Source organism: Pseudomonas sp. BP8, assembly GCF_017875955.1.
Taxonomy (GTDB): domain Bacteria; phylum Pseudomonadota; class Gammaproteobacteria; order Pseudomonadales; family Pseudomonadaceae; genus Aquipseudomonas.
The window spans coordinates 1913107-1969844 of the sequence record NZ_JAGINK010000001.1 but is presented as its reverse complement, the minus strand read 5'-3'; the positions used below and the strand labels follow the sequence as shown (position 1 = coordinate 1969844).

The 56738-nt window shown below is 61.8% G+C and carries 53 protein-coding genes (2 of these 53 only partly in view); 13 read left to right on the top strand and 40 right to left on the bottom strand.

Annotated features, from left to right (window positions below; all coding sequences use genetic code 11):
• Together mprF and J3B00_RS08590 are read left to right on the top strand one after the other, a co-directional pair.
• Positions 1-907, top strand: partial view of a bifunctional lysylphosphatidylglycerol flippase/synthetase MprF gene (mprF, locus tag J3B00_RS08595; RefSeq protein ID WP_209866696.1) — the final stretch only. 1736 nt of this gene lie to the left of the window's left edge; only the last 907 of its 2643 coding nucleotides appear in the window; the start codon falls outside the window, past its left edge; it ends in the stop codon at positions 905-907.
• Positions 907-2199, top strand: coding sequence for a virulence factor family protein (locus J3B00_RS08590; RefSeq protein WP_209866694.1), 1293 nt, complete (start codon positions 907-909; stop codon positions 2197-2199). Before mprF ends, J3B00_RS08590 begins: the two co-directional genes overlap by 1 nt.
• A gap of 139 nt (positions 2200-2338) precedes the next feature.
• Here the strand turns inward: J3B00_RS08590 and J3B00_RS08585 are convergent, their stop codons facing one another.
• On the bottom strand, positions 2339-4237 hold the full coding sequence (locus J3B00_RS08585; protein WP_209866692.1) for a potassium transporter Kup: 1899 nt from the start codon (positions 4235-4237) through the stop codon (positions 2339-2341).
• Positions 4238-4470: 233 nt separating this feature from the next.
• Here J3B00_RS08585 and rimO point away from each other — a divergent pair, with 233 nt between their 5' ends.
• From rimO to tsaA, 5 genes are all read left to right on the top strand, one after another.
• Positions 4471-5808: a 30S ribosomal protein S12 methylthiotransferase RimO gene (rimO, locus tag J3B00_RS08580; protein WP_209866690.1), complete on the top strand. Its 1338-nt coding sequence runs from the start codon at positions 4471-4473 to the stop codon at positions 5806-5808.
• A 1250-nt stretch (positions 5809-7058) separates the two neighbouring features.
• The gene (locus J3B00_RS08575; protein WP_209866688.1) at positions 7059-7529 is read left to right on the top strand and encodes a GNAT family N-acetyltransferase; all 471 of its coding nucleotides are present in this window, start codon (positions 7059-7061) and stop codon (positions 7527-7529) included.
• 91 nt (positions 7530-7620) lie between these two features.
• Positions 7621-8331, top strand: a complete 711-nt coding sequence (locus J3B00_RS08570; protein WP_209866686.1) for an rRNA pseudouridine synthase — start codon at positions 7621-7623, stop codon at positions 8329-8331.
• 48 nt (positions 8332-8379) lie between these two features.
• Positions 8380-8841: a DUF1456 family protein gene (locus J3B00_RS08565; RefSeq protein WP_209866684.1), complete on the top strand. Its 462-nt coding sequence runs from the start codon at positions 8380-8382 to the stop codon at positions 8839-8841.
• A 6-nt stretch (positions 8842-8847) separates the two neighbouring features.
• Positions 8848-9543, top strand: a complete 696-nt coding sequence (gene tsaA, locus J3B00_RS08560) for a tRNA (N6-threonylcarbamoyladenosine(37)-N6)-methyltransferase TrmO (RefSeq protein WP_209866681.1) — start codon at positions 8848-8850, stop codon at positions 9541-9543.
• A gap of 69 nt (positions 9544-9612) precedes the next feature.
• Here the strand turns inward: tsaA and fpr are convergent, their stop codons facing one another.
• Positions 9613-10392: a ferredoxin-NADP reductase gene (fpr, locus tag J3B00_RS08555; RefSeq protein ID WP_209866678.1), complete on the bottom strand. Its 780-nt coding sequence runs from the start codon at positions 10390-10392 to the stop codon at positions 9613-9615.
• Between the two features lie 121 nt (positions 10393-10513).
• Between fpr and finR the strand changes: the two genes are divergently transcribed.
• Positions 10514-11440 (top strand): LysR family transcriptional regulator FinR, encoded by a 927-nt coding sequence (finR, locus tag J3B00_RS08550; RefSeq protein WP_209866676.1) that lies wholly within the window; start codon positions 10514-10516, stop codon positions 11438-11440.
• Here finR and J3B00_RS08545 read toward each other — a convergent pair.
• From J3B00_RS08545 to J3B00_RS08535, 3 genes are all read right to left on the bottom strand, one after another.
• Complete coding sequence (locus tag J3B00_RS08545) at positions 11437-11808, bottom strand: diacylglycerol kinase (RefSeq protein ID WP_209866674.1); 372 nt, start codon at positions 11806-11808, stop codon at positions 11437-11439. The two genes, finR and J3B00_RS08545, sit on opposite strands and share 4 nt — an antisense overlap.
• A gap of 62 nt (positions 11809-11870) precedes the next feature.
• A complete protein-coding gene (erdR, locus tag J3B00_RS08540) occupies positions 11871-12521 on the bottom strand; it encodes a response regulator transcription factor ErdR (RefSeq protein ID WP_209866672.1) in 651 nt (216 codons plus the stop codon).
• 243 nt (positions 12522-12764) lie between these two features.
• Positions 12765-13475, bottom strand: coding sequence for a tRNA-uridine aminocarboxypropyltransferase (locus tag J3B00_RS08535; RefSeq protein WP_209866669.1), 711 nt, complete (start codon positions 13473-13475; stop codon positions 12765-12767).
• 195 nt (positions 13476-13670) lie between these two features.
• Here J3B00_RS08535 and J3B00_RS08530 point away from each other — a divergent pair, with 195 nt between their 5' ends.
• Entirely contained in the window at positions 13671-14093 is a 423-nt protein-coding gene (locus tag J3B00_RS08530; RefSeq protein WP_209866667.1) for a quorum-sensing-regulated virulence factor family protein, read from the top strand.
• Positions 14094-14111: 18 nt separating this feature from the next.
• Here the strand turns inward: J3B00_RS08530 and J3B00_RS08525 are convergent, their stop codons facing one another.
• Positions 14112-14303 (bottom strand): hypothetical protein, encoded by a 192-nt coding sequence (locus J3B00_RS08525; protein WP_209866665.1) that lies wholly within the window; start codon positions 14301-14303, stop codon positions 14112-14114.
• A 212-nt stretch (positions 14304-14515) separates the two neighbouring features.
• On the opposite strand from J3B00_RS08525, the gene J3B00_RS08520 reads away from it, so the two are divergent.
• The gene (locus tag J3B00_RS08520; RefSeq protein WP_209866663.1) at positions 14516-15634 is read left to right on the top strand and encodes an LOG family protein; all 1119 of its coding nucleotides are present in this window, start codon (positions 14516-14518) and stop codon (positions 15632-15634) included.
• Here the strand turns inward: J3B00_RS08520 and recX are convergent.
• From recX to J3B00_RS08505, 3 genes are all read right to left on the bottom strand, one after another.
• The gene (gene recX, locus J3B00_RS08515; protein WP_209866661.1) at positions 15631-16101 is read right to left on the bottom strand and encodes a recombination regulator RecX; all 471 of its coding nucleotides are present in this window, start codon (positions 16099-16101) and stop codon (positions 15631-15633) included. The two genes, J3B00_RS08520 and recX, sit on opposite strands and share 4 nt — an antisense overlap.
• Before the next feature lie 8 nt (positions 16102-16109).
• The gene (recA, locus tag J3B00_RS08510; RefSeq protein ID WP_209866659.1) at positions 16110-17177 is read right to left on the bottom strand and encodes a recombinase RecA; all 1068 of its coding nucleotides are present in this window, start codon (positions 17175-17177) and stop codon (positions 16110-16112) included.
• A gap of 103 nt (positions 17178-17280) precedes the next feature.
• Positions 17281-17763 carry a nicotinamide-nucleotide amidohydrolase family protein gene (locus J3B00_RS08505; protein WP_209866657.1) on the bottom strand — a complete coding sequence of 161 codons (483 nt, stop codon included), beginning with the start codon at positions 17761-17763 and terminating at the stop codon, positions 17281-17283.
• A 201-nt stretch (positions 17764-17964) separates the two neighbouring features.
• Here J3B00_RS08505 and mutS point away from each other — a divergent pair, with 201 nt between their 5' ends.
• Positions 17965-20535, top strand: coding sequence for a DNA mismatch repair protein MutS (gene mutS / locus J3B00_RS08500; protein ID WP_209866656.1), 2571 nt, complete (start codon positions 17965-17967; stop codon positions 20533-20535).
• A gap of 141 nt (positions 20536-20676) precedes the next feature.
• Complete coding sequence (gene fdxA / locus J3B00_RS08495; protein ID WP_209866654.1) at positions 20677-21000, top strand: ferredoxin FdxA; 324 nt, start codon at positions 20677-20679, stop codon at positions 20998-21000.
• Between the two features lie 1787 nt (positions 21001-22787).
• On the opposite strand, the gene rpoS is transcribed toward fdxA, so the two are convergent.
• From rpoS to J3B00_RS08455, 8 genes are all read right to left on the bottom strand, one after another.
• Positions 22788-23795 (bottom strand): RNA polymerase sigma factor RpoS, encoded by a 1008-nt coding sequence (rpoS, locus tag J3B00_RS08490; protein WP_209866652.1) that lies wholly within the window; start codon positions 23793-23795, stop codon positions 22788-22790.
• A 108-nt stretch (positions 23796-23903) separates the two neighbouring features.
• On the bottom strand, positions 23904-24761 hold the full coding sequence (locus J3B00_RS08485; protein WP_209874680.1) for a peptidoglycan DD-metalloendopeptidase family protein: 858 nt from the start codon (positions 24759-24761) through the stop codon (positions 23904-23906).
• A 192-nt stretch (positions 24762-24953) separates the two neighbouring features.
• Positions 24954-25592 (bottom strand): protein-L-isoaspartate(D-aspartate) O-methyltransferase, encoded by a 639-nt coding sequence (locus J3B00_RS08480; RefSeq protein ID WP_209874679.1) that lies wholly within the window; start codon positions 25590-25592, stop codon positions 24954-24956.
• Between the two features lie 38 nt (positions 25593-25630).
• Positions 25631-26380, bottom strand: coding sequence for a 5'/3'-nucleotidase SurE (surE, locus tag J3B00_RS08475; RefSeq protein ID WP_209866649.1), 750 nt, complete (start codon positions 26378-26380; stop codon positions 25631-25633).
• Positions 26368-27426, bottom strand: coding sequence for a tRNA pseudouridine(13) synthase TruD (gene truD / locus J3B00_RS08470; RefSeq protein WP_209866646.1), 1059 nt, complete (start codon positions 27424-27426; stop codon positions 26368-26370). Before truD ends, surE begins: the two co-directional genes overlap by 13 nt.
• Entirely contained in the window at positions 27423-27896 is a 474-nt protein-coding gene (ispF, locus tag J3B00_RS08465) for a 2-C-methyl-D-erythritol 2,4-cyclodiphosphate synthase (protein WP_209866642.1), read from the bottom strand. The genes truD and ispF overlap by 4 nt, the downstream gene beginning before the upstream one ends.
• 94 nt (positions 27897-27990) lie before the next feature.
• Positions 27991-28845, bottom strand: coding sequence for an S-formylglutathione hydrolase (fghA, locus tag J3B00_RS08460; protein WP_209866638.1), 855 nt, complete (start codon positions 28843-28845; stop codon positions 27991-27993).
• Between the two features lie 8 nt (positions 28846-28853).
• On the bottom strand, positions 28854-29966 hold the full coding sequence (locus tag J3B00_RS08455) for an S-(hydroxymethyl)glutathione dehydrogenase/class III alcohol dehydrogenase (RefSeq protein ID WP_209866634.1): 1113 nt from the start codon (positions 29964-29966) through the stop codon (positions 28854-28856).
• Between the two features lie 106 nt (positions 29967-30072).
• On the opposite strand from J3B00_RS08455, the gene J3B00_RS08450 reads away from it, so the two are divergent.
• Positions 30073-30969: a LysR substrate-binding domain-containing protein gene (locus J3B00_RS08450; protein ID WP_209866631.1), complete on the top strand. Its 897-nt coding sequence runs from the start codon at positions 30073-30075 to the stop codon at positions 30967-30969.
• A 79-nt stretch (positions 30970-31048) separates the two neighbouring features.
• Here J3B00_RS08450 and ispD read toward each other — a convergent pair whose 3' ends face one another.
• From ispD to rpsB, 23 genes are all read right to left on the bottom strand, one after another.
• Positions 31049-31756: a 2-C-methyl-D-erythritol 4-phosphate cytidylyltransferase gene (gene ispD / locus J3B00_RS08445; RefSeq protein ID WP_209866629.1), complete on the bottom strand. Its 708-nt coding sequence runs from the start codon at positions 31754-31756 to the stop codon at positions 31049-31051.
• On the bottom strand, positions 31753-32034 hold the full coding sequence (gene ftsB, locus J3B00_RS08440) for a cell division protein FtsB (RefSeq protein WP_119144964.1): 282 nt from the start codon (positions 32032-32034) through the stop codon (positions 31753-31755). The genes ispD and ftsB overlap by 4 nt, the downstream gene beginning before the upstream one ends.
• A 169-nt stretch (positions 32035-32203) precedes the next feature.
• Positions 32204-33493, bottom strand: a complete 1290-nt coding sequence (gene eno / locus J3B00_RS08435; RefSeq protein ID WP_209866627.1) for a phosphopyruvate hydratase — start codon at positions 33491-33493, stop codon at positions 32204-32206.
• A gap of 154 nt (positions 33494-33647) precedes the next feature.
• Positions 33648-34493: a 3-deoxy-8-phosphooctulonate synthase gene (kdsA, locus tag J3B00_RS08430; RefSeq protein ID WP_209866625.1), complete on the bottom strand. Its 846-nt coding sequence runs from the start codon at positions 34491-34493 to the stop codon at positions 33648-33650.
• 3 nt (positions 34494-34496) lie between these two features.
• Positions 34497-36125: a CTP synthase gene (locus J3B00_RS08425; RefSeq protein WP_209866623.1), complete on the bottom strand. Its 1629-nt coding sequence runs from the start codon at positions 36123-36125 to the stop codon at positions 34497-34499.
• Between the two features lie 269 nt (positions 36126-36394).
• Positions 36395-37690, bottom strand: coding sequence for a tRNA lysidine(34) synthetase TilS (tilS, locus tag J3B00_RS08420; RefSeq protein ID WP_209866621.1), 1296 nt, complete (start codon positions 37688-37690; stop codon positions 36395-36397).
• Between the two features lie 132 nt (positions 37691-37822).
• The gene (gene accA, locus J3B00_RS08415) at positions 37823-38770 is read right to left on the bottom strand and encodes an acetyl-CoA carboxylase carboxyl transferase subunit alpha (protein WP_209866619.1); all 948 of its coding nucleotides are present in this window, start codon (positions 38768-38770) and stop codon (positions 37823-37825) included.
• A 105-nt stretch (positions 38771-38875) separates the two neighbouring features.
• The gene (dnaE, locus tag J3B00_RS08410) at positions 38876-42400 is read right to left on the bottom strand and encodes a DNA polymerase III subunit alpha (protein ID WP_209866617.1); all 3525 of its coding nucleotides are present in this window, start codon (positions 42398-42400) and stop codon (positions 38876-38878) included.
• Positions 42401-42522: 122 nt separating this feature from the next.
• Positions 42523-43146, bottom strand: a complete 624-nt coding sequence (gene rnhB, locus J3B00_RS08405; RefSeq protein WP_209866615.1) for a ribonuclease HII — start codon at positions 43144-43146, stop codon at positions 42523-42525.
• A complete protein-coding gene (lpxB, locus tag J3B00_RS08400) occupies positions 43147-44274 on the bottom strand; it encodes a lipid-A-disaccharide synthase (RefSeq protein ID WP_209866613.1) in 1128 nt (375 codons plus the stop codon).
• A gap of 1 nt (position 44275) precedes the next feature.
• On the bottom strand, positions 44276-45052 hold the full coding sequence (lpxA, locus tag J3B00_RS08395; RefSeq protein WP_209866611.1) for an acyl-ACP--UDP-N-acetylglucosamine O-acyltransferase: 777 nt from the start codon (positions 45050-45052) through the stop codon (positions 44276-44278).
• On the bottom strand, positions 45049-45489 hold the full coding sequence (gene fabZ, locus J3B00_RS08390; protein ID WP_101317259.1) for a 3-hydroxyacyl-ACP dehydratase FabZ: 441 nt from the start codon (positions 45487-45489) through the stop codon (positions 45049-45051). Before fabZ ends, lpxA begins: the two co-directional genes overlap by 4 nt.
• Positions 45490-45602: 113 nt before the next feature.
• Positions 45603-46658, bottom strand: a complete 1056-nt coding sequence (gene lpxD / locus J3B00_RS08385; RefSeq protein ID WP_209866609.1) for a UDP-3-O-(3-hydroxymyristoyl)glucosamine N-acyltransferase — start codon at positions 46656-46658, stop codon at positions 45603-45605.
• A 1-nt stretch (position 46659) separates the two neighbouring features.
• Positions 46660-47163 carry an OmpH family outer membrane protein gene (locus J3B00_RS08380; RefSeq protein WP_209866607.1) on the bottom strand — a complete coding sequence of 168 codons (504 nt, stop codon included), beginning with the start codon at positions 47161-47163 and terminating at the stop codon, positions 46660-46662.
• 44 nt (positions 47164-47207) lie between these two features.
• The gene (gene bamA, locus J3B00_RS08375) at positions 47208-49556 is read right to left on the bottom strand and encodes an outer membrane protein assembly factor BamA (protein ID WP_209866606.1); all 2349 of its coding nucleotides are present in this window, start codon (positions 49554-49556) and stop codon (positions 47208-47210) included.
• Between the two features lie 74 nt (positions 49557-49630).
• On the bottom strand, positions 49631-50983 hold the full coding sequence (gene rseP / locus J3B00_RS08370) for a sigma E protease regulator RseP (protein ID WP_209866604.1): 1353 nt from the start codon (positions 50981-50983) through the stop codon (positions 49631-49633).
• Positions 50984-51029: 46 nt separating this feature from the next.
• Positions 51030-52220: a 1-deoxy-D-xylulose-5-phosphate reductoisomerase gene (gene ispC, locus J3B00_RS08365; protein ID WP_209866602.1), complete on the bottom strand. Its 1191-nt coding sequence runs from the start codon at positions 52218-52220 to the stop codon at positions 51030-51032.
• Positions 52217-53032: a phosphatidate cytidylyltransferase gene (locus J3B00_RS08360; RefSeq protein WP_209866600.1), complete on the bottom strand. Its 816-nt coding sequence runs from the start codon at positions 53030-53032 to the stop codon at positions 52217-52219. The genes ispC and J3B00_RS08360 overlap by 4 nt, the downstream gene beginning before the upstream one ends.
• Positions 53032-53787 (bottom strand): polyprenyl diphosphate synthase, encoded by a 756-nt coding sequence (gene uppS / locus J3B00_RS08355; protein ID WP_209866598.1) that lies wholly within the window; start codon positions 53785-53787, stop codon positions 53032-53034. Before uppS ends, J3B00_RS08360 begins: the two co-directional genes overlap by 1 nt.
• A 16-nt stretch (positions 53788-53803) precedes the next feature.
• Positions 53804-54361 carry a ribosome recycling factor gene (gene frr, locus J3B00_RS08350; RefSeq protein WP_209866596.1) on the bottom strand — a complete coding sequence of 186 codons (558 nt, stop codon included), beginning with the start codon at positions 54359-54361 and terminating at the stop codon, positions 53804-53806.
• On the bottom strand, positions 54358-55101 hold the full coding sequence (gene pyrH / locus J3B00_RS08345) for a UMP kinase (protein ID WP_084854362.1): 744 nt from the start codon (positions 55099-55101) through the stop codon (positions 54358-54360). Before pyrH ends, frr begins: the two co-directional genes overlap by 4 nt.
• Before the next feature lie 180 nt (positions 55102-55281).
• Entirely contained in the window at positions 55282-56145 is an 864-nt protein-coding gene (gene tsf / locus J3B00_RS08340) for a translation elongation factor Ts (protein ID WP_209866594.1), read from the bottom strand.
• Between the two features lie 187 nt (positions 56146-56332).
• Positions 56333-56738, bottom strand: the 3' portion of a protein-coding gene (gene rpsB, locus J3B00_RS08335) for a 30S ribosomal protein S2 (protein ID WP_209866592.1). Its footprint extends 332 nt past the window's final position; only the last 406 of its 738 coding nucleotides appear in the window; the start codon falls outside the window, past its right edge; the stop codon is at positions 56333-56335.

Here is a 56738-nt window from a genome sequence, read left to right as displayed (position 1 = left end):
GGCGCTGCTGTTCCACCCTAATGGCAACGCTTTCATCATGTATGCCCGCCGCGGCCGCAGCCTGGTAGCACTGTACGACCCGATCGGCCCAGCGCAGGAGCGTGCCGAAATGATCTGGCAGTTCCGCGACCTGTGTGACCTGCACCATGCCCGTCCGGTGTTCTACCAGGTGCGCGCAGAGAACCTGCCCTTCTATATGGACATCGGCCTGACCGCGCTCAAGCTGGGCGAGGAGGCACGGGTCGACTTGCGTCGTTTCGACCTCGAGGCCAAGGGCAAGGAGATGAAAGACCTGCGCTACACCTGGAACCGCGGCGGCCGCGACGGCCTCAGTCTTGAGGTGCACGAACCTGGCCTGGCACCGCTGGAAGCGCTCAAGCAGATCTCCGATGCCTGGATCAACGGCAAGAACGTACGCGAGAAAGGCTTCTCCCTTGGCCGTTTCAGCCCCGATTACCTCAAGCATTTCCGTATCGCCCTGATCCGCTTTCAGGGGCGCCCGGTCGCCTTCGCCAACCTGCTGGAAACGCAGAGCAACGAACTGGCCAGCCTCGACCTGATGCGCGCGCACCCCGAGGCGCCAAAGCTGACCATGGAATTCATGATGATCGGCCTGATCCTGCACTACAAAAGCCATGACTACGCCCGCTTCAGCCTCGGCATGGTGCCGCTCTCGGGCCTGCAACCGCGGCGCGGCGCACCCCTGACCCAGCGTTTGGGCTCGATGGTGTTCCAGCGCGGCGAACAGCTCTACAACTTCCAGGGCCTGCGGCGCTTCAAGGACAAGTTCCAGCCGGACTGGGAACCTCGTTACATGGCCGTGCCAGCCGGGCTCGACCCGCTGGTGGCACTGGCCGACACTGCCGCCCTGATCGCTGGCGGCCTGACTGGATTGGTGAAACGTTGATGATCCGACGCTATTGGCTGTACGTGTTGATTCCCCTGCTGCTGGCCCTGGCGGGCGCCGCCGTGTGGTTCTGGCTGTGGACCCGCCCTGCGCCCGAGGCGCGTGTCGAACACTTGACCCTGACCGACGGCAGCAGCCTGGTTCGGGCCACCCCCGGGGTCCACGCCAAGGCCAGAGTGGCCATCGGCGTGCCCGCGGAGCAGGCCTTGAGCGACAAGCAGCTGCTCGACCTCAGCCAAGCCGGCGCAGCGCAACTGGTGCAGGTGATCCTGCCGCCCAATGACTGCGCCAAGCAGCAACAGGCGCTGGACCAGGCCATCAGCCAGCTGTCCGCCGCGCCCACCCTGGTTGCCGGTATCGGACCAGGCGCGGCCCAGGCCTGGCGTTGGCTGGCGACACAAAGCGATGACAAGGCAAGGGCCATCTCGGTGGACTTCACCCTTGAGCAATCCGGTTGCCCAGCGCTGCCCAAGCGCGCTGGCCATGGCCACTGGAGCGTCGCCTGGAACGACAACCCGGATGATGCCAGCGCGGCCTTCGTACGCGATCAGGCCAACGCCGAGACCAGCATCAGCGACTATGACATCCACCTGCCGCAAGTGCTCAAGAGCCAGCTGACCCAGGTGTTGCTCGGCCACGATGGCAACGCGCTGAGTATCCCGGTGGTAGAAGTACCGGCGGGGCAGACCACCGACACCGTTACCCTGTTCCTTTCCGGCGACGGCGGCTGGCGTGACCTGGACCGCGATGTCGCCGGGGAAATGGCCAAGCTCGGCTACCCGGTGGTGGGCATCGATACCCTGCGCTACTACTGGCAGCATAAGACCCCGGAGCAGAGCGCTGCCGACCTGTCCGAACTGATGCAGCACTACCGGCAGAAATGGGGCACCAAGCGCTTTGTCCTGACCGGTTATTCGTTTGGCGCCGACGTGCTGCCGGCGATCTACAACCGCCTGCCGGCCGAAGACCAGCAACGGGTCGACGCGGTGATCCTGCTGGCCTTCGCCCGCAGTGGCAGTTTCGAGATCGAGGTCGAGGGTTGGCTCGGCAAGGAAGGCCAGGAAGCCCCGACCGGGCCGGAAATGGCGCGGATGCCGGCCGCCAAAGTGGTGTGCATCTATGGAGTGGAAGAAGCCGACGAGAGCGGTTGCACCGAGCACACCGCGGTAGGTGAGCGCCTCAAGCTGCCCGGCGGCCATCACTTCGACGAAAACTATCCGGCGCTGGCCAAGCGCTTGATCGGTGAAATCGAAACCCGCCAGGGCAAGTCCAGCGTCGCGGAACAGAACTGACAAGCACAGGGGCTGTGCCGCAAGCGAGCCGCGCACAGCGCCTATGGGAGCAACTCTCTTGCACTAAACCTCAAGCTGGCGCGGTCTCTGTGGGAGCGGCCTTGTGTCGCGAAAGGGCCGCAACGCGGCCCCAGCCATCTCAGATCTCGACCTGGGTCCCCAGCTCGATCACCCTGTTCAAGGGCAGATTGAAGAAGCGCAAGTTGCCATTGGCATTCTTCAGCAAGAAAGCAAACAACGCCCCACGCCAGCGCGCCATGCCCTCCAGGCGCGAGGCGATCACCGTCTCGCGGCTGAGGAAATAGGTCGTGCGCATCGGGCTGAAGTCCAGGTCTTCCAGATGACACAACTTCAACGCTTGCGGCACATCCGGCTCATCCATGAACCCGAAGTGCAGCAGCACGCGGAAGAAGCCGTCACCATACGCCTCCACCTCGAACCGCTCCTGCTCCGGCACCCGCGGCCGGTCTTCGCTGACCACCGTCAACAACACCACCTGGTTATGCAGCACCTGGTTATGCAACATGTTGTGCAGCAGCGCGTGCGGCACGGCATCCGCTCGCGCGGTAAGAAACACCGCCGTGCCCTCGACTCGATGCGGCGGCTGCACGCGGATGCTGCTGATGAATACCGGCAGCGGTAGCGCAGCCTCATCGATGCGTTCGACCAGGATCTGCTTGCCACGCTTCCAGGTGGTCATCAGCAAGAACAACACGGCCCCGGCCAATACCGGGAAAGCCCCGCCCTGGATCACCTTGGGCAAGTTGGCGGCAAAGAACAGCCCGTCCACCAGCAGGAAGCCCATCAGGATCGGCACCGCCAGCAACGGCGGCCACTTCCACAGCAACAGCATCACCGTGGCGACCAGCAAGGTAGTCATCAGCATGGTGCCGGTGACCGCTACGCCATAGGCCGCGGCCAACGCACCGGACGATTCGAAGCCGATCACCAGCAGCACCACGGCGACCATCAAGGCCCAGTTCACCGCACCGATATAGATCTGCCCCTGCTCGTCACTGGAAGTGTGCTGGATATGCATGCGCGGAATGTAACCCAGTTGAATCGCCTGCCGAGTCAACGAGAAGGCCCCTGAAATCACCGCCTGGGAGGCAATCACCGTGGCCAGCGTGGCCAGTGCGATCAAGGGCAGCAATGCCCAGGCCGGCGCCAGCAGGTAGAACGGGTTGCGCGCAGCTTCAGGGTTCTGCAACAGCAGCGCTCCCTGACCAAAATAGTTGAGCACCAGCGCAGGCAATACCAGGATGAACCAGGCGCGGGCGATCGGCTTGCGGCCAAAATGGCCCATGTCGGCGTACAGCGCTTCGGCGCCGGTCAGCGCCAGCACTACTGCGCCCAGCACTGCCACGCCGATGCCGGGATGGACGACAAAAAAACGCAGCGCCCAGGCCGGGTTGAATGCCTTGAGCACTTCCGGGCTTTGCGCAATGCCATGCAGGCCCAGCGCCGCCAGGACCAGGAACCAGGCGACCATCACCGGCCCGAAAAGGATGCCGATTTTCGCCGTGCCATGCTTTTGCACGAGAAACAGCCCGACCAGCACCACCACCGCAATCGGCACCACCCAGTGGTCGATGCCGTCGAACGCCAGGCCCATCCCCTCTACCGCCGACAGCACCGACACCGCTGGGGTGATCATGCTGTCGCCATAAAACAGCGACGCGCCAATCAGACCGCAGCCGACCATCAGCATGCGCAGCTTCGGATAGGGCGCCGCCGCCCGCCGCGCCAGCGCGGTCAGCGCCATGATGCCGCCTTCGCCCTGGTTGTCGGCGCGCAGGATGAAGGTCACGTATTTGAGCGAGACCACCCAGAGCAACGACCACAGGATCAACGACAGGATGCCGAGCACGCCGTCATGGTTGACCGGCACTCCATAGCCGCCGGAGAAGACTTCCTTGAGGGTATATAAAGGACTAGTGCCGATATCGCCGTAGACCACCCCTACCGCGGCCACCAGCAGGCTCACCGGCCGTGCCACGCCCTGCCCGCCTTCGGTGTGACTGCTTGCCTGAACCATCGAGCACTCCTGCAGACGGCCCTCGGGCCGGTTGAATTCACCTGCGCATCAGGGCCTTACCGATACCCCGCTACACTGGCGCGAAGCATAGCGCAGCGTTCGTCGCTTTTCTGCTGGTCAAGCGACCGCGCGCTCGCTAGAATTGCGCACTTTTTGATCAGAGGCGCCCAAAGCGCCCGCAAGCCTGGCCCTTGTTATCCAAGGGGCAGCCGCTTTCAATACCGAGGTTAGCTATGTCCACCACTCCCGCTTCTACCCCGCCGAAGGTAGGATTTGTTTCGCTCGGGTGCCCTAAAGCCCTGGTCGACTCCGAACGCATCCTGACCCAGCTGCGCATGGAAGGCTATGAAGTCGTGCCTACCTATGAAGACGCTGACGTCGTGGTGGTCAACACCTGCGGGTTCATCGACAGCGCCAAGGCCGAGTCGCTGGAAGTGATCGGTGAAGCGATCAAGGAAAACGGCAAGGTCATCGTCACCGGCTGCATGGGTGTCGAGGAAGGCAACATCCGTGACGTACACCCGAGCGTGTTGTCGGTCACCGGTCCGCAGCAGTACGAGCAAGTGGTCAACGCCGTGCATGAAGTAGTGCCGCCGCGTAAAGACCACAACCCGCTGATCGACCTGGTGCCGCCGCAAGGCGTCAAGCTGACCCCACGTCACTATGCGTACCTGAAGATTTCCGAAGGCTGCAACCACAGCTGCAGCTTCTGCATCATCCCGTCGATGCGCGGCAAGCTGGTCAGCCGCCCGGTGGGTGAAGTGCTGAGCGAGGCCGAGCGCCTGGTCAAGGCCGGCGTCAAGGAGATCCTGGTGATCTCCCAGGACACCAGCGCCTACGGTGTCGACGTCAAATACAAGACCGACTTCTGGAACGGTCGCCCGGTCAAGACGCGCATGCTCGAGCTGTGCGAAGCCCTGAGCAGCCTGGGTGCCTGGGTACGCCTGCACTACGTGTACCCGTACCCGAACGTCGACGATGTGATCCCGTTGATGGCCGCTGGCAAGATCCTGCCGTACCTGGACATCCCGTTCCAGCATGCCAGCCCGAAAGTGCTCAAGTCGATGAAGCGCCCGGCCTTCGAAGACCGCACCCTGGCGCGCATCAAGAACTGGCGCGAACAGTGCCCGCAACTGGTGATCCGTTCGACCTTCATCGTCGGCTTCCCGGGCGAGACCGAAGAAGACTTCCAGTACCTGCTCGACTGGCTGAGCGAAGCCCAGCTTGACCGCGTGGGTTGCTTCCAGTACTCCCCGGTCGAAGGCGCCCCGGCCAACGACCTGGGCCTGGATGAAGTACCGGATGAGATCAAGCAGGACCGCTGGGACCGCTTCATGGCTCATCAGCAAGCGATCAGCGCCGCGCGCCTGCAACTGCGTATCGGCCGCGAGATCGAGGTACTGATCGACGAGGTCGAGGAGCAAGGTTCGGTGGGGCGCAGCTTCTTCGACGCACCGGAGATCGATGGCAGCGTGTTCATCGACGGCGACCATGGTTTCAAGCCGGGCGACAAGGTTCGCTGCCGGGTGGTGGATGCCGACGAGTACGACATGTGGGCTGAGCCTGTCTGACGGCTTGAGATTGCATGGGGCGCGTTGCGCCTCAGACCACTAAAATACCCCGCCTACTTGCGGGGTATTTTTTTGGTTCTTCAGGGATTGGTGGGGGAGATGATCTGTTGGCTTGGCTTGGCTTGGCTTGGCTTGGCTTGGCTTGGCTTGGGAATTGTGGGCTTATCCATTTGATGTAGTGGCTGTAATGGCCCCTTCCGCCCTTACGGCGGGTCACTTTTTTTCTTGGAAAAAAGTAACCAAAAACCGCCTGCTCCTGCATCCGGCCCTCCGCTTCGCTACGGGTTCCCTCGCTCCGGTCTTGCTCCGGGAGGACCGCGCTGTACGGCCCATCCTGGGCCTCAGCGCTTTCCGGCCATCCATGGCCTCCACCTCCCTGCACAAGACCTCCACTCGGCCTCCTGACGTCGCGAAGTTACGGGCGGCGTCTGGGCTGGCGTTGTCTTCGACAGTGGCTGCGGTGGTGGATATTCGGGCCTCTTCGCGGGACAAGCCCGCTCCTACAGGATTTGCGCCGAATTCAAAATTTGCGCAATACCTGTAGGGGCGGCGGTGCGGCGATCCGACTTGTCCCGCGAAGAGGCCGGTACTGGCAACGCAAATCGCAGGGCGCAGCCCTGCCAGCCACCCCACAAATCCGCTGGTAGATAAACAAAGCGAGAGCGCAGCGATTCGCCTGCCGTTGCCCTGATTGGTGTAGAGCCAGGCAGGTATGCAATTCCTGTAGCGGGCTTGTCCCGCGAAGAGGCCGGTATTGCCAATGCAAATCGCAGGGCGCAGCCCTGCCCAGCCACGCCACAATTCCGCTCGTAAACAAACAAAGCGAGAGCGCAGCGATCCGCCTGCCGTTGCCCTGGCTGTTGATCTTGATCTTGCTCTTGATCTACCAGCGACTTCAGGAGGCCGAGTGGAGGTCTTGCGCAGGGGGGTGGAGGCCATGGATGGCCGGAAAGCGCTGAGGCCCAGGAGGGGCCGTACAGCGCGGTCCTCCCGGAGCAAGACCGGAGCGAGGGAACCCGGAGCGCAGCGCAGGGCCGGATGCAGGAGCAAGCGGTTTTTGGTTACTTTTTTCCAAGAAAAAAAGTGACCCGCGGTAAGGGCGGAAGGGGCCAGCAGCTCCACCACATCAAATGGATAAGCCCCCAATCTACAAGCCTCACACCCACAACCACCCCCTAGCCCCCGACAATCCGCGAAGAACCACTTTTTTGCATCTATGTTTTCCTCAACGACCATGGAGGATTTCCGGAATGCGATCGGCAATGACAGTGCAAACCCCACACCTGAGCGACTACCCGGAACTGGTCCGAGTCTGGGAAGCCTCGGTGCGCGCCACCCATGACTTTCTTCCCGACGCCTACATCGTGCTGCTGCGCGAACACGTCCTGTGCAAATACCTCGACGCCGTGATGCTGATCTGCTGCAAGGACAGCCGCCAGCGCATCCTCGGCTTTGCCGGCGTCGCCAGTGGCCGACTCGACATGCTCTTCGTCGCCCCCGAGCATCGCGGCAAAGGGGTGGGCAAACGACTGCTGCATTACGCCATCGATGAACTCAACGCCCAACGCCTGGACGTCAACGAGCAAAATCCACAGGCGCTGGGCTTTTACCTGCACGAGGGCTTCGAGATCATCGGGCACTCGCCGACCGATGGCCTTGGCCAACCCTATCCGCTGCTGCACCTGCGCCTGAAAGCCCCGACGCTGCGCGACTGCGGCTAGGAAACGGCGCAAATGGCACAGATTCCCAGCCCCAAGCCCGTTCGGGCAGGTACAATGGCAGGTCTTCCCCTGCCTTTAGCGAATCGTCTCCATGTCTGAACCCGTACGCCTTTCCAAACGCCTCATCGAGCAACTCGGCTGCTCCCGCCGCGAAGCCGAGCAATACATCGAAGGCGGCTGGGTGACGGTAGACGGCGTGGTCGTCGAACAGCCCCAGTTCAAGGTTGAAGGCCAGCAGGTCGCCCTGCTCCCGGGTGCCAGCGCCGAAGCGCTGGAGCCGGTCACCCTGCTGCTCAACCAGCCGGCCGGCATCGACGCCGAGACGGCCCGCGCCAGCATCGGCATGGATAACCTCAGCGAGCTCCATCGCGAAGGCGTGCGCCCCCTGCACGGGCACTTCATCCGGTTGTCCTGCGTGGCACCGCTGGAGCGTGGCGCCAGCGGCTTGCAGCTGTTTACCCAAGACTGGCGGGTGAGCGGCAAGATCGAGCGCGACATGCGCAAGCTGGAGCAGGAATACATCATCGAAGTGCGCGGTGAAACCACCCCCCAGGCCCTTGAGCGCCTGGCCCGCGGGGTCACCCGCAATGACCGCGAACTGCCCAAGGCCAAAGCCAGCTGGCAGAACGAAACCCACCTGCGCCTGGCCCTGAAGAACCCCCTGCCCGGCCAGATCAGCGAACTCTGCGCCAGCCTGCGCCTGGAGATCGTCAGCATGCGTCGTATCCGTGTCGGCGGTGTATCGATGGGCAAGACGCCCCTCGGCCAATGGCGCTACGTGGCCGCTACCGAACGTTTCTAAGCAACACCCCCGCGCCACTCGGCGCGGCTTTGAACAGGATTTGCAGCAATGAACCACAATGACGTCCTGCGCAGCATGCGCTACATGCTCAAAGTCAACGATGCCGAGATCGTCAAGATCATCGGGTTGTCGGGCCTTGCGGTGTCCACCGAAGCAGTCGCCACCTACATGAAGAAAGAAGAAGAAGCCGGCTACGTTCGTTGCCCGGATGAAGTCATGGCACACTTCCTCGACGGCCTGGTGATCCACCGCCGTGGTCGCGACGAGAGCCGTCCGCCGCAGCCGATCGAGGTACCGGTGACCAACAACGCCGTGCTGAAGAAACTGCGCGTGGCCTTCGAGCTGAAGGAAGACGACATGCACAGCGTGCTCAAGTCGGTCGACTTCCCGGTGACCAAGCCAGAGCTAAGCGCCTTGTTCCGCAAGGTCGGTCATGACAACTACCGCCCTTGCGGCGACCAGTTGCTGCGCAATTTCCTCAAAGGCCTGACCCAGCGCGTGCACGGCTGAGTGGTCATGCAGCACACAGTCTCGCCGGTCGGTATCGTCCGCTCTTGCTTCAAAGAGAAGTTCGCCATCCCGCGCCAGCCGCAGCTGGCGCCGGCGGCACGTGGCGTACTGGAGCTGCTGCCGCCGTTTGACCAGGGCGATGCCGTGGCAGGCCTGGAACAGGTCAGCCATGTGTGGCTGCTGTTCCTGTTCCATCAGGCCCTGGAAGACAAGCCCCGCCTCAAGGTGCGACCGCCGCGCCTGGGGGGCAACAAGAGCATGGGCGTATTCGCCACCCGCGCCACGCATCGGCCCAATGGCATCGGCCAGTCGGTGGTGCGCCTGGAGGGGGTCGAGCCGGGACGCTTGTTGCTGTCGGGCATCGACCTGCTCGACGGCACGCCGGTCCTCGACATCAAACCTTACGTACCGTATGCCGACAGCATCGCTGAAGCCTCCAACCTGATGGCCAGCGAGGCCCCAGCGGCGATCGCCGTGCGCTGGGACGACAGCGCCCTGCTCCAGGCTGGCGAGCATGCGTTGCGCCTGGGAGAGCCATTGGTAGCGCTGATCGAGCAGTGTCTTGCCCAGGATCCGCGACCAGCCTATCAAGTTCCACCGGTTGAACGCGTGTACGGGGTGAAGTTCTGGGATGTGCAGGTGCGCTGGCATTACCCGCAGCTGGACCAGATCCGGGTTCTGGAAGTGACCCTCGACAGCTGAGTTTTCGCGCTGACAGTAAGGCAAAAAAAAACGCAGGCCGAGGCCTGCGTTTTTTTTGGGGCGATCGCCTTACTTCTCGACGAACGCTCGCTCGATCAGGTAATCACCCGGCTCACGCATACGCGCAGAGACTTTCAGGCCGAAGCTGTTGAGCACTTCGCTGGTCTCGTCGAGCATGCTCGGGCTACCGCAGATCATGGCACGGTCGTCCTGCGGGTTGATCGGCGGCAGGCCGATGTCGCTGAACAATTTGCCACTGCGCATCAGGTCGGTCAGGCGACCCTGGTTCTCGAATGGCTCGCGGGTGACCGTTGGGTAGTAGATCAGCTTGTCGCGTACCGCCTCGCCGAAGAACTCGTTCTGCGGCAGGTGCTCAGTGATGAACTCCTTGTACGCCACTTCGTTCACGTAACGCACACCGTGAACCAGGATCACTTTCTCGAAACGCTCGTAGGTTTCAGGATCCTGGATGACGCTCATGAACGGCGCCAGGCCAGTGCCGGTGCTCAGCAGGTAGAGGTGCTTGCCCGGGTTCAGGTCGTCGAGCACCAGGGTACCGGTAGGCTTCTTGCTGATGATGATCTCATCGCCTTCCTTCAGGTGCTGCAGCTGGGAGGTCAGCGGGCCATCGGGCACCTTGATGCTGAAGAATTCCAGATGCTCTTCCCAGTTCGGCGAAGCGATGGAGTAGGCGCGCATGAGCGGACGACCGGTCTCCTGCTGCAGGCCGATCATCACGAACTGACCGTTCTCGAAGCGCAGGCCCGGATCACGGGTGCACTTGAAGCTGAACAGGGTGTCGTTCCAGTGGTGAACACTGAGGACACGTTCGTGGTTCATGTTGCTCATCTAAGGTGACTCCTGAAGAAAGACGCAGCGCGGACCAAGCGCACAGTTGCGCGATAGTTTAGGGGTAGCGACGTTATCTGTTAAATTGATTATCAAGATATGTCTTATCGGTTATATAGATATGCGATTCACTCTACGCCAGCTTCAAGTCTTCGTTGCCGTGGCCCAGTATCAAAGCGTGTCCAAAGCGGCCGTCGTGCTGGCGTTGTCGCAGTCGGCCGCCAGCACCTCGATCACCGAATTGGAGCGGCAATCGAGCTGCCAATTGTTCGACCGCGCGGGCAAGCGACTGAGCCTCAATGCCCTCGGTCACCAGTTGCTGCCGCAGGCGGTGGCCCTGCTCGACCAGGCCAAGGAAATCGAGGATTTGCTTAACGGCAAGTCGGGATTCGGCTCGCTCTCGGTCGGCGCCACGTTGACCATTGGCAACTACCTGGCGACGCTGTTGATCGGCAGCTTCATGCAGGTGCACCCAGAAAGCCAGGTCAAACTCCATGTGCAGAACACAGCGCACATCGTGCAACAGGTCGCCCATTACGAAATTGACCTGGGTCTGATCGAAGGCGACTGCAACCATCCCGACCTCGAAGTACAGCCCTGGGTCGAGGACGAACTGGTGGTGTTCTGCGCGCCGCAACATCCCCTGGCCAAGACCGGGCGAGCCGACATCGAGACGCTGTCTCAGGAGGCGTGGATCATGCGCGAACAAGGCTCCGGCACACGCCTGACCTTCGACCAGGAAATGCGCCATAAGCGCGCCAACCTCAATATCCGCCTGGAGCTGGAACACACCGAGGCGATCAAGCGCGCCGTTGAATCAGGCCTGGGCATCGGCTGCATCTCGCGCCTGGCTCTGCGTGACGCCTTCCGCCGGGGCAGCCTGGTACCGGTGGAAACCCCCGAACTTGACCTGTCTCGCCAGTTCTACTTCATTTGGCACAAACAGAAGTACCAGACCTCTGCCATGCGCGAATTCCTTGAACTGTGCCGCAACTTCACCGCAGGCGTGAGCCGCAGTGACGAGATCGTCTTGCCACCGATCGCCTAGAGCAGGATCACACCCCAGACCAGCGCAACCATGACCAGCGACACCAGTTGAGCTGCGCTGCCCATGTCCTTGGCGTTTTTCGACAGCGGATGACGCTCCAGCGAAATCCGGTCGATGGCCGCCTCGACCGCCGAGTTGAACAGCTCGACGATCAGGCCCAGCATGCACACGGCGATCATGATTGCCCGCTCCGCCCGACTGACCGGCAGCCAGAACGCAGTGGGCACCAGCACCACATTGAGCAGCACCAATTGCCGGAAAGCGGCCTCGCCCTTGAAAGCGGCGCGCAAGCCGTCCAACGAGTAGCCGGCGGCGTTGAAGATACGTTTGAGGCCGGTCTGGCCCTTGAATGGCGACATAGGTGTCACTTACCGATAAAAGGCCAGGAGGCTAGAGGAATGCGGGTCAAAAAAGCGTGAAGCAGCAGGGGTTAGCTGCTGGTAACTGATTCAAGTTGTTGCAGAAGCAGCGCGGCCTGGGTCCGGGTTCGCACCCCGAGCTTGCGGAAGATCGCCGTCACATGGGCTTTGATGGTCGCCTCGGAAACACTCAGTTCATACGCGATCTGCTTGTTCAGCAAGCCTTCGCAGACCATGGTCAGCACGCGAAACTGTTGCGGCGTGAGGCTGGCCAGACCCTCGCTGGCGGCCTTGGCCTCGGCCGAGACATCGACCTTTTCGAACGCCTGCGGCGGCCACCAAACCTCACCATCGAGGACCTTTTGCACCGCGTCCTGGATTTCTTCGAGATTGCTCGACTTGGGGATGAAACCGCTGGCACCGAACTCCCGCGACTTGACCACCACGGCCGCCTCTTCCTGGGCCGAGACCATCACCACCGGAATCTGCGGGTACTGACCGCGCAGCAGGACCAGCCCGGAGAAGCCGTAGGCGCCTGGCATGTTCAGGTCCAGCAGGACCAGATCCCAGTCAGACTTTTCCGTCAGGCGGGTTTCCAGCTCGGCGATGCTCGCCACTTCAACCAGGCGTACATCCGGCCCAAGACCGAGGGTAACGGCCTGTCGCATGGCGCTGCGAAACAGCGGGTGGTCATCGGCAATCAGGATTTCGTAAGTGGCCATCGATCTGTAGATCCTGTTCTGTGCCAGGCGCATGAGGGGTAGATAAGGCGCCGGGCAGGCAACTCAAGGCGCGGACGGCAGAGCCGCCGGCCGGTAAGGCACGGCGAAGTCCGGTCGCGCCCGAATCGGCGCCAAGGATGCCGAGCACGGTCAGGGTGGTCAAGCCAAAAGCCCCGCCGTACTCGCCCACCCTGGCTGCCAGCCCGCTCATTATGACCCAATCTGCCAAGCCTGCCCCTTGGACTATAGGAAGGTATGCAAACGCTGGTGGGCTTCGTCCTGAAGATCCAGCGGCAAATGCCGCTTGGCACTCAGGTAATGCAGGCTGAACACATCCAGGTAGGCATCCAGGGCTTGCGAGGCGCGCTGGTCGCCGGCAAGGTCCAGGCACATGGCGGCCACTTCGGCGGTGCAGAAATGATCATCGCGCTTGGAGCGGCGCAGCCGATAGCGGGACATCTGCTCGGCCTCCAGACTCAGCACCGGAAAGCGATCCAGATAGGGGCTCTTGCGAAACATCTTGCGCGCTTCAGTCCAGGTCGCGTCGAGCAGGATGAACAATGGGCGCTTGCCGGGCGCCAGGCTGACCTCGGTGACCACTCGCTCCTGGGCGACGAACTCACCGGGAAAGACGATGTAAGGCTGCCACTGTGGCTGTTCCAGCAGCGCCAGCAGGTTGGGGTCGACTGCGGTACGCTGCCAGCCGAAGGCTGACGTGTCTTCGACCAGGTCGGCAATCAGCCAGCCCGTGTTGGTCGGCTTCAGCGGCTCGGTGTCATGCATCAACAGGCAAACGCCCGCTTCGGCCGGGACCTTGGGCTTCAATGCACACAGGCAATGGCTGGCAATCACCCGGCACTGCGGGCAGCGCACGGCGCGCGAGCCGCGGGCAATGAAAGGCTTGACGCTGCGCGCCAGGCGCTCGGCGCGCAGGCGCGCTACCGCATGGCTCATGATGGCAAGCCGCTGGACAGATAAGAAATAGGCACTGCGATGACTCGACGAAAAACCGGCCGACAGTCTACCAGAGCGGCCGTCATTTGCCGTGCAGCCGGGCCGCTACGGGCTTTATAATCGATGACACGGCGCTCATGGAACGCCGACCGTGGGCGAAGGTCAAACCGCCAGTCATCGAACCAGGAGAGATTCATGCTGCGTCTTATCATCCCGACCCTGAGCCTGCTGCTCACTCTGCCGCTGGCGGCCCAGGCGGCTTCCAAGCAGGACTACGAGCTGAACCAGATGCTGCAGAAGGTCGCCAAGGAAAGCAGCGTCGGCACCCCGCGAGCGATCAACGAGGACATCCTCGATCAGGGCTACACCGTTGAAGGCAAGGCGCTGGTCAATCACTTGAGCGTGCGCCAGGAGCACGCCGCGCGCATGCAGTCCAACCCGCAGCAGGTTCGCAGCCAGCTGGGTGACAGCGTCTGCCGCAACAACGGCTACCGCCAATTGCTTTCCAAGGGCGCCGTGCTGGTCTATCGCTTCACGGTCTACAAGAGCAACAGCCCGGTCATGGATCAGGCTTTTGATGCCGCCAGCTGTGTTGACGGCAACAAGAAGAAAAAGTGATTCAGCCACGCTGATCACTTATTTGTTGACGCGCCGCTGATCCTCATCGGCGCGCAACTCTGCCAGCAGCGCCTGCAGGTAGCGAGAGTGCACCTCGGCGCCACCCAACCTTCGCCGACACTCCGCTTCGATACTCAGGTGATGAGCCCGCGCCGCATTCTCCAGCAGCCTGAACAGGTGCTGGTCTACCTCGATGACCAATCGACGCATGTAGCCACCTCCTGCCTCGAGCCCTCTGCCCCCAGTTAACCAAAGCCGCGCGACCATGGTGAGCCATCCGACCAGCGGCCTTTGCTGCACTGCACCCGGCAAGATCAGGCGTCAGGGTCTAGATTGATAACCAACACCTGCGGTTTTTCGGCGCGCTGGCCGGGAGTTGCCATCGGCCCGGTCAGAGGTTTTGCTGCAGAAGGAGACGTTGAATGCCTTATCAAGCCAATGAGCATCTGCTCAAGCACTTCAGGGACAACCAGATCGATCTGAGCAAGATCGACGAACAGCTGCAACAGGTGGCGCCGAACAGCGTCAACCTGCCCCTCTACCGCGACATGATGCTGACCATACTGCGCATGGCCCATGACGACGGCAACCGCTGGAACGCCAAGATCACCCTGCAGGCGCTGCGCGAGCTGGACCACTCCTTCCGCATGCTCGAACGCTACCGCGGTCGCCGCAAGGTCACCGTGTTCGGCTCTGCCCGTACCCCACTGGAACATCCCATGTACGCCCTGGCCAGAGAGCTGGGTGCGACCCTGGCACGCTCGGACTTGATGGTGATCACAGGTGCGGGCGGAGGCATCATGGCCGCAGCTCACGAAGGCGCCGGTGCCGAGCACAGCCTCGGCTTCAACATCACCCTGCCCTTCGAACAGCACGCGAACCCTACGGTGGATGGCACCGACAAACTGCTGCCATTCCATTTCTTCTTCATCCGCAAGCTGTTCTTCGTCAAGGAGGCTGACGGCTTGGTGCTATGCCCTGGTGGCTTCGGCACGCTCGACGAAGCATTGGAAGTGCTGACCTTGATCCAGACCGGCAAAAGCCCATTGGTGCCGGTGGTATTGCTGGACTCGCCTGGCGGAACCTTCTGGCGTGATTGCCTCGACTTCCTCAGTCGTCAGTTGGAAGAAAATCGCTACATCTTGCCTACCGACCTTAAGCTGGTGCGCCTGGTGCACAGTGCCGACGAGGCAGTGGAAGAAATCAACCAGTTTTATAGCAACTACCACTCGAGCCGCTGGCTGAAGAATCAGTTCGTGATCCGCATGCATCATCCGCTCAGTGATGCAGCGCTATTCGACATTCAGGAGGGGTTTGCCGATCTGCGCTTGAGCGGCAAATACCACCAGCAGGCGGACACCGGTGTCGAACATGAAGTGGGAAATTACAGTCACCTGACCCGGCTTACATTCGCTTTCAACGGCCGCGGCCAGGGTCGTCTACGGGAATTGGTGGACTTCATCAACTTGCCGGAAAACTGGGCCAAACCCCAACCGATGCACACGACCCAACGGGCGCGGGAAGCCCTCAAGGTCAGTTAGTAGTCGTCCAGGTCTCGGCCGCTCAACAGGCGGCCGATCATGTCCATGGGAAACCCACGGTAGGCAAGAAAGCGGGTCTGCTGGGCGCGACTGCGCGGATCAATCGGACGCTGCCCGGCAAACTTACGCTGCCAGACCTCCTGTAACCGGGTCGCCCAGTCCACGCCACTTTCGCGCAGCGCCTGTTCAACATCAGCACGGTCCAAGCCACGCTGACCGAGCTCCTCACGAATACGTGCGGGGCCATAGCCTGCGTTGGAGCGGTAATTGATGAAACTCTCGAGGTAGCGGGCTTCACTGAGCAGCCCTTCTTCGGCGAGCCGATCGAGGGCTGGCTCGATCAGTTCATCCGTAGCACCGCGCTGGCGCAGTTTGCGCGTCAGCTCCACGCGACCATGCTCGCGGCGGGCGAGCAGGTCCATGGCTGTCCGCCTGACGGCGACGGGGGTGTCGAGTACGGCGGACATGGGGCCAATCAATAACCGGCTTCGGCGTCAGCCAGGTCACCTGCACCGGCATCAGCCGCGGCAGCTTTGCCAGCGGCGGCTGCAGCGCCGACGTTAAGCAGCTTGTCGCGGATCTGTTTTTCCAGATCTGCACCAATGGCCTGGTTCTCTTGCAGGTACTTGGCAGCGTTAGCCTTGCCCTGGCCGATCTTGTTGCCTTGGTAGCTGTACCAGGCACCGGATTTCTCCACCAGGCCTTGGGAAACGCCCAGGTCGATGATCTCGCCGTTGCGGTAGATGCCCTTGCCATAGAGGATCTGGAACTCGGCTTGGCGGAACGGTGGCGAAACCTTGTTCTTGACGACCTTCACGCGGGTTTCGCTGCCCACCACTTCGTCGCCTTCCTTGACTGCGCCGGTACGGCGGATGTCCAGGCGAACCGAGGCGTAGAACTTCAGCGCGTTACCACCGGTGGTGGTTTCCGGGCTGCCGAACATCACGCCGATCTTCATCCGGATCTGGTTGATGAAGATGACCAGGCAGTTGGCGTTCTTGATGTTACCGGTGATCTTACGCAGCGCCTGCGACATCAGACGCGCCTGCAAACCTACGTGCATGTCGCCCATTTCGCCTTCGATCTCGGCTTTGGGCACCAGTGCGGCCACGGAGTCGACGATGATCACGTCGACCGCGTTGGAGCGCACCAGCATGTCGGTGATTTCCAGCGCCTGCTCACCGGTATCCGGCTGGGACACCAGCAGTTCATCGACGTTGACGCCCAGCTTGCCGGCATACTCTGGATCAAGAGCATGCTCGGCGTCGACGAAGGCGCAGGTGGCGCCGCTTTTCTGGGCTTCGGCGATTACCGACAGGGTCAGCGTGGTCTTACCCGACGATTCCGGACCGTAGATCTCGACGATACGGCCTTTTGGCAGGCCGCCAATGCCCAGAGCGATGTCCAGGCCGAGCGAGCCAGTGGAGATGGCCGGAATACCGGTACGCTCGTGGTCGCCCATGCGCATGACCGCGCCTTTGCCGAATTGGCGTTCGATCTGACCCAGGGCCGCAGCCAAGGCGCGCTTCTTGTTGTCGTCCATTGAAATCCTCACGTGTTCGACTGGCCCTGAATGGCCGGAATAACTGTATAAGTAGCCAGTATTATTCCACAGCGAGGCGCCTGAGCAAACCCCCGTTGGTGATTTACTCGGCACCAAGCTGTAACAAGCCGTCTAACGCGGCGATCACCGTTTGTCGGCGTACCGCTTCGCGGTCACCCTCGAACTGCCGACGCTCGCTATAGAGGTGGTCACCATCGGCCCAGGCCAGCCATACCGTGCCGACCGGTTTGGCCGGCGAGCCGCCGCCAGGTCCGGCAACGCCGCTGACAGCCACCGCAAAGCGCGCGCCGCTTGCTGCCTGGGCACCCTTGACCATGGCCTCGACCACCGCCTGACTGACCGCTCCCACCTGCTCGAAGAACGCGTCCGGCACGCCCAATTGGCGCGTCTTTTGCCGATTGGAATAGGTCACGAAGCCGGCCTCGAACCAGGCAGAACTGCCGGCAACACGGGTAATCGCTTCGGCGATGCCGCCGCCCGTGCAGGATTCAGCAGTACTCACCTGGGCATTGAAACGCAGCAGATGCTCGCCCAGTCGGGCGGAAAGAACGGTGATCGGGTCCATGGCCGGCTCCTTGCTCAAGTCCGCACTACCCTATCACCCTGGCTCGCCTGGGCAAGGCTTGGCTGACCTGAACATGCCAATAAGGACTGGCTGGGAATGCTCGGCGTCGACTGCAGCCCATCCTCTCTGCAGCAGCGGGAAAAAGCCTGTACCATTGCCGGTTTCAAAATCGCCCACCGAATCACCGCTGTAAGGCCCCGAATGTCTGACCTCTCCGCGCACACTCCAATGATGCAACAGTACTGGAAGCTGAAGAACCAGCACCCGGACCAGTTGATGTTCTATCGCATGGGCGATTTCTACGAGATCTTCTACGAAGACGCGAAGAAAGCCGCCAAACTGCTGGATATCACCCTGACCGCGCGCGGCCAGTCGGCCGGCCAGTCGATCCCCATGTGCGGGATTCCTTTCCATTCGGCGGAGGGCTACCTGGCCAAGCTGGTAAAGCTTGGCGAGTCGGTGGTGATCTGCGAACAGATCGGTGATCCGGCCACCAGCAAAGGCCCGGTGGAGCGCCAGGTGGTGCGCATCATCACCCCAGGCACGGTGAGCGACGAGGCGCTGCTCGATGAGCGTCGCGACAACCTGATCGCGGCCCTGCTCGGTGACGAGCGCCTGTTCGGCCTGGCGGTGCTGGATATCACCAGCGGCAACTTCTCCGTGCAGGAGATCAAGGGCTGGGAGAACCTGCTGGCCGAGCTTGAGCGGATCAACCCGGTCGAGCTGCTGATCCCTGATGACTGGCCACGCGATTTGCCGGCGGAAAAGCGCCCGGGCTGCCGCCGCCGGGCGCCATGGGACTTCGACCGAGACTCGGCGCGCAAGAGCCTGTGCCAGCAGTTCGCGACCAAAGACCTCAAGGGCTTTGGCTGCGACAAGCTGACCCTGGCGATCGGCGCGGCAGGCTGTCTGCTGACCTACGCCAAGGAAACCCAGCGCACCACCCTGCCCCACCTGCGCAGCCTGCGCCACGAGCGGATGGACGACACGGTCATCCTCGACGGTGCCAGCCGCCGCAACCTGGAGCTGGACGTCAACCTCGCCGGCGGCCGCGACAATACCCTGCAGTCGGTCATCGACCGTTGCCAGACCGCCATGGCCAGCCGCTTGCTGAGCCGTTGGCTGAACCGCCCGCTGCGCGACCTCAAGGTGTTGCAGGCACGTCAGGACTCGATCCGCTGCCTGCTGGATGGCTACCGGTACGAAAAACTGCAGCCGCAACTCAAAGAGATCGGTGACCTGGAGCGTATCCTCGCCCGGATCGGCTTGCGCAACGCCCGCCCACGCGACCTTGCGCGCCTGCGCGATGCCCTCGGCGCGCTGCCCGAGCTGCAGAACGCCATGGCCGAACTGGAGGCGCCGCACCTGGCGCGCCTGGCGGCCATTACCGGGACCTACCCGGAGCTTGCCAGCCTGCTGGAGCGGGCCATCATCGACACCCCGCCCGCGGTCATCCGCGACGGTGGTGTGCTCAAGGTCGGCTACGACAGCGAGCTCGACGAACTGCTGGCGATGAGCGAGAACGCCGGGCAATTCCTGATCGATCTGGAAGCCCGCGAGAAGGCCCGTACCGGCCTGGCCAACCTCAAGGTTGGCTACAACCGGGTTCACGGCTACTTTATCGAACTGCCGAGCAAGCAGGCCGAACAGGCTCCCGGTGACTACATCCGGCGCCAGACTCTCAAGGGCGCCGAGCGCTTCATCACGCCTGAGCTGAAAGCCTTTGAAGACAAGGCGCTGTCGGCCAAGAGCCGCGCGCTGGCGCGCGAGAAGATGCTCTATGACGCGCTGCTGGAAAACCTGATCAGTCATCTCGCTCCACTACAGGACAGCGCCGCGGCCCTGGCCGAGCTGGATGTGCTGAGCAACCTGGCCGAGCGCGCACTGAGTCTGGACCTGAACTGCCCAAGCTTTGTCGACGAGCCTTGCCTGCGTATCGAGCAGGGTCGCCATCCGGTGGTCGAGCAGGTTCTGACCACGCCGTTCGTTGCCAACGACCTGGGCCTGGACAACAGCACGCGCATGTTGATCATCACCGGCCCGAACATGGGCGGTAAGTCGACCTACATGCGCCAGACTGCGCTGATCGTGCTCATGGCGCACATCGGTAGCTTCGTTCCGGCGACGCGTTGTGAGCTGTCGCTGGTCGACCGTATCTTTACCCGAATCGGTTCAAGTGATGACCTGGCCGGCGGGCGCTCCACCTTCATGGTCGAGATGAGCGAAACCGCCAACATCCTGCACAACGCAACCGAGCGCAGCCTGGTCCTGATGGATGAAGTCGGCCGCGGCACCAGCACCTTCGACGGCCTGTCGTTAGCCTGGGCAGCCGCCGAGCGCTTGGCCCAACTGCGCGCCTATACCCTGTTCGCTACACACTACTTCGAGCTGACTGTGCTGCCGGAGAGTGAGCCGCTGGTGGCTAACGTGCACCTTAATGCCACCGAGCACAACGAGCGCATCGTCTTCCTTCACCACGTCCTGCCCGGCCCGGCGAGCCAGAGTTACGGCTTGGCCGTAGCTCAGCTTGCCGGCGTGCCGGGGGCGGTGATCCAGCGTGCCCGCGAGCACCTGGGTCGCCTGGAGACCGCCAGCCTGCCGCACGAGGCACCCGTGGCAAAAGCCAAGGGCGAGCCACAAGCGCCGCACCAGAGCGATCTGTTCGCCAGCCTGCCGCATCCGGCCATCGACAAGCTGGGCAAGCTCGACCTGGATGACATGACGCCACGCCAAGCTATCGAAATGCTATATCAACTGAAGAACCTGTTATAACGGCCGCCTGCGCAAGCTGGTAGAATCCCGCGCGGTTTGCTGGTGCTGCAGGTTATTAGCCTGGCCTGCAGCCACACACCTGTGAACCGCGCTGCCCTGCAAGGAAGGGCACGCTGCCGTTGCCTGAGGAGAAAATTAGAAATGACCTTCGTCGTCACCGACAACTGCATCAAGTGCAAGTACACCGACTGCGTGGAAGTCTGTCCGGTGGACTGCTTCTATGAAGGCCCGAACTTCCTGGTCATTCACCCGGACGAGTGCATTGATTGCGCCCTGTGCGAGCCTGAATGCCCTGCCCAAGCCATTTTCTCAGAAGATGAAGTGCCTGCTGGCATGGACAACTTCATTGAGCTCAACGCTGAGTTGGCGGAGATCTGGCCGAATATTACCGAGAGGAAAGACGCTTTGCCTGATGCGGCGGAGTGGGATGGCAAGACCGGTAAGATTGCCGATCTGGAGCGCTGATTGGTTCAGTTGTTTCAGTTCGAAAAAAGGCGGCCTTCGGGCCGCTTTTTTTTGGGTTATCCAGGGATTGTTGGGGGGATTATCTGTTGGCTTGGCTTGGCTGGCTGGCTGGCTGGCTGGCTTAGGAATTGTGGGCTTATCCATTTGATGTGGTGGCGCCACTGGCCCCTTCCGCCCTTACGGCGGGTCACTTTTTTTCTTGGAAAAAAGTAACCAAAAACCGCTTGCTCCTGCATCCGGCCCTTCGCTGCTCTACGGGTCCCCTCGCTCCGGTCTTGCTCCGGGAGGACCGCGCTGTACGGCCCATCCTGGGCCTCAGCGCTTTCCGGCCATCCATGGCCTCCACCTCCCTGCGCAAGACCTCCACTCGGCCTCCTGAAGTCGCAAAGTTACGGGCGGCGTCTGGGCTGGCGTTGTCTTCGATAGTGGCAGGTGGGGTGGATATTCGGGCCTCTTCGCGGGACAATCCCGCTTACAGGTACAGCGCCGAATCCGAAATCTGCGCAAACCCTGTAGGAGCGGGCTTGTCCCGCGAAGAGGCCGGTACTGCCAATGCAAATCGCAGGGCGCAGCCCTGCCCAGCCACCCCACAAATCCGCTGGTAAACGAAAAAAGCGAGAGCGCAGCGATTCGCCTGCAGTTGCAGCGGCTGTTGATCTTGATCTGCGCTCGGCCTCCTGACGTCGCGAAGTTACGGGCGGCGTCTGGGCTGGCGTTGTCTTCGATAGTGGCAGGTGTGGTGGATATTCGGGCCTCTTCGCGGGGCAAGCCCGCTCCTACAGGGATTACGCCGAATCCGAGATCTGCGCCAACCCTGTACAAGCGGGCTTGTCCCGCGAAGAGGCCGGTACTGCCAATGCAAATCGCAGGGCGCAGCCCTGCCCAGCCACCCCACAAATCCGCTCGTAAACAAACAAAGCGAGAGCGCAGCGATTCGCCAGCCGTTGCCCTGGCGGTTGATCTTGATCTGGCTCTTGATCTACCAGCGACTTCAGGAGGCCGAGTGGAGGTCTTGCGTAGGGAGGTGGAGGCCATGGATGGCCGGAAAGCGCTGAGGCCCAGGAGGGGCCGTACAGCGCGGTCCTCCCGGAGCAAGACCGGAGCGAGGGAACCCCGCAGCGCAGCGGAGGGGCCGGATGCAGGAGCAAGCGGTTTTTGGTTACTTTTTTCCAAGAAACAAAGTGACCCGTCGTAAGGGCGGAAGGGGCCAGTGGCGCCGCCACATCAAATGGATAAGCCCCCAACCTACAAGCCCAAGACCAAAACCAAGCCCAATCCCCAACGCATACGAAAACGCCCACTGCAAAGCAGCGGGCGTCCTCAAAATCCTGACAGGCTACCTTCTGAAAAACAGACAAAAAAAAGGGGCGGTTTGACCCGCCCACATTTTTTCCGTAGTCCCTGCTTGTCCCAAACATCATCCTGATGAATCGCTTCCTGCGATGTCCTTGGCCTTCATCCTGAGGGCCTGTGCCTGTCCGTTGGCACAGTTCAGATACTATCGATTTCCCCAGGCCAAACAACTGCAGGATCTTACCAATCATTGCAGGGGACACATTTCCTAAAACCCTAAAACACCATAATTATCAATAGCTTATGAATTCAGAGCCAATGAAAACGACAATGATTTACTGATCAGCAGGCCAATCTCTTACAGCCCGCGTAAGCGATGTCTTACACGCTGTGCAACAAGGGTGGCACTTGTCGTATTTTTCCCACACTGCCCATTTTTCCACACATACAAAAACGCCCCGAAGCAATCGGGGCGTCAGTCACCACAAAGCACCTTACTGGAACAGCGACTCACTAGAGAGGCCATTCTTCTCGAGGATCTCGCGAAGACGCTTGAGCCCCTCGACCTGAATCTGCCGCACACGCTCACGCGTCAGACCAATCTCCAGGCCAACATCCTCCAGCGTGCTGCTCTCATGGCCGCGCAGCCCGAAGCGACGCACCACCACCTCGCGTTGCTTGTCGGTCAACTCGCCCAACCACTGGTCGATGCTCTGCGACAGATCATCATCCTGCAGCAGTTCGCACGGATCGGTAGGACGGTCATCGGTCAGGGTATCGAGCAGGGTCTTGTCGGAGTCCGGCCCCAGCGACACATCCACCGACGACACCCGCTCGTTTAGACCCAGCATGCGCTTGACCTCGGCAACCGGCTTCTCCAGCAGGTTGGCGATCTCTTCAGGCGATGGCTCGTGGTCGAGTTTCTGGGTCAGCTCACGCGCGGCGCGCAGATAGACATTGAGTTCCTTGACCACATGGATCGGCAGGCGAATGGTGCGGGTCTGGTTCATGATCGCCCGCTCGATGGTCTGGCGGATCCACCAGGTCGCATAAGTCGAGAAGCGGAAACCACGCTCCGGGTCAAACTTCTCCACCGCGCGAATCAAGCCAAGATTGCCCTCCTCGATCAAGTCGAGCAGCGACAGACCACGATTCACATAACGGCGGGCGATTTTAACAACCAGGCGCAGGTTGCTTTCGATCATGCGTTTGCGACCAGCAGGGTCGCCTTTCTGCGAGAGGCGTGCAAAGTGCACTTCCTCTTCGGGGGAGAGCAGCGGCGAGAAGCCGATCTCGTTGAGATACAGCTGGGTGGCATCGAGCGCCCGGCTGTAATCGATGTACTTGTGTTGCTTGAGCGACGAGGCCGACTTGGCCTTGGTCCGAACCGATGGTACAGCAGGTTCGTCTGACACCGCATCCGTTTCCAAGACAATGCCCGTCTCCATCAGGAGAAGGTCATCATCGATGTCAAACTCCGGCACTTCTTTACTGAGAGCCATTGTTATAGTCCTTTGCTGAGTTCGAACTCAGACTCTAGCGGCACCTGATTCCCTGGCAGCGCTGGAGCCTGTCCCCTCTACATCCAAGGAACAGGCCGGGTACAACGATCAACGACGTGGCAAGAACTGGAGCGGATCGACGGGTTTGCCCTGACGGCGGATTTCAAAATGCAGTTTCACCCGGTCAGTGCCCGTGGACCCCATTTCAGCGATAGCCTGCCCTGCCTTGACCTGCTGCCCTTCCCGAACCAACAGCCTGCGGTTGTGACCGTAGGCACTGACGTAGGTATCGCTGTGCTTGATGATGATCAGCTCGCCGTAGCCCCTCAAACCACTTCCGGCGTAGACCACTGCACCACCAGACGCAGCAAAAACAGGCTGTCCCAAATCACCGGCGATATCAATGCCTTTATTCAAACTACCGTTTGAAGCAAATTTTCCAATCAGCACGCCGTTCGCTGGCCAGGTCCAGCCGCCCGCAGTGCGCTCTGCGGCGGGCACCGAAGTCACCGTAGTAGTGCTCGTGGCCGGCGCAGTGGTCACCACCTTGCCGCTGCCTGTAGGCACCGGCGCGGTGCCTACAGGCCGGCGGATGACGGTGGTCTTGCTCGATGACGAAGGACTGGATACCACCGTGGTACTACCGGTCGAACCACTGCTGAAACGGATCGCCTGGCCTGGGCGGATGGTATACGGCGCGCTGATGTTGTTGCGCGCGGCGAGCTCTTTGTAATCCCAGCCATAGCGGAAAGCGATCGAGAACAGCGTATCGCCGGGCTTGACGGTGTATTGCCCGGACGTCACGGTCGGTCGCTTGGGCGCGGCAGCATTGCGGTCGACTACCCGCGCACCGCTGGTCGAGCTGGTGCTGGAGCAGCCTGCCAGCAGCGTGCCCATGGCCAGTGCAATCACCAGGAGCTTGAAACCCGATCGATCCTTGCGCTGCAGACTGTTTGTGTGACCCACCCGCGCTCCCCTCATGATGCCGTAAACCGTTATGGCGAAACGAAATGCAATAATGTTGCAATTATAACCGAGCCCATCCGCCTTGGGTGGGCGCTACGAGACCCGATGCTGCTACTGCACATGCGAACACCCCGCCAGATAGACAGGGCCGTGCGGCAAGAATTCGTCAGCGTAGCAAATATTCCGTGCGTCTCAGGCCAGCGGACCGTTGAGCAGGGGCACGAAGCGCACTGCGCCCATCACCCGCCGAGAGAATCCATGCTCCTCACGGACGATCAGCAGCAGCTGTTGAGACTCTCCCGCCGGGCCGACCGGTATGACCAGTCGCCCCCCAGGAGCAAGCTGGTCGAGCAGGGCCTGGGGAACCTCCGGTGCAACCGCGGTAACGATGATGCCGTTGTACGGCGCCAGCGCCTGCCAGCCGTCGCAACCGTCGCCCCAGCGGAACACCACGTTGCGCAGGTTGAATTCAACCAGGCGCTCCTTGGCCCGGTCCTGCAGGACCTTGATCCGCTCGACCGAAAACACCCGCTCTACCAGTTGCGCCAGGATCGCCGTCTGGTAACCGGAGCCGGTACCGATCTCAAGCACCTTGTCCAGCGGCCCTGCCTCCAGCAGCAGTTCGCTCATGTGGGCGACGATGAATGGCTGGGAGATGGTCTGGTTGTGCCCGATCGGCAGGGCGGTGTCTTCGTAGGCCCGGTGCGCGAGCGCTTCATCGACGAAGAGGTGACGCGGCGTACGGCGAATGGCCTCGAGCACCTTGCTGTTGGTCACCCCTTCCTCGCACAGCCGCTGGATCAACCGCTCGCGGGTACGCTGGGAGGTCATGCCGATCCCGTGGCGCTGCATATCGTCCTTTTCCCGCATCAGAGCACGCCCTCCAGCCAACCATCGAGCTGTTCGAAGGCGTCGTTGAAGGTCCGGTCGAGCTGCAGCGGCGTGATCGAGACGTAGCCCTGCATGACCGCATGGAAATCAGTGCCCGGCCCGCCATCCTCGGCATCTCCGGCCACTGCGATCCAGTAGCCTTCCTTGCCGCGCGGGTTGACCACCTTGGTCGGCGCCGCCGCCCGGGCACGATGACCGAGCCGGGTGAGCTGGATACCGCGGATGTGCTCCAGCGGCAGGTTGGGAATGTTGATGTTGAGAACCGTGCGCGGCGGCAGTTGCAGACGCGACTGTGCCTCGACCAGGCGGCGGGCGATGTGGGCGGCCGTCGGCAGGTTGTCTGGCTGGCGCGAAAGCAACGAAAACGCCAGCGAGGTACCGCCGAGGAAACGCCCTTCGAGGGCTGCCGCGACCGTGCCGGAATACAGAACATCGTCACCCAGGTTGGCACCCAGGTTGATACCCGAAACGACCATGTCCGGCGTGTACGGGAGCAAACCGTTAAGCCCCAGGTGCACGCAATCGGTCGGCGTGCCGTTGAGGCTGATGAAGCCATTGGCCAGGACCTGCGGGTGCAGCGGCCGGTCCAGGGTCAACGAGCTGCTGGCGCCGCTCTTGTCCTGGTCGGGAGCAATCACCGCGCACTCGGCGTAATCCGCCAGCGCAGCATGCAGCGCGGCGAGGCCGGGCGCGGTAACACCGTCATCATTGGAAATCAGAATACGCATGGGCTGTCCGTCTGCCCTGCCGGCACCAGATCGACAAGTTCGCGCACAACCACGGTGGCGAAGCATCCGGCCGGAAGGACGAATTCCAGTTGCAGGATATCAGGCTCGGGATAATGCCACGTAAGCCCACCAATAGGGAGCCGCAGTATGCGTCGTTCGTGACTCATCCCCGCGCCCGCCAGCCAGTTGCACAATGCCAGGTGTTGCTCGCCGAGGCCCGACTCGAGCGCCGCCGTGGCTGCGCCGGCCGGCGTGGCGCCTTCGCCCCACAGTGGCCCGGTCGGATGCAGGTCAAGAATGGCCAGGCGTGGATCAGAGCATTCGGCCTCGCCCGCAGCAAAAAAGCTGCGACTGTCGGTGAAGGCCAGCAGATCACCCACCTGTGCCCGTTGCCAACTGCCATCCGCAACCCGCGCGGCCAGCACCTGGTTGAACAGGTAGCTGCGTCCGGCCGAAAGCAGCCGTGAGCGTACGTTGCGCTGCTCTGGCAATGCCGCGCGTTCAGCCCACTGCTGGGCGTCATGCACGTTGCCGCCGCCGTGGCCGAAGCGCTGGCTGCCGAAATAGTTGGGCACGCCCTGCGCCTTGAGCTGCTCCAGGCGTGCATCCAGTGCGGCATGGTCCGCCGCCAGGGCGGTCAGGCGCAAGGTGAAGCCGTTGGCTGAGTGCGCGCCACGTTGCAGCTTGCGCTGGTGGCGAACCTGCTTGAGTACACGCAGGGTTTCGTCCTCAGCGCGCGACAGGTCCGGATCGGCCTTGCCCGGCAGGTGCAGGCTGAACCATTGGCGGGTCAGGGCCTGGCGATCCTTGAGGCCGGCGTAACTGATCGAACGGACCGGCACGCCGGCAGCGCGAGCAAGACGGCGAGCAGCCTCTTCGGTGTTCAGGTCACGTTTCTCGACCCACAGCCAGAGGTGTTCACCCTGGCCGGACAGCGGAATATCGAGGACTTCGTCGACCTGAAAATCTTCGGCCACTGCCTTGAGCACGGCAGTACCCAGCGCTTCACCCGAGGCCCGAGGCCCCAACAGTTGCAGTTCGTTCATGCTGGCAACAACAGGGCGACCGCGTGCACGGCGATACCCTCCTCGCGCCCGGCGAAACCGAGTTTTTCCGTGGTGGTGGCCTTGACGTTGACCTGATCGAGCTCGACCTGCAGGTCGTCGGCGATGCGTTGGCGCATGCTCTCGATATGCGGCGCCATCTTGGGCGCCTGGGCGACGATGGTGGCGTCGACATTGCCAACCTTCCAGCCCTTGGCATGGATGATGGCCAGCACATGACGCAGCAGCACGCGGCTGTCAGCGCCCTTGAACTGTGGATCGGTGTCGGGAAAGTGCTTGCCGATATCGCCGAGCGCTGCGGCGCCCAGCAGGGCATCGCTCAAGGCGTGCAAGACGACGTCGCCGTCGGAATGGGCCAGCAGGCCGTATTTGTGAGGGATACGCACCCCACCCAAGGTAATGAAATCACCGTCGGCAAACCGGTGCACATCGTAGCCATGGCCAATACGCATAGAAAAACGCCCTGATTAAGTCAGGGCGGGATTCTACCTGCTTTGGACTACCTTGGGCGTTTGGTTTTAGGGCTGCGACGCAGCCCCGTCGCAATCAAACCCGGCGCAGGGACTGCGCGTGATGGCGCAGGTGCTCGTCGATGAAGCTGGCGATGAAGTAGTAGCTGTGGTCGTAGCCAGGCTGCAGGCGCAAGGTCAGCGCATGGCCACCCTTGCGTGCGGCCTGCTCCAGCGCCTCGGGCTTGAGCTGCGTGGCGAGGAAATCATCGCGATCGCCCTGGTCCACCAGCACCGGCGGGCACTCGCCAGCCGGGGTCTCGGCCAGCAGCACGCTGGCATCCCACTCACGCCAGCGCGCACGGTCGTCACCCAGATAACGGGAGAAGGCCTTCTCGCCCCACGGGCAGTCCATGGGGTTGCTGATCGGTGAGAACGCCGACACCGAGCGATACCGCCCCGGGTTGCGCAAGGCGCACACCAGCGCGCCATGCCCACCCATGGAGTGGCCACTGATGCTGCGCTGGTCGGAGGCCGGGAAATGCGCCTCGACCAGTGCCGGCAACTCGTCTACCACGTAGTCATGCATGCGGTAGTGTTGAGCCCAAGGCTGCTGGGTGGCGTTAAGGTAGAAACCGGCGCCGAGGCCGAAATCCCAGGCACCGTCAGGGTCGCCCGGCACCTGCTCGCCACGCGGGCTGGTGTCGGGCGCGACGATGATCAGGCCAAGCTCGGCGGCCAGGCGCTGGGCGCCGGCCTTCTGCATGAAGTTCTCATCGGTACAGGTCAGGCCGCTCAGCCAATACAGCACCGGCAGCTTCTCGCCCTGCTCCGCCTGCGGCGGCAGGTACACGGCGAAGACCATGTCGCAGCCGAGTACCTTGGAGTGGTGCCGATAACGCTTGTGCCAGCCGCCGAAGCTTTTCTGGCAGGAGATGTTTTCCAGGCTCATGGCAGACCTCAGAAGTGAATCACGCTGCGGATGCTTTTGCCTTCATGCATCAGGTCGAAGGCTTTGTTGATGTCCTCCAGGCCCATGGTATGGGTGATGAAGGTATCCAGCGGGATCTCACCCTTCTCGGACATTTCGACGTAGCTCGGCAGCTCAGTGCGGCCACGCACACCGCCGAACGCCGAACCGCGCCAGACGCGACCGGTCACCAGCTGGAACGGACGGGTGGCGATTTCCTGGCCGGCACCGGCGACACCAATGATTACCGACTCACCCCAGCCTTTGTGGCAGCACTCAAGGGCCGCACGCATCAGTTGAACATTGCCGATGCACTCGAACGAGAAATCCACGCCGCCGTCGGTGAGGTCAACGATCACTTCCTGGATCGGGCGATCGTAATCTTTCGGATTGACGCAGTCGGTAGCGCCCAGTTGGCGGGCAATTTCGAACTTGGCCGGGTTGATGTCGATGGCGATGATGCGCGAGGCCTTGGCCTTGACTGCGCCGATCACGGCCGAAAGGCCGATGCCGCCCAGACCGAAGATGGCCACGGTGTCGCCCGGTTGTACCTTGGCGGTATTGAGCACCGCGCCGATACCGGTGGTGACGCCACAGCCGAGCAGGCAGACCTTCTCCAGCGGCGCGTCTTTCTGAATCTTGGCTACGGAGATTTCCGGCAGCACGGTGTACTCGGAGAAGGTCGAAGTACCCATGTAGTGGAACAGCTGCTGGCCTTTGTACGAGAAGCGGGTGGTGCCGTCCGGCATCAGGCCCTTGCCTTGGGTGGCACGGATGGCCTGGCACAGGTTGGTCTTGCCCGAGCGACAGAACTTGCACTGGCCGCACTCAGGGGTATACAGCGGGATCACGTGATCACCTACCGCCACCGAGGTCACGCCTTCGCCAATCGCTTCGACGATGCCGCCGCCTTCATGGCCAAGGATCGACGGGAAGATCCCTTCAGGATCGGCGCCGGAAAGGGTGTAGGCGTCCGTGTGGCAGACACCGCTGGCGACGATGCGCACCAGCACCTCGCCCGCCTTGGGCATGGCGACGTCGACTTCGACGATTTCCAGGGGTTTCTTGGCCTCGAAGGCAACGGCGGCGCGGGACTTGATCATGAAAGGTCTCCAGATAGAGGGTCGATGCAATGTGCCAGTGTAATTCACTCGTGTTTGATGAATAATCAGGCCAAAGACAAAACATTATTGCTGTACAGGGATAATCATGAGCAATCGCTGGGAAGGCATCGACGAATTCGTCGCGGTGGCTGAATCAGGCCAGTTCACTGCCGCTGCCGAGCGCCTGGGCGTTTCTTCCTCGCATATCAGCAGGCAGATCGCCCGCCTCGAAGAGCGCCTGCAAACGCGCCTGCTGTATCGCAGCACACGTCGCGTCACCTTGAGCGAGGCCGGCCAGACCTTCCTGCAGCATTGCCAACGCCTGCAAGATGGCCGCGAAGAGGCGCTGCGGGCTGTCGGCGACCTGGCCAGCGAACCCAAGGGCCTGCTGCGCATGACCTGCGCGGTGGCCTATGGCGAGCGCTTCATCGTGCCGCTGGTGACCCGTTTCATGGCGCTCTATCCGCAGTTGCGGGTGGACGTCGAATTGAGCAACCGCACCCTGGACCTGCTGCACGAAGGCCTGGACGTGGCGATCCGCCTGGGGCGTTTACAGGACTCACGCCTGGTCGCCACCCGCCTGGCGCCGCGGCGGATGTTTGTCTGCGCCTCGCCGGCGTACCTGGAGCGCTATGGCCGGCCGCACAGCCTGTCTGAGCTGGCACGGCACAACTGCCTGATCGGCAGTAGCGACATCTGGGCGTTGAAGCTGGAGGGGCGGGAATTGAGCCAGCGGGTTCAGGGCAACTGGCGCTGCAACAGCGGCCAGGCGGTGCTGGATGCGGCGTTACAGGGGATGGGGTTGTGTCAGTTGCCCGACTACTATGTGCGCGAGCATCTCGACAGCGGTGCATTGGTGTCGCTGCTGGAAGCGCATCAGCCGCCGAATACGGCAGTGTGGGCGTTGTATCCGCAGCAGCGGCACCTGTCACCGAAGGTGCGGCGGCTGGTGGATTATCTGAAGGAAGGACTGGGGCAGTTACCGGAATACGCGACCCGGTAGACTGACGATAATGACTGTCAGTGCCGGCCTCTTCGCGGGGCAAGCCCGCTACAGGTTTGGGCACTGCCCCACAGCATGTTCAGTGCCGGGCAGACCAGCGCAGGCGCAGCCACTCGAGGTCTTCCGGCCGGGTGACCTTGATGTTGTCACTGCGTCCTTCGATCAGCCGCGGCGCCTGCCCTGCCCACTCCATCGCCGAGGCCTCGTCGGTCACGGCAACATCGGACACCAGGCATTCGGCCAACGCCCGGTGCAAGGCACCCAGGCGAAACATCTGCGGGGTAAACGCCTGCCAGATCGTACTGCGGTCCACCGTAGCGCTGACCCGGCCACTGGCATCCGCCCGCTTGAGCGTGTCGCGCGCCGGCACAGCGAGCAAACCACCCACCGGGTCATCGGCTAATTCAGACAACAACAGGTCGAGGTCACTGCGTGCCAGATTCGGCCGGGCTGCATCATGTACCAGTACCCAGTCACCATCCGCCGCCCCGTGGGCATGCAACAACAGCAAGGCATTGAGTACCGAGTCAGCGCGCTCGCGCCCACCCGGGGCACGCTGGATACGCGGATCGCTGGCACAGGGCAAGCCAGGCCAGTAAGGGTCATCCGCGGCAATGCTGACCACCACACCTTTGAGTGCGCGATGGCCGAGAAAACAGTCAAGGGTATGCTCGATGATCGTCTGCCCGCCCAACTGCAGGTACTGCTTGGGACGATCGGCAGCCATCCGCGCGCCAACACCGGCGGCAGGAATTACAGCCCAGAAGGCCGGAAGCGACGCCGTCATTTCTGTGGCAACTGGAAGAGCGTCTCGCCTTCCTTGACCATGCCCAGTTCGTGTCGGGCGCGTTCCTCCACGGTCTCCATACCTTTCTTCAACTCCAGAACTTCTGCATCGAGCACGCGATTACGCTCCAGCAGCCGCTCGTTCTCGGCATGCTGTTCGTCAATCTGCTGCTTGAGCTCGGTCACTTGCGCCAGGCTGCCGCTACCCACCCAAAGGCGGTACTGCAGGCCACCCAGCAGCAGGAGCAAGATGAGAAACAACCAATAAGGACTGCGCATCTAGATATCCAGGGTCAAAAGGCCGCCGCGCCGAAGTCTTATGGGGCTTGCGATAGCACGAAGCCTGGCCGAGGCCAGGCTTCGTCGACAGAAACCCCGTAGGAGGCGCCTGAAGGTTCAGTACGAACGTTCAGACATCCTCGGCTGCTGCCTTTTTACCATCTCTTGCTTAGCCGCGAAACTCGTCGCGACCACGGTACACCGCCTTGGCGCCCAGTTGCTCTTCGATGCGCAGCAGCTGGTTGTACTTGGAAACGCGGTCGGAACGGCACAGCGAGCCGGTCTTGATCTGGCCAGCAGCGGTACCGACAGCCAGGTCAGCGATGGTCGAGTCTTCGGTTTCACCCGAGCGGTGCGAGATCACTGCGGTGTAACCAGCGGCCTTGGCCATCTGGATGGCTTCGAGGGTTTCGGTCAGCGAGCCGATCTGGTTGAACTTGATCAGGATCGAGTTACCGATGTTCTTGTCGATGCCTTCCTTGAGGATCTTGGTGTTGGTCACGAACAGGTCGTCACCGACCAGCTGGATTTTCTCGCCGATCTTGTCGGTGAGGATCTTCCAGCCCGCCCAGTCGGACTCGTCCAGGCCATCTTCGATGGAGATGATCGGGAAGCGCTCGGTCAGGCCTTTGAGGTAGTCAGCAAAACCTTCGGCGTCGAACGACTTGCCTTCACCGGACAGGTTGTACTTGCCGTCTTCGTAGAACTCGGAAGCCGCGCAGTCCAGGGCCAGCGTGACGTCGGTGCCCAGCTTGTAGCCGGCATTGGCGACGGCTTCAGCGATGGCCGCCAGAGCGTCTTCGTTGGACGTCAGGTTCGGCGCGAAGCCGCCTTCGTCACCCACGGCGGTGTTCAGGCCACGGGCTTTGAGCACAGCTTTGAGGTGATGGAAGATTTCGGTGCCCATGCGCAGGCCATCGGAGAAGGTCTTGGCGCCAACTGGCTGAACCATGAACTCCTGGATGTCGACGTTGTTATCAGCGTGCTCGCCACCGTTGATGATGTTCATCATCGGTACCGGCATCGAGTACTGACCCGGGGTGCCATTGAGGTTGGCGATGTGCGCGTACAGCGGCAGGTCCTGGTCCTGGGCAGCGGCCTTGGCGGCAGCCAGGGAGACGGCCAGGATGGCGTTGGCGCCCAGCTTGGCTTTGTTCTCGGTACCGTCGAGGGCGATCATCGCGTGGTCGAGGGCTTTCTGGTCAACCGGGTCTTTGCCCAGCAGCAGGTCGCGGATCGGGCCATTGATGTTGGCAACAGCCTTGAGGACGCCCTTGCCCATGTAACGGCTCTTGTCGCCATCACGCAGCTCAAGCGCTTCGCGCGAGCCGGTGGAAGCACCGGACGGCGCGCACGCGCTGCCGATGATGCCGTTGTCGAGCAGTACATCGGCTTCCACGGTGGGGTTGCCACGCGAATCGAGAACTTCACGACCTTTGATGTCGACGATCTTTGCCATTGTTGTAAGCACTCCAGAATTGACGAAAACAACGCAGCTTAGGGAATTCGAGCCTTTCACCAGGCGAATATGCAGAGGGCAGGCCTGGCGAAGGGGAGCCCCTGACCGGCAGGTCAGGGGTGGAACGGGCGGTACTTTACCCGAGAAATGAGCTTTACGCGGTTTCTACCGTCGGAAAACTTTTCACCAGGTCGTCCAGTTGCTTGAGCTGGGCCAGGAATGGCTCCAGTTTGTCCAGGCGCAGAGCGCATGGACCGTCGCACTTGGCGTTGTCCGGGTCCGGGTGGGCTTCCAGGAACAGCCCCGCCAGACCTTGGCTCATGCCGGCCTTGGCCAGGTCGGTGACCTGGGCGCGCCGACCACCTGCAGAGTCGGCACGGCCGCCCGGCGTCTGCAGGGCGTGGGTGACGTCGAAGAACACCGGGTACTCGAACTGCTTGAGCAGACCGAAGCCGAGCATGTCCACCACCAGGTTGTTGTAGCCGAAGCTCGAACCGCGCTCGCAGAGGATCAACTGATCGTTACCGGCTTCGACGCACTTGGAGAGAATGTGCTTCATCTCCTGCGGTGCGAGGAACTGGGCCTTCTTGATGTTGATCACCGCGCCGGTCTTGGCCATTGCCACGACCAGGTCGGTCTGCCGCGAGAGGAAGGCCGGCAACTGGATGATGTCGCAGACCTTGGCCACCGGCTCGCACTGGTACGGCTCGTGCACGTCGGTGATGACCGGCACGTTGAAGGTCTGCTTGATCTCTTCGAAGATCTTCAGCCCTTCTTCCATGCCGGGACCACGGTACGAGGTCACCGACGAGCGGTTGGCCTTGTCGAAACTGGCCTTGAACACGTAGGGGATACCGAGCTTCTCGGTAACCCGCACGTACTCTTCACAGACCTTCAGGGCCAGGTCACGGGATTCCAGCACGTTCATGCCGCCGAACAGAACGAACGGCTTGTCGTTGGCAATCTCGATGTTACCGACGCGAATGATCTTCTGGGTCATGGATCAGGCCTTGTTCTTCTGTACCAGTGCCGCCTTGACGAAACCGCTGAACAGCGGATGACCGTCACGCGGGGTCGAAGTGAACTCCGGGTGGAACTGGCAAGCGACGAACCAAGGATGGTCCTTGGACTCGACCACTTCGACCAGCGCACCATCGCCGGAGCGACCGGAGATCACCAGGCCAGCATCGACCAGCTGTGGCAGCAGGTTGTTGTTGACTTCGTAACGGTGACGGTGACGCTCGACGATGACGTCCTTGCCGTAGCAGTCATGGACTTTCGAGTTGCCGATCAGCTGGCATTCCTGAGCACCCAGACGCATGGTGCCGCCCAGGTCGGAAGTCTCGGTACGGGTCTCGACGGAGCCGGTGTTATCGGCCCACTCGGTGATCAGGCCGACTACCGGGTGACCACTGTTGCGGTCGAACTCGGTGGAGTTGGCGTCGGTCCAGCCCATAACGTTACGGGCGAACTCGATCACCGCAACCTGCATGCCGAGGCAGATACCCAGGTACGGGACCTTGTTCTCGCGAGCGTACTGTACCGCCTGGATCTTGCCTTCGACGCCACGCAGACCAAAGCCGCCGGGGACGAGAATCGCGTCAGCGCCTTCGAGCAGGCTGGTGCCCTGGTTCTCGATGTCTTCGGAGTCGATGTAGCGCAGGTTGACCTTGGTGCGGTTCTGGATACCGGCGTGGCTCATCGCTTCGATCAGCGACTTGTACGCATCGAGCAGTTCCATGTACTTGCCGACCATGGCGATGGTGACTTCATGCTCTGGATTGAGCTTGGCATCGACCACTTTGTCCCACTCGGACAGGTCAGCGCTGTTGCACTGCAGACCGAAGCGCTCGGTGACGAAATCGTCCAGGCCCTGCGCATGCAGGATGCCCGGGATCTTGTAGATGGTATCGGCGTCTTCCAGGGCAATCACCGCACGCTCTTCAACGTTGGTGAACTGGGCGATCTTGCGCCGCGACGAGCTGTCGATCGGGTGATCGGAGCGGCACACCAGCACGTCAGGCTGCAGGCCGATGGAGCGCAGCTCCTTGACCGAGTGCTGGGTTGGCTTGGTCTTGGTCTCGCCAGCGGTGGCGATGTACGGGACCAGGGTCAGGTGCATCAGCATCGCGCGCTTGGCGCCGACTTCGAAACGCAACTGACGGATCGCCTCGAGGAACGGCTGCGACTCGATGTCGCCGACCGTACCGCCGATTTCCACCAGGGCTACGTCGGCATCGCCGGCACCCTTGATGATGCGACGCTTGATCTCGTCGGTGATGTGCGGGATGACCTGGATGGTCGCGCCCAGGTAGTCACCACGGCGCTCCTTGCGCAGCACGTGCTCGTAGACACGGCCCGTGGTGAAGTTGTTGTTCTGGGTCATGGTCGTGCGGATGAACCGCTCGTAATGGCCCAGGTCAAGGTCGGTCTCGGCACCGTCGTGGGTGACGAACACTTCACCATGCTGGAACGGGCTCATGGTGCCCGGATCGACGTTGATGTACGGATCCAGCTTGAGCATGGTGACCTTGAGTCCCCGCGCTTCCAGGATGGCCGCCAGGGAAGCCGAGGCAATGCCTTTCCCCAATGAAGAAACAACACCGCCCGTGACGAATATGTAGCGCGTCATGAAAAACCCTAGAAGTCTGCGTTAAAGCGGCCAGCGCCGCCGGAGAAAGCGAAGGAAGGCCGAAGCCCCCGATCACCTGCGTCAATCACAGTGCATCTCGAAAAACTGCCGCGTCTGTACAGACCAGGGAATACCCGGCATGGAGCTCGCTCGTCATTTTAAGAAATCAGCCCAGCAAAAAACTGCTTGGTAATCGGCAACTGCTGTGTTTTCGATGAAGCCACAGAAGTTGTATCAAGAAGGGAGGGTAGTCTACCGGAATGTACCCTTCAGCTCAAACCTTGCGCGTTCGTCGGTAACTGCCATTCGAGTTGGCAGCCCTGCTGAGCCAATCCTGGCAGGTTGGCTACTGCGAGCACGTGCTCGCCACACAACAGCAACGGCAGGCGCGGACGCACGAAATGCGGGACCTGGCACTCGTTGAGCAGGCGCTTGAGGTCGCGATGGCCGCGGTCTTTCAAGGCAAGTACTTCACCGCCCTGACGGTAGGCAATGCGCAGGCCATGTGGCGGGTAGACGCCGCTCAGGCGCACACTGCCGTTGCCCACCAGGGCCAGCGGCAAGCTCGGCCTGGGCCAGGCCTGCTCGCCGGCGACCGGCTGCAGCCAGTCGCCACTGAGCCACCAGATGCGGCCATGGCTGCGTTGCAGCTGGCCGTCTGTCAGGCGCCACACCGGCTGGGCGTCATGACTTGCATCGCGCAAGGCGTCCCAGCCTGCCCAGTGACGTGCGTCGGGTAATCGGGTGCGTGAGCTGAGCCAGTATTGCAGGGCATTGCGCTGGCGGGCGGGCGAGAGTGCCTTGAGCGCATCCAGGGCCAGTGAGTCCAGACCTGCCCACGCGACCGGCGCGCCCTGCCCCGCTGCATTGAGGTCGTCCCTGGCCAGCTCGTCCAGCAGGCCCAGCGCTTCGCCGAGATGATCCGCGCTGCGCGCCAGGCTCTGGCTGGCTTGCGGCCAGCGCTGGCGCAGCAGCGGCAAAATGTCGCCGCGCAAAAAGTTACGCGCGAAGTGGCTGTCGGCATTGGACGGGTCTTCGATCCAGGACAGACCCGCGTGTTCGGCATGGGCGTGCAATTGGTTCCGCGACTGCCCCAGCAGCGGCCTGACCAGACGGCCCCGGCCCAACGGCCTGACCGCCGGCATGGCTGCCAGACCGCGCAGCCCTGCCCCGCGCAACAAGCGAAACAACAAGGTCTCGGCCTGGTCATCGCGGTGCTGGCCGGTGAACAGCACGTCGCCAGGGCCGAGGATTTCGCTGAAGGCTTTATAACGGGCATCACGGGCCGCCTGCTCGAGGCTCGCGCTGGAGGCGACCTGGACGTAGATGACGTGAAGCTCGATACCAAGGCTGTCGCAGATGGCTTGGCAATGGGCTGGCCAGGCGTCGGCGGCAGATTGCAGGCCGTGATGCACATGCAGGGCACGCAAAGGCGGCGCGGCGTGGCTGCGGGCGTAGTCGGCGAGCAGCTGCAGGAGGACAGTGGAGTCGAGGCCGCCGGAGAAGGCGACATACCAGGCGGGCGATTGCTGCCAGGGTGAAAGGGTCGAGGTGAGGTCGATCATCTTTGCCTCACTGGAGAAAGCCTGGGGCCGCTGCGCGACCCTTTCGCGACACGAGGCCGCTCCCACAAGGACGGCGGCGCTTTCGAGCTGCGCGTGGGAGCGAAAAGGGCTGCAAAGCAGCCCCAGGCGATATCAGAGACCGTAGCTCATCAGGCGGTCATAACGGCGCTTGAGCAGCGTCTCGTTATCAAGCTTGCCGAGCATGTCCAACTGCTCGAGCAGGTCGGCCTGGATGCTTGCAGACATTGTCGCCGGATCACGGTGGGCGCCGCCCAGCGGCTCCGGAATGACCTTGTCGACAATGTTCAGGCTCTTCAGGCGCTCAGCGGTGATACCCATCGCTTCGGCGGCATCAGCGGCCTTGTCGGCGGTCTTCCACAGAATCGAGGCGCAACCTTCTGGCGAGATCACCGAGTAGGTCGAGTACTGCAGCATGTTCAATTGATCGCAGACGCCAATCGCCAATGCACCGCCCGAACCGCCCTCACCAATCACGGTAGCGATGATCGGAGTTTTCAGACGAGCCATGACGCGCAGGTTCCAGGCAATCGCTTCGCTCTGGTTACGCTCTTCGGCGTCGATACCCGGATAAGCACCTGGGGTATCGATGAAGGTCAGGATCGGCATCTTGAAGCGCTCGGCCATCTCCATCAGACGGCAAGCCTTGCGGTAGCCTTCCGGACGCGGCATGCCGAAGTTGCGGCGAACCTTTTCGCGCACTTCACGGCCCTTCTGATGACCGATGACCATGACCGGCTTGCCATCCAGACGAGCGGTACCGCCGACGATTGCAGCGTCGTCGGAGAAGTGGCGGTCACCGTGCAGCTCTTCGAACTCGGTGAAGATGTGCTGCAGGTAGTCGAGGGTGTACGGGCGACGCGGGTGACGCGCCAGGCGAGCGATCTGCCAGCTGGTCAGGTTGCCGAAAATGCTTTCGGTCAGGGTGCTGCTCTTGTCCTGCAGACGGGCAATCTCATCGCTGATGTTCAGCGAGTTATCGTTGCCGACCAGGCGCAGCTCTTCGATCTTGGCTTGCAGGTCAGCAATCGGCTGTTCGAAATCGAGGAAATTCGGGTTCATAGGCATCCGTCTTGGGTCGACGGCCAGGCGGCCGGCCGGTTGATCCGTTTGGCGCCCTACCTTAAGGGATCAGGCGCATTCAGGTCGAGATTAAAATTGGTCGCTTTAGCGGTATTGCAGGAAGACGTTCTCACGCCCGAACTGGTCACGCAGGGCCTGAATCAAGCCGTCGGCGGGGTCAATTGACCACTCGTCGCCGAACTGCAGCATGGCCTTGGCGTCGCTTCCGGTGTATTCGAGGGTAATCGGGCAGCCGCCACGATGGCGGGTGATCAGCTCGCCGAGCCAGCTCAGGCGGTCACCTTTGAGCGCGTCATGGGCGATCTTCAGGCGCAGGCTTTCAGCCAACCGCGTACGCGCATCTTCCATGGTCATCACTTGCTTGACCCGCAGGCGCAGGCCACCGGAGAAATCATCGTTGCTCACTTCGCCTTCGATCACCACCATGGCATCGGTTTGCAGCAGCGCCTGGGCGGCCATGAACGAATCGGCGAACAGCGACGCTTCGATGCGCCCGGAGCGGTCATCCAGGGTGACAAAGCCCATCTTGTCGCCCTTTTTGTTTTTCATTACCCGCAGCGCAATGATCATCCCGGCCACCGTCTGCACCTCGCGCGAGGGCTTCAGGTCGATGATCCGTTGCCGGGCGAAACGGCGGATCTCACCTTCGTACTCGTCGATCGGGTGGCCGGTCAGGTACAGGCCCAGGGTGTCTTTCTCGCCCTTCAGGCGCTCCTTGAGGGTCAGCTCGCGAGCTTTGCGATGCTGGGCATAGATGTCTATGTCCTCCTCCACCAAGAGCCCGCCAAACAGGTCGACATGGCCGCTGTCGGCGGTGCGCGCCGTCTGCTCGGCCGACTTCACGGCCTCTTCGAGCGCCGACAGCAGCAAGGCCCGGTTACGGTCGATATTGGCGTGGTAGGCCTTGATCTCGTCATGGAAGTAAGGGCCGAGACGGTCCAGTGCGCCACTGCGGATCAAGGCGTCCAGGGTGCGCTTGTTGACCCGCTTGAGGTCGATCCGCTCACAGAAGTCGAACAGGTCCTTGAATGGCCCGCCAGCAGTGCGCGCCTCGACGATGGCCTCGACCGGCCCCTCACCGACGCCCTTGATCGCGCCCAGGCCATAGATGATGCGGCCATCGGGGTCGACCGTGAACTTGAACTCGGACGCGTTGACGTCCGGCGCGTCCAGACGCAGCTTCATGTTGCGTACTTCTTCGATCAGCACTACCACCTTGTCGGTGTTGTGCATGTCCGCTGAAAGTACTGCTGCCATGAACGGCGCGGGGTAGTGCGTCTTGAGCCAGGCGGTCTGGTACGACACCAGGCCGTAGGCGGCGGAGTGCGACTTGTTGAAACCGTAACCGGCGAATTTTTCCACCAGGTCGAAGATGTTCCCCGCCAGGTCGCCATCGATGCCGTTGTTGGCGCAACCTTCGATGAAACCGCCACGCTGCTTGGCCATTTCTTCGGGCTTTTTCTTACCCATCGCCCGCCGCAGCATGTCGGCGCCACCGAGGGTGTAACCGGCCATGACCTGGGCAATCTGCATCACCTGTTCCTGATACAGGATGATGCCGTAGGTCGGCGCCAGTACCGGTTGCAGGCCGTCGTACTGGTAGTCGGGGTGCGGATAGGCGAGCTCGGCACGGCCGTGCTTACGGTTGATGAAGTCGTCGACCATGCCCGATTGCAGCGGGCCTGGGCGGAACAACGCCACCAGTGCGATAAGGTCTTCCAGGCAGTCGGGCTTGAGCTTCTTGATCAGCTCTTTCATGCCGCGCGACTCGAGCTGGAATACTGCGGTGGTCTCGGCCTTCTGCAGCAGTTCGTAGGTCTTTTTATCGTCCAGCGGGATGAAGTCGATGTTCAGGTCGGGCAGGCCGCTCTTGGCCTGCTCACGGTTGATCGTCTCCATGGCCCACTTGATGATGGTCAGGGTACGCAGGCCGAGGAAGTCGAACTTGACCAGGCCGGCGGCCTCGACGTCGTCCTTGTCGAACTGGGTAACCAGGCCGCCGCCCTCTTCGTCACAGGCGATCGGCGAGAAGTCGGTAAGCTTGGTCGGCGCGATGACCACACCACCGGCGTGCTTGCCGGTACCCCGGCAGACCCCCTCGAGCTTGAGCGCCATGTCCCAGATCTCGCGGCCGTCCTCGTCACCCTTGAGGAAGTCACGGAGAATCTCTTCCTGCTCGTAAGCCTTCTCCAGGGTCATGCCGACTTCGAACGGAATCATCTTCGACAGGCGGTCAGCCAGGCCGTAGGACTTGCCCTGCACCCGCGCCACGTCGCGCACCACCGCCTTGGCGGCCATGGTGCCGAAGGTGATGATCTGGCTCACCGCGTTGCGCCCGTAGGCGTCGGCCACGTACTCGATGACCCGGTCACGACCGTCCATGCAGAAGTCGACGTCGAAGTCGGGCATGGAAACCCGCTCAGGGTTGAGGAAGCGCTCGAACAGCAAGTCGTAGGCCAGCGGATCGAGGTCGGTGATCTTCAGCACATAGGCAACCAGCGAACCGGCACCCGAGCCCCGGCCTGGACCAACCGGCACGCCGTTGTTCTTGGCCCACTTGATGAAGTCCATAACGATCAGGAAGTAACCGGGGAAGCCCATCTGGATGATGATATCCAGCTCGAACTTCAGCCGGTCGAGGTAGACCTGGCGCTTGGCGTCGTAATCTTCAGTGGTGTCCTTGGGCAGGATCACCGTCAGGCGCTCTTCCAGGCCCTCGTGGGAGACATGCCGCAGGTAGTCGTCGATGCCCATGCCGTTGGGCGTGGGGAAGTCGGGCAGGAAGTGCTTGCCCAACTGAACCTGGATGTTGCAGCGCTTGGCGATCTCGACCGTGTTGGCCACGGCGTCCGGCAGGTCGCTGAACAACTCGGCCATCTCTTCCTGGCTTTTCAGGTACTGCTGGTCGCTGTACAGGCGCGGGCGACGCGGGTCGTCCAGCGTCCAGCCCTCGCCAATGCAGACGCGGGTCTCGTGGGCATCGAAGTCGGTCTGCTTGATGAAGCGCACATCGTTGGTCGCGACCAGCGGCGCGCCGAGCCGGTCAGCCAAGGCGACGGCGGCATGCAGGTAGTCTTCGTCACCGGCGCGATTGGTCCGTTGCAACTCGACGTAGAAGCGCCCGGGGAACATGCCCATCCAGTCGCGCAACAAGGCTTCGGCGTCGTCAGTGCGGCCATTGAGCAGGGCCATGCCGATGTCACCTTCACGTGCGGCGGATAGCACGATCAGGCCCTCGCTGGCCGGCGGGATCCAGTCGCGCTGAATGATCACCAGGCCATTGCGCTGACCGTCGACCCAGCCACGCGAAATCAATTCGGTGAGGTTGCGATAACCCTTGGGGTTCATCGCGAGGAAGCAGATGCGCGACAACGGCGCTTCCGCATCAGCACCTGCCAGCCACAGGTCGGCGCCGCAGATCGGCTTGATCCCTGCGCCCATTGCGTTCTTGTAGAACTTCACCAGCGAGCACATGTTGCTCTGGTCGGTGATCGCCACCGCCGGCATGTTCATCCCGGCCAAGGCCTTGGCCAGCGGCTTGATCCGCACCAGGCCATCGACCAGGGAGAATTCGGAGTGCACGCGAAGGTGAACGAAGGAAACCGACATGGAGGGTCCTATAGCAGAGCGAGACAACAAGCGCGGGATTGTACCGTAAATGTGCTTGGCTTTCGTGACGGTTAAGCCATTGGGAGAGTCGCGAAGGGCCGCTAAGCGGCCCCGATGCGCGATCAGATCAGCGAGGTGGCAGCGCCCTCACGCGCTTCCCAGGCCGCGCGCACCGGCGCGAACGAGCGCCGGTGAATCGGCGTAGGCCCAAGACGTGCCAGTGCTTCCAGGTGCACCGGAGTCGGATAGCCCTTGTGCCCGCCCATTCCATAACCGGGATAGATCAGCTCGAATGCACTCATCTCGCGGTCGCGGGTGACCTTGGCGAGGATCGATGCTGCGGCAATCGCCGGCACCTTGGCATCCCCCTGAATCACGGGCGCGGACGGCACCGCCAAGGTCGGGCAGCGATTACCGTCGATCAGCGCCAGTTTCGGCGTGATGCTCAGCCCCTCGACCGCGCGCTGCATGGCCAGCATGGTCGCGTGGAGGATATTCAGGCGGTCGATCTCTTCGACCTCGGCGCGAGCGATACAGAAGCTCAAGGCTTTTTCGCAAATCTCGTCGAACAGCGCTTCACGCTTGGCTTCGGTGAGTTTCTTCGAATCGTTGAGGCCGAGGATCGGTCGATTCGGATCAAGAATAACTGCCGCCGTCACCACCGCGCCGCAGAGCGGGCCTCGGCCGACTTCGTCGACACCGGCAACCAACTCTTCGACCAGGGTGAAATCCAGTCCCATCTGCATCTAGCGTTGCTCCAGCAAGGCAAGCACCGCCTCTGCCGCCTGGTTCGAGGCGTCACGGCGCAATGTGCGGTGAATCTGATCAAAGCTTTCGGTTTGCTGGCTGCCGTCGGCAACCAGCGGCGCCAGGGTTTGCGCCAAGGCTTCACTGGTGGCGGCGTCCTGCAGCAGCTCGGGCACCAGCAGACGCTGGGCGAGCAAGTTGGGCAGCGACACGTAGGGGCTCTTTACCAACCGTTTGAGAATCCAGTAGGTCAACGGCGCCAGGCGATAGGCAACCACCATCGGCCGTTTGTACAGCATCGCTTCCAGGGTCGCGGTGCCCGAGGCGATCAGCACGGCGTCACAGGCGGCGAGCGCCTGGTGCGACTGACCATCGAGCAGGATCAGCGGCAAGTCGCGGCCTTCGAGCATCTGCTCGATCTGCGCGCGACGGCTCGCATTGGCGCAGGGCAGCACGAAACGCACGCCTGGCAACAACAAGCGAAGGCGCTCGGCGGCATCCAGGAACAACGCCCCCAGACGTCCGACTTCGCCGCCACGGCTGCCCGGCATCAACGCTACCAGCGGGCCTTGGGCAATCCCCAGCTCGGCACGCGCCGCCTGGCGATCGGCCTCCAGCGGAATGGTGTCGGCCAGCGGATGGCCAACGAAGCGCACCGGCACGCCCTGCTCTTCATAGAAGCGCGCCTCGAAGGGCAACAGCGTCAGCATCAGGTCGCAACCTTCGCGAATCTTCAGTACCCGCTTCTGCCGCCACGCCCACACCGACGGGCTGACGTAGTGCACGGTCTTGATCCCGGCCTGACGCAGCTTGAGTTCGATATTCAGGGTGAAATCTGGAGCATCGATGCCGATGAACACATCCGGTCGTTCGCCGATCAGCGTCTGGATCAGCAGTTTGCGACGCTTGAGCAGCTCGCGCAGGCGCCCCAGCACCTCGACCAGGCCCATGACGGCCAAGCGCTCCATAGGGAAATACGACTGCATGCCCTCGGCTTCCATCAGCGGGCCGCCGACGCCGATGAAACGCACATCAGGGTGGCGCGCCTTGAGCGCACGCATCAGGCCCGAACCAAGAATATCGCCGCTGGCCTCGCCTGCGACCAACGCAATACACAGTTGGCCCATATCAGCGAGTGATGCCGCGTGCGGAGTTCTGGATCGACTGACGGAACAGCTCAACCTCAGGATGCTGGCTGGCGAGCTCGGCGAGTTCCTTGAGCGCCTCTTCGACGGTCAGACCTTGGCGGTAGACGGTCTTGTAGGCGCGACGCAGGCAGTGGATCACTTCGTCGCTGAAACCACGCCGGCGCATGCCCTCGAAGTTCATGCTGCGGGCCTCGGCCGGGCTGCCGAACACGGTGACGAACGCAGGTACGTCCTTGCCGATGGCGGTGCCCATACCGGAAAACGCGTGGGCGCCGATATGGCAGTACTGGTGCACCAGGGTGTAACCCGAGAGGATCGCCCAGTCGCCCACATGCACATGGCCAGCCAACGCGGTGTTGTTGACCAGGATGCAATGGCTGCCAATGACGCTGTCGTGGCCGATGTGGGCATAGGCCATGATCAGGTTGTGATCGCCAACAGTGGTTTCCGCACGGTCCTGAATGGTCCCGCGGTGAATGGTCACGCCTTCGCGGATCACGTTGTGATCACCAATGACCAGGCGCGTGGCCTCACCCTTGTACTTGAGGTCAGGGGTGTCTTCACCAATCGAGGAAAACTGGAAGATACGGTTGTGCTTGCCGATCTGGGTCGGCCCCTTGAGTACCACGTGAGGGCCAATGACAGTGCCCTCCCCGATCTCGACGTCGGGCCCTACGATCGACCAGGGGCCCACCTCGACGCCTTCGGCCAGCTTGGCCGAAGGGTCGATGATCGCCCGCGGATCAATCGAATTCATAGGGAGCGTTCCGCGCAGGTGATCTGAGCCGAGCAGACCGGTTTGCCGTCGACCAGCGCGCGGCACTCGAACTTCCAGATCATGCTTTTGCGGCTGAGGAACTTGGCCTCGAGTACCAGCTGATCACCCGGCAGTACCGGCTGGCGGAAGCGCAGCTTGTCCGACCCGACGAAATAGTAGAGCGTGCCGTCTGCCGGCTTGGCATCAAGCATCTTGAATCCGAGAATCCCGGCCGCCTGGGCCATGGCCTCGATGATCAGCACGCCCGGCATGATTGGATGCGCCGGGAAATGGCCATTGAAGAACGGCTCATTGATGCTGACATTCTTGTAGGCACGAATGCTCTGGGCCTCGAAGTCCAGCTCCGTGACCCGGTCCACCAGCAGGAACGGGTAACGGTGAGGCAGGTATTCGCGAATCTCGTTGATGTCCATCATTTCGGGGGGAAGCCTGTAGTAAGAATAGGGAGCGCAGGTGCTGACCAGACGCTCCTTTTGCAATCCAGAGAGGAGCCAGCTAGCAACGGTTCACTCTTGCTCAGGAAATGGTATCAGCCTTCTGATGCCGGCTGGCCACCTGAGGTCACGGTATCGACACGTTTTTCCAATTGCTGGAGACGCTTGGCCATGTCGTCAAGCTGACGAATGCGCGCGGCGCTCTTGCGCCAATCGCCCAAGGTCTGCATGGCGGTACCGGAAGAGTAAGCCCCCGGTTCGGTGATGGAACGGGTAACCATGGTCATGCCGGAAACGAATACGTTGTCGCACACATCGATATGACCCACCATGCCGACGCCGCCGGCGATGGTGCAATGCTTGCCGATCTTGGTGCTGCCAGAAATCCCGACACACGCGGCCATGGCCGTGTGATCGCCGATCTGCACGTTGTGTGCGATCTGGATCTGGTTGTCGAGCTTGACCCCGTTACCGATCAGCGTGTCAGACAGCGCGCCGCGGTCAACCGCGGTATTGACGCCAATCTCGACGTCATCACCGATGCTCACCCCGCCGATCTGGGCAATCTTGCGCCACACACCCTTCTCGTTGGCGAAACCGAAGCCCTCACCACCGATGACCGCACCCGACTGAATGGTCACCCGCGCACCGATGGTCACGTCGTGATACAGCGTGACCCGCGGCGCCAGCCAGCCACCCTCGCCAATCACACAGCGGGCACCGATGAAGCAATGCGCGCCTACAGTCACATCGGCGGCGATACGCGCGCCGCTTTCGATCACCGCAAACGGGCCGATACTGGCACTGGCGTCCACCTGGGCGTCCTCGGCAACCACGGCGCTGGGATGAATACCCGCCACAGCCTTGGGCTTGGGATCGAACAGGTGGGAGATGCGCGCGTAGGCCAGGTACGGGTCCGCCACGATCAGGGCGTTGCCGGCAAAGCCTTCGGCATCCGCAGCCTTGAGCAGTACCGCAGCAGCCTGGGCGTTATCCAGGAATTTGCGGTACTGCGGGTTGGCCAGGAAGCTCAACTGCCCTGGACCGGCTTCCTGCAAGGTAGCCAGGCCGGTGATCTGCAGCGACTCGGGGCCCTTGAGGGTTGCGCCGAGCGCCTCGGCCAGTTGGCCGAGCGTCATGGTCAGGGTCATATCAACGGGCTTGGTTCATGCGCTCGATAACTTGGCGAGTGATGTCGTACTGCGGTTTGACATCGATCACTGCGCCGCGCTCGAGTACCAGATCAAAGCCGCCTTTCTTGATGACTTCTTCGACTGCACCATCCAGCTTGGGCTTGAGCTGCTTGAGCATGTCACGGTCGGCAACGGCCTTGGCTTCGTTGAGTTCCTTGGACTGGAACTGGAAGTCACGGGCTTTTTGCTTGAATTCAAGCTCAAGGCGCTCACGCTCTTGCTGCTGCATCTTGTCACCGCCCTTGATCAGACGGTCCTGGATGCCCTTGGCGCTGCTTTCCAGGCCTTTGAGCTTGGTCAGTTGCGGGCCGAACTTCTTCTCGGCATCCACTGCGTATCGCTTGGCAGCATCCGACTCGAGCAGGGCCATCTGATAGTTCAGTACGGCAACTTTCATTTCAGCGAAAGCCGGGGTGGCGACCAGCGCCGCGGCCAGGATGGCCAGTTGGGTCAACTTACGCACGATGCACTCCTGAATAATCCGTTGTCGTTAAGCAAGGGCCGACCTTAGAAGGTCTGGCCCAGAGAGAATTGGAACACTTGGGTGTCGGCTTCGTCCGGCTTCTTGATTGGCATCGCCAAGCTGAAGCTCAGCGGGCCCAACGCGGTAATCCAGGTGACACCAAGGCCGACCGAGCTGGCCATGTCTGAGAAACCGACCTTCGCGCAATCAGGCTTGGAGCCGCAATTGGTGTCGAACACGTTACCCACATCCCAGAACACGGAGGTGCGCAGCGAGCGCTGGTCCTTGACGAACGGCAGCGGGAACAGCAACTCGACGCCACCCTGGACCAGCACGTTACCACCGAACGGCAGCGGATCCTGATCCGGGTCGGCGATGGTACCAGGCTTGGTGCCTCGGCTTGGCGTACTGCGTGGACCCAGGCTGCTGTCCTTGAAACCGCGCACGGAGTTGAAGCCACCCGCGTAGTAGTTCTCGTAGAACGGCAGACCCGAGGTGCCGCCGAAGCCGTCGCCGTAACCCAGTTCAGTGTGCAGACGCAGGGTGTAGTCGTTGGACAGTGGCTTGAACAGCTGGCCACGGTAGTCGAGCTTGTAGAACGACAGGTCGCTGCCCGGCACGGTGGTTTCCAGGGTCAGGCTCTGGGAGTGACCACGGGTCGCCAGCACACCTTTGTTCAGGGTCGATTCGGACCAACCGACAGATGCCTTGAAGTTGAGGAAGTTATCGCCTTCCTTGTCGACGAAGTCGAAGATCTCGTCAACGGTGTAGCGGCCAGTCTTGAGTTTGTCCTGCTGCACGGTCAGGCCGTAGGTCAGGCGCGAGGTCTCGCTGATCGGGTAACCGATGCTGACACCGGCACCCAGGCTGTCCACCGCATAGCTGGCCACGTCGACGTCGAGGTCGTCGTAGTCGGTGCTGCGGTAGAAGGCGTTGTAGCCCAGGCTGACGCCGTCGGCAGTCCAGTAGGGGTCAACAAAACCGAAGTTGTAGCGGGTCTGGTATTCCGAGCGGGTCAGGCCAATCGAAACCTTGTTACCGGTACCGAGGAAGTTGGTCTGGCTGATCGAACCACCGAGGATCAGACCGGCGCTCTGGGCGAAGCCGACGCTGGCAGTGATCGAACCCGAGGCTTGCTCTTCAACGCTGTAGTTGACGTCGACCTGGTCGTCGGTACCCGGTACCGGCGGCGTCTCGACGTTGACCTCCTTGAAGAAGCCCAGGCGCTCGAGGCGGGTCTTGGACTGGTCGATCAGGTAGGTCGAAGCCCAGCCACCTTCCATCTGGCGCATTTCGCGACGCAGTACTTCGTCTTCGGTCTTGGTGTTGCCGCGGTAGTTGATACGGTTGACGTAGGCACGCTTGCCCGGGTCGACCACGAACATGATGTCGACGGTGTGGTCTTCGTCGTTCGGTTGCGGCACGCCGTTGACGTTGGCGAAGGTATAGCCTTCGTTACCCAGGCGGCGGGTGATCAGGTCGGACGAAGTGGTCATCACCTTGCGCGAGAAGACCTGACCTGGTTGCACCAGCAGCAGCGACTTGACCTGGTCCTCCGGCACCTTGAGGTCGCCGGACAGCTTCACGTCGCGAACGGTGTACTTCTCACCTTCATTGATGTTGACGGTGATGTAGACGTGCTTCTTGTCCGGGGTGATCGACACCTGGGTAGAGGCGATGTCCATGTTGATGTAGCCGCGGTCCAGGTAGTACGAGCGCAGGCGCTCGAGGTCACCGGAGAGTTTTTCGCGGGCGTACTTGTCGTCGTTCTTGAAGAACGACAGCCAGTTGGTGGTCTTCAGCTCGAACAGCTGGCCGAGCTCGTCATCATCGAACACGGTGTTGCCCACCACGTTGATGTGCTGGATCGCGGCGACCGTGCCTTCGTTGATCTTGATCTTCAGGCCAACCCGGTTACGCGGCTGCGGCACGACTTCGGCGTCAACCTCAGCCGAGTAGCGGCCTTGCGCCACGTACTGGCGTTGCAGCTCGTTACGCACGCCTTCAAGGGTGGCGCGCTGGAAGATTTCACCTTCGGCCAGGCCCGACTGCTTCAGACCCTTCATCAGGTCTTCGGTGCTGATCGCCTTGTTGCCTTCGATCTCGATGCTCGACACCGACGGGCGCTCGACCACGTTGATGATCAGGACATTGCCGTCGCGGCTAAGCTGGATGTCCTGGAAGAAGCCGGTCTTGAACAGCGAGCGGGTGGAGTCCACCAGGCGACGGTCATCGGCCTGGTCACCTACGTTCAGGGGCAAAGCGCCGAACACGCTGCCGGCGGATACCCGCTGCAGGCCGTTGACACGAATATCGGAGATGGTGAAGGACTCGGCGTGAACTTCAGCGATCATCAGTGCGGAGAGGACCGCAGTTAGCAGCAGACGTTTCATGAAGTCCTTTTATTCCAACTGGCAATAAACAACCTGCTGCAATAGGGCAGCAGGTTCGCAATTGAGCGAAGCTTTTATAGTCGACCCAGATCGTTGATCAGGGCGAGCAACATCACCCCTATGACCAAACTGATACCGATCTGGACCCCCCAACCTTGCACCCGATCCGACAGCGGTCGACCGCGTGCCAGCTCGATCAGGTAGAACAGCAAATGCCCCCCATCCAGTACCGGGATGGGCAGCAGGTTCAGAACCCCCAGGCTTATGCTCAGGTAGGCCAGGAAATTCAGGAAATCCCCCACGCCGGACTGGGCTGAAGCGCCCGCCACTTTAGCAATGGTTATCGGTCCGCTCAAGTTTTTTACCGAGAGCTCTCCGAAGAGCATTTTCTTCAGCGATTCGAGGGTCAGGATGCTCATGTTCCAGGTGCGTGATACACCCTCGCCCATGGCGTCCAGCGGCCCATAGCTGACTTCGCGCAGCATGGTTGCTGGCCATTCGACACCTTTGACGCCGGCACCGAGGAAACCGCCGGAGGCCTGGCCTTCGCCACGCCGCGCCAAGGTTACCGGAACGTCCAGCACCGCACCGTCACGCTCGACACGCATCATCACTTTGGCTTCGGGGTGGGCCCGGACGCTGTCGACCACTTGCTGCCAGTCGTTCAGCGCAACGCCGTCCAAGGCCAGCAACTTGTCACCGGTTTTCAGCCCCGCCACGTCGGCCGGGCTTTTCGCCTGGATTTCGGCCAGCACGGGAACCACCGCCGGGCGCCATGGACGCAGGCCAAGCGACTGGATCGGATCGGGCTCGTCGGCGCCCTTGAGCCAGGACTTGAGGACGATGTCGTGCTGACGCTCGGCAGTAGCACCCTCGTCGAGCACGCCAACACGCAGGGTGCCGCTCTCGCCGAGGCGACGCACCAACTGCAGATTGACCGCAGACCAACCATTGGTCGGTTTGCCATCAACAGAAACAATCTCCTGGCCGGCACTCAGGCCAGCGCTGGCGGCCAGGCTACCCGCCTCTACCGCACCGATGACCGGACGCACCTGCTGGGTGCCGAGCATGGCCAGCAGCCAGAAGAAGACAATCGCCAAGAGGAAGTTGGCGATCGGGCCGGCGGCGACAATCGCGATGCGCTGCCCAACCGACTTGCGATTGAATGACTGGTCGGCCAGCGCAGGCGGCACGTCGCCCTCGCGCTCGTCGAGCATCTTCACATAGCCGCCCAGCGGAATTGCTGCCACCACGAACTCGGTACCATGGCGGTCGTGCCAGCGCAGCAATGGCGTGCCGAAGCCTACCGAAAAGCGCAGCACCTTGACCCCACAACGGCGGGCAACCCAGAAGTGACCGAATTCGTGAAAGGTGACCAATACACCCAGTGCAACCAGGGTACCGATAATCATGTAGAGCGCAGTCATATCCATCTCCGAATGACATTCAGGACAACCCTGGAGCGAGCGCGCATCAGCGGCCGTGTCGCCGCAACCACTCCCGGGACAATTCCCGGGCGCGCTGGTCGGCGGCGAACACCGCATCCAGCGACGGCAATGCAACTACAGGCTCCTGCTCGAGCACTTGCTCGATCATACCCGCGATCTCCGGAAAGCGGATACGCCGCTGGAGAAATGCCTCGACCGCCACTTCGTTGGCCGCGTTGAGCACTGCCGGCGCACTGTTGCCGGCTTCGGCAGCGTGCCGCGCCAGGCGCAGGCAGGGGAAGCGCTGTTCGTCAGGTGCCTGGAAATCCAGACGAGCGATGGCGAACAGGTCCAACGGTGCCACGCCGGAGTCGATCCGCTCAGGCCAGGCCAAGGCATTGGCGATTGGCGTGCGCATATCCGGGTTACCCAGTTGGGCGAGCACCGAACCATCCACGTAATCCACCAGCGAATGAATCACGCTTTGCGGATGCACCACCACTTCGACCTTGGCTGGCGCCGCATCGAACAACCAGCACGCCTCGATCAGCTCCAGGCCCTTGTTCATCATGCTGGCCGAGTCGACCGAAATCTTGCGTCCCATCGACCAGTTGGGGTGTGCGCAGGCCTGCTCGGGCGTGACCTGCTCAAGTTGCGCCGCCGGCGTTTCCCGGAACGGTCCACCGGAAGCCGTCAACAGGATGCGCCGCACGCCGACCGCACCCAGGCCGCGGGCATAGTCGCCGGGCAGGCACTGGAAGATCGCGTTGTGCTCACTGTCGATCGGCAGCAACACCGCACCACTGCGGCGCACGGCATCCATGAACAGCGCGCCGGACATCACCAGCGCCTCTTTATTGGCCAACAGTACTTTCTTGCCTGCCTCGACCGCAGCCAGGGTTGGGCGCAGACCCGCCGCGCCAACAATGGCCGCCATCACTGCATCGACTTCACTGGCAGCCGCCACCTGGCACAGCCCCGCCTCGCCCTCGAGCACCTCGGTGGCACTGCCGGCAGTGGCCAGGCCGGCGCGCAACTGTGCAGCCGCCTCAGCGCTGGGCACCACGGCATAGGCCGGGCAATGCCGCAGGCACAGGGCGAGCAATTGCTCGACTTGCGAATAGCCGCTCAGGGCGAACACCTGGTAGCGCTCGGGGTGACGCGCGATCACATCCAGCGTGCTGAGACCGATCGAGCCGGTGGCCCCCAACACTGTAATGCGTTGCACAGCGCTCACATGACACCCCATTCGGCGGCCCAGAGCAGTACAGCGAACATCGGGATCGCCGCCGTCAGGCTGTCGATGCGATCCAGTACGCCGCCATGGCCTGGCAGCAGATTGCTGCTGTCCTTGATGCCTTCGCGGCGCTTGAACATGCTTTCGGTCAGGTCACCGACCACCGAGGCCATGACCACCACCACCGCGCCGAGCAAGCCGAGCAGCAATTGACCGATGCTCCACTCGCGCACCAAGGCGACGCCAAGGGCGATCAGCAGGCTGACCGTGAGGCCACCGTAGACACCTTCCCAGCTCTTGCCCGGGCTGACTTGCGGCGCCAGCTTGCGCTTGCCGAAGGCACGCCCCGAGAAATAGGCACCAATGTCGGCCGCCCAGACCAGGACCATCACCGAGAGAATCAGCCAGTTACCCTGCGGCCAATGCTTGAGCAGCACCAACCCCTGCCAGGCCGGCAGCAGCACCAGCAGGCCGATCAACAGACGGCATGCAGCACTGGCCCACAGCTCGCTGCTGCGCGGATAGGTGAGCACCAGCCAGGTCGCCAGCGCCCACCAGATCACCGAGGCACCGAGCACCCACGGCGCGAGGTCGGGCATCAGGTAAAGCAGCATCAGCGCCCCACCCACCACTGCGGCGTAGGCGATGCGTAGCGGCTGGGCCATGAGTCCGGCCAGACGCGCCCACTCCCAGGCACCCAGCGTCACCACGAAACCGATGAAGAGGGCGAAATCCCCGCCATTGAGCAAGAAGAAACCACCCAGCGCGATCGGCAACAGGATCAGCGCGGTAATGATGCGTTGTTTAAGCATTAAGCACGAGCTCCAGCCTCGACCTGCTCGCTAGTCTTACCGAAGCGGCGCTGGCGCGAAGCGAAATCGGCCAGGGCGGTACGCATGGCCTCGTGTTTGAAGTCCGGCCAGAAGAGGTCGGAGAAGTACAGCTCGGCGTATGCCAGCTGCCATAGCAGGAAATTACTGATGCGATGCTCGCCACCGGTGCGGATGCACAGGTCCGGCAACGGCAAGTCGCCGGTTGCCAGGCAGGCCTGCAGCAGGCCGGGCGTGATGTCGTCCGGACGCAGATGCCCGGCCTGAACTTCGCGCGCCAGCCGCTGTGCGGCCTGGGCGATATCCCACTGGCCACCGTAGTTGGCAGCAACCTGCAGGATGAAACGATTGCTCCCGGCCGTCGCCGCCTCGGCCTCGCGCATGGCGGCCTGCAGCTCCGGATGAAAGCGCGAGCGATCACCGATGATGCGCAGGCTGATGTTGTTCTCGTTGAGGCGCTTGGCCTCGCGGCGCAAGGCCGTAAAGAACAACTCCATCAAGGCACCGACTTCTTCGGCCGGGCGCTGCCAGTTTTCGCTGGAGAACGCAAACAGGGTCAATACCTCGACCCCGGACTCGGCGCAGACCTCAATTACCGCGCGCACCGCATCAACGCCAGCTTTATGCCCGGCAACACCGGGCAGCAGACGTTTCTTGGCCCAGCGATTATTGCCGTCCATGATGATCGCGACATGGCGCGGCACCGATGACGGTACCGCTTGCTTGGTCTTTTCCATGAAGAGAACCCTGGCCTCAAACGGCCATCAGGTCAGCTTCCTTGGCCTTCACGGCAACTTCGATCTGAGCCACGAACTTGTCGGTCAGCTTCTGGATTTCGTCAGCGGCGCGACGCTCCTCGTCTTCGCTGATTTCTTTTTCCTTGACCAGATCCTTGAGCTGGCTCAGCGCATCACGACGGATATTGCGCACAGCAATGCGGCCGTCTTCAGCAGCGTCACGCGCCTGCTTGGTGAAACCCTTGCGGGTCTCTTCGGTCAGCGCCGGCATGGTGATCAGCAGCAGCTCGCCGAGGTTGGTCGGGTTCAGGTTCAGGCCTGCACTACCGATGGCCTTGTCGACTGCGCCAAGCATGTTGCGCTCGAACGCCACGACCTGCAGGGTGCGCGAGTCCTTGACGGTGATGTTGGCCACTTGCTTGATAGGCGTGTCCGCGCCGTAGTAAGGCACCATCACACCTTCGAGGATGCTCGGGTGGGCTACACCCGTGCGGATACGGCCAAAGGCGTGCTGGAGCGATTCCAGCGACTTGGTCATGCGTTCCTGAGCATCTTTCTTGATTTCGTTGATCATGCTTGGCCTTCCTCGATCAAAGTACCTTCAGCGCCACCGACCACGATGTTCAGCAGGGCGCCAGGCTTGTTCATGTTGAATACCCGCAATGGCATCTTGTGGTCGCGGCACAGGCAGATTGCGGTCAGGTCCATCACACCAAGCTTGCGATCCAGGACCTCATCGTAGGTGAGGTGATCGAACTTCTCGGCGTGCGGGTCCTTGAATGGATCGGCAGTGTACACACCGTCGACCTTGGTCGCCTTCAACACCACATCAGCATCGATTTCGATGGCGCGCAGGCAGGCTGCGGAGTCGGTGGTGAAGAACGGGTTGCCGGTACCGGCGGAGAAAATTACCACATCCCCGGAGTTGAGGTGGCGAATAGCTTTGCGACGATCATAGTGATCGGTAACGCCGACCATGGAAATGGCCGACATGACCAGCGCCGGGATGTTCGAACGCTCAAGGGCGTCGCGCATGGCCAAGGCGTTCATCACGGTGGCGAGCATGCCCATGTGGTCACCGGTGACGCGATCCATGCCAGCTGCGCTGAGCGCTGCACCGCGGAACAGGTTGCCACCGCCAATGACCAGGCCTACCTGGACACCGATACCGACCAGCTGACCGACTTCCAGGGCCATGCGATCCAATACTTTCGGGTCGATCCCGAACTCTTCCGAGCCCATCAGGGCCTCGCCGCTAAGTTTGAGCAAAATGCGTTTATAGCGAGGTTGGCGACCACTCACCTGCTGAGCCATTGCGAGTCTCTCCTGCGGCGTTTTAAGAAAATTCTGCGCGGGCTGGATACAGCCTGCTAACTGTAGCGTGGCGCTGCTTCAGCGCCAGCGGAGCCAAGCCGGATAAACCCGGCTCCGGTTTGACAAAGAGGCTGCGCGCGTGAGCGGGCAGCCTCTTTGGGGCGACAGACGGAGTCTGTCTTACTGCTTGGCAGCAGCCAGCTGGGCGGCAACTTCTTCAGCGAAGTTGTCAACCGGCTTCTCGATGCCTTCGCCGACTTTGAAGTAGGTGAAGGAAACGATTTCAGCGCCGGCCTTCTTGGCCAGTTCGCCGACTTTGATTTCCGGGTTCTTGACGAAGGCCTGTTCTACCAGGCTGGCTTCGGCCAGGAACTTGGAAATACGGCCTTTGACCATGTTCTCAACGATGTTCTCAGGCTTGCCTTTGATTTTTTCTTCGTTGAGGGTCAGGAATACGCCCTTCTCACGCTCGATCGCTTCAGCCGAGACTTCCGATGGCAGCAGGAATTCCGGGTTGCTTGCAGCGACGTGCATGGCGATGTCTTTGGCCAGCTCGACGTCACCGCCTTTCAGGACCACAGCTACGCCGATCTTGTTGCCGTGCAGGTAGGTACCGACAACGTCACCCTCAACGCGCACCAGGCGACGGATGTTGACGTTCTCACCAACCTTGGCAACCAGGGCTTCACGAGCAGACTCGCGGGAAGCGATCAACGGCGCGGCGTCGGTCAGCTTCTCGGCGAATGCAGCTTCAACGCTTTCAGCGACGAAGTTCTTGAAGTCGTCTTGCAGGGCCAGGAAGTCGGTCTGCGAGTTCACTTCCAGCAGTACAGCGGACTTGTCGTCAGCCTTGATGGCGATAGCGCCTTCAGCGGCAACGTTGCCAGCTTTCTTGGCGGCCTTGATGGCGCCCGAAGCACGCATGTCATCAATGGCTTTTTCGATGTCGCCGTCAGCCTTTTCCAGGGCTTTCTTGCAATCCATCATGCCTTCGCCGGTACGCTCGCGCAGTTCTTTTACCAGCGCTGCAGTAATTGCTGCCATTTCAAAATCCTCTTGGAAAGTTTTTCAACCATTCCACCCGCTCGTCACGGGCGTTCAATTCTGTAAACCCTCTGCCTTCACGCCAGCAGGAGAACATCATGCGGCGGTGTTGCTGACAGGAGGATTTCAGGTGGCAAAAAGGGGGCCAAGCCCCCTTTTCGCGTGCCAAGTAGACGCCGGGCGTCAATTACTCAGCAGCTGGTGCCGCCGCTTCTTCAGCGTAGACTTCGGTGCCGCCAGCAACGTTGTTGCGGCCGCGGATGACAGCGTCAGCCATCGAAGTCATGTACAGCTCGATGGCGCGGATGGCGTCGTCGTTGCCTGGGATGATGTAATCAACACCTTCCGGGCTGCTGTTGGTATCGACTACGCCGATAACCGGGATACCCAGCTTGTTAGCTTCGGTGATCGCGATGCGCTCGTGATCAACGTCGATAACGAACAGAGCGTCTGGCAGACCGCCCATATCCTTGATACCACCCAGACTGCGGTCCAGCTTCTCCAGATCGCGCGAACGCATCAGAGCTTCTTTCTTGGTCAGCTTGGTGAAGGTACCATCTTCGGCCTGGGTTTCCAGGTCACGCAGACGCTTG

What these genes read in the sequence shown, in the direction of transcription:
- J3B00_RS08590 (WP_209866694.1), top strand. Translation starts at nt 907, where the DNA reads ATGATCCGACGCTATTGGCTGTACGTGTTGATTCCCCTGCTGCTGGCC.
- J3B00_RS08585 (WP_209866692.1), bottom strand. Translation starts at nt 4,237, where the DNA reads ATGGTTCAGGCAAGCAGTCACACCGAAGGCGGGCAGGGCGTGGCACGG.
- rimO (WP_209866690.1), top strand. Translation starts at nt 4,471, where the DNA reads ATGTCCACCACTCCCGCTTCTACCCCGCCGAAGGTAGGATTTGTTTCG.
- J3B00_RS08575 (WP_209866688.1), top strand. Translation starts at nt 7,059, where the DNA reads ATGCGATCGGCAATGACAGTGCAAACCCCACACCTGAGCGACTACCCG.
- J3B00_RS08570 (WP_209866686.1), top strand. Translation starts at nt 7,621, where the DNA reads ATGTCTGAACCCGTACGCCTTTCCAAACGCCTCATCGAGCAACTCGGC.
- J3B00_RS08565 (WP_209866684.1), top strand. Translation starts at nt 8,380, where the DNA reads ATGAACCACAATGACGTCCTGCGCAGCATGCGCTACATGCTCAAAGTC.
- tsaA (WP_209866681.1), top strand. Translation starts at nt 8,848, where the DNA reads ATGCAGCACACAGTCTCGCCGGTCGGTATCGTCCGCTCTTGCTTCAAA.
- fpr (WP_209866678.1), bottom strand. Translation starts at nt 10,392, where the DNA reads ATGAGCAACATGAACCACGAACGTGTCCTCAGTGTTCACCACTGGAAC.
- finR (WP_209866676.1), top strand. Translation starts at nt 10,514, where the DNA reads ATGCGATTCACTCTACGCCAGCTTCAAGTCTTCGTTGCCGTGGCCCAG.
- erdR (WP_209866672.1), bottom strand. Translation starts at nt 12,521, where the DNA reads ATGGCCACTTACGAAATCCTGATTGCCGATGACCACCCGCTGTTTCGC.
- J3B00_RS08535 (WP_209866669.1), bottom strand. Translation starts at nt 13,475, where the DNA reads ATGAGCCATGCGGTAGCGCGCCTGCGCGCCGAGCGCCTGGCGCGCAGC.
- J3B00_RS08530 (WP_209866667.1), top strand. Translation starts at nt 13,671, where the DNA reads ATGCTGCGTCTTATCATCCCGACCCTGAGCCTGCTGCTCACTCTGCCG.
- J3B00_RS08525 (WP_209866665.1), bottom strand. Translation starts at nt 14,303, where the DNA reads ATGCGTCGATTGGTCATCGAGGTAGACCAGCACCTGTTCAGGCTGCTG.
- J3B00_RS08520 (WP_209866663.1), top strand. Translation starts at nt 14,516, where the DNA reads ATGCCTTATCAAGCCAATGAGCATCTGCTCAAGCACTTCAGGGACAAC.
- recX (WP_209866661.1), bottom strand. Translation starts at nt 16,101, where the DNA reads ATGTCCGCCGTACTCGACACCCCCGTCGCCGTCAGGCGGACAGCCATG.
- recA (WP_209866659.1), bottom strand. Translation starts at nt 17,177, where the DNA reads ATGGACGACAACAAGAAGCGCGCCTTGGCTGCGGCCCTGGGTCAGATC.
- J3B00_RS08505 (WP_209866657.1), bottom strand. Translation starts at nt 17,763, where the DNA reads ATGGACCCGATCACCGTTCTTTCCGCCCGACTGGGCGAGCATCTGCTG.
- mutS (WP_209866656.1), top strand. Translation starts at nt 17,965, where the DNA reads ATGTCTGACCTCTCCGCGCACACTCCAATGATGCAACAGTACTGGAAG.
- fdxA (WP_209866654.1), top strand. Translation starts at nt 20,677, where the DNA reads ATGACCTTCGTCGTCACCGACAACTGCATCAAGTGCAAGTACACCGAC.
- rpoS (WP_209866652.1), bottom strand. Translation starts at nt 23,795, where the DNA reads ATGGCTCTCAGTAAAGAAGTGCCGGAGTTTGACATCGATGATGACCTT.
- J3B00_RS08480 (WP_209874679.1), bottom strand. Translation starts at nt 25,592, where the DNA reads ATGACCTCCCAGCGTACCCGCGAGCGGTTGATCCAGCGGCTGTGCGAG.
- surE (WP_209866649.1), bottom strand. Translation starts at nt 26,380, where the DNA reads ATGCGTATTCTGATTTCCAATGATGACGGTGTTACCGCGCCCGGCCTC.
- truD (WP_209866646.1), bottom strand. Translation starts at nt 27,426, where the DNA reads ATGAACGAACTGCAACTGTTGGGGCCTCGGGCCTCGGGTGAAGCGCTG.
- ispF (WP_209866642.1), bottom strand. Translation starts at nt 27,896, where the DNA reads ATGCGTATTGGCCATGGCTACGATGTGCACCGGTTTGCCGACGGTGAT.
- fghA (WP_209866638.1), bottom strand. Translation starts at nt 28,845, where the DNA reads ATGAGCCTGGAAAACATCTCCTGCCAGAAAAGCTTCGGCGGCTGGCAC.
- J3B00_RS08455 (WP_209866634.1), bottom strand. Translation starts at nt 29,966, where the DNA reads ATGATCAAGTCCCGCGCCGCCGTTGCCTTCGAGGCCAAGAAACCCCTG.
- J3B00_RS08450 (WP_209866631.1), top strand. Translation starts at nt 30,073, where the DNA reads ATGAGCAATCGCTGGGAAGGCATCGACGAATTCGTCGCGGTGGCTGAA.
- ispD (WP_209866629.1), bottom strand. Translation starts at nt 31,756, where the DNA reads ATGACGGCGTCGCTTCCGGCCTTCTGGGCTGTAATTCCTGCCGCCGGT.
- ftsB (WP_119144964.1), bottom strand. Translation starts at nt 32,034, where the DNA reads ATGCGCAGTCCTTATTGGTTGTTTCTCATCTTGCTCCTGCTGCTGGGT.
- eno (WP_209866627.1), bottom strand. Translation starts at nt 33,493, where the DNA reads ATGGCAAAGATCGTCGACATCAAAGGTCGTGAAGTTCTCGATTCGCGT.
- kdsA (WP_209866625.1), bottom strand. Translation starts at nt 34,493, where the DNA reads ATGACCCAGAAGATCATTCGCGTCGGTAACATCGAGATTGCCAACGAC.
- J3B00_RS08425 (WP_209866623.1), bottom strand. Translation starts at nt 36,125, where the DNA reads ATGACGCGCTACATATTCGTCACGGGCGGTGTTGTTTCTTCATTGGGG.
- tilS (WP_209866621.1), bottom strand. Translation starts at nt 37,690, where the DNA reads ATGATCGACCTCACCTCGACCCTTTCACCCTGGCAGCAATCGCCCGCC.
- accA (WP_209866619.1), bottom strand. Translation starts at nt 38,770, where the DNA reads ATGAACCCGAATTTCCTCGATTTCGAACAGCCGATTGCTGACCTGCAA.
- dnaE (WP_209866617.1), bottom strand. Translation starts at nt 42,400, where the DNA reads ATGTCGGTTTCCTTCGTTCACCTTCGCGTGCACTCCGAATTCTCCCTG.
- rnhB (WP_209866615.1), bottom strand. Translation starts at nt 43,146, where the DNA reads ATGCAGATGGGACTGGATTTCACCCTGGTCGAAGAGTTGGTTGCCGGT.
- lpxB (WP_209866613.1), bottom strand. Translation starts at nt 44,274, where the DNA reads ATGGGCCAACTGTGTATTGCGTTGGTCGCAGGCGAGGCCAGCGGCGAT.
- lpxA (WP_209866611.1), bottom strand. Translation starts at nt 45,052, where the DNA reads ATGAATTCGATTGATCCGCGGGCGATCATCGACCCTTCGGCCAAGCTG.
- fabZ (WP_101317259.1), bottom strand. Translation starts at nt 45,489, where the DNA reads ATGATGGACATCAACGAGATTCGCGAATACCTGCCTCACCGTTACCCG.
- lpxD (WP_209866609.1), bottom strand. Translation starts at nt 46,658, where the DNA reads ATGACCCTGACCATGACGCTCGGCCAACTGGCCGAGGCGCTCGGCGCA.
- bamA (WP_209866606.1), bottom strand. Translation starts at nt 49,556, where the DNA reads ATGAAACGTCTGCTGCTAACTGCGGTCCTCTCCGCACTGATGATCGCT.
- rseP (WP_209866604.1), bottom strand. Translation starts at nt 50,983, where the DNA reads ATGACTGCGCTCTACATGATTATCGGTACCCTGGTTGCACTGGGTGTA.
- J3B00_RS08360 (WP_209866600.1), bottom strand. Translation starts at nt 53,032, where the DNA reads ATGCTTAAACAACGCATCATTACCGCGCTGATCCTGTTGCCGATCGCG.
- uppS (WP_209866598.1), bottom strand. Translation starts at nt 53,787, where the DNA reads ATGGAAAAGACCAAGCAAGCGGTACCGTCATCGGTGCCGCGCCATGTC.
- frr (WP_209866596.1), bottom strand. Translation starts at nt 54,361, where the DNA reads ATGATCAACGAAATCAAGAAAGATGCTCAGGAACGCATGACCAAGTCG.
- pyrH (WP_084854362.1), bottom strand. Translation starts at nt 55,101, where the DNA reads ATGGCTCAGCAGGTGAGTGGTCGCCAACCTCGCTATAAACGCATTTTG.
- tsf (WP_209866594.1), bottom strand. Translation starts at nt 56,145, where the DNA reads ATGGCAGCAATTACTGCAGCGCTGGTAAAAGAACTGCGCGAGCGTACC.